We start from the raw sequence: 57671 nt of genomic DNA, 5'->3' as shown, positions 1-57671 counted from the left end.
GTCGTCCACCTGAACAAGAGCGGCTTCGTGTTCGTGATGGACAAGGCGGACGGCAAGCTGGAAAACGTGTGGCCCCTGAGCCAGACCTACAACTTCGTCAAGACGATCGATCCGAAGACCGGGGAACTGATCGGCCGGCGCGAGATGCCGGTCGGGAAGGAGACCCTGCTGTGCCCCTACCTGCTCGGCACACGCAGCTACAACGCGGGCGCGTACAACCCGAAGACGAAGCTCTGGTACACGAACGCGATGGAAGTCTGCCAGAACGTCATCCCGGCGAAGCAGGAGACGTCCGGCATGGGCATCGCGAGCCTGTACCTCGGCGTCGACAAGCTCGAAGCCGTGCCGCCGCCGGACCGTCCCGCCGAAGGCCGCCTCGATGCGCGCGACCCGCTCACGGGCAAGCTGAAATGGAGCGTCAAGTACCCCGTCCCGGGCCTGGGCAGCGTGCTGACGACGGGCGGCGGCCTCGTGTTCAACGGCGACCCGCAAGGCTTCGTGCACGCGTATGACGCCGACACGGGCGCGGAGCTGTGGAAGTTCCAGACCGGCTCCGGCATCCGCGGCGGCATCGTCAGCTATGCGGTGAACGGCAAGCAGTACATCGCCGTGCCGAGCGGCTGGGGTTCGCTGGCGCCCGGCTTCATGGCCTCCGCCTTCCCGGCCGTGAAGCAGCTGACGGGCGGCGCGGCGATGGTCGTGTTCGCGCTCGACTGATCCTCAACGCGGGCGCCGCGCGCGCCCGCTTTCACCATCAACGACAATCAAGGAGACACTCATGTTCAAACCCATCGCCTGCGCCCTCGCGGTCCAGCTGCTGTGCGCATCCGCCGCCATGGCCGTCGCGCCGACCATTTCCGGCCCCGCCAAGCCCGACCAGGCCATGATCGAGGCGGGCGCGAAGCGCTTCAACCAGAGCTGCGTCTACTGCCACGGCAATGCCGGGTCGGGCGGCAAGGCGGCCCCGCTGCAGGGCCGCGACGACCTGACCAAGGAATACGTCATGGAGACGATCGCGAACGGCAAGCAGCGCGGCGCCTTCAACATGCCGGCGTGGAAAGGCGCGTTCAACGAGCAGCAGATCCAGGAGCTCACCGCGTACATCCTGTCGCTGAAGAACGCCGGCGCGGCGAAATAGGAGGCCGCCATGGCGCGTCTTCGGAAGCATGGCCTGGTCGCCCTGGCTTGCGTGGCAGCCACCGCACAGGCGCGTACGCTGCCCGAGATGGCGGTGTCGAACGAGTTCGTGATCTGCGCGGCGCCGGACGACATGCCGTTCTCGCGACGCGACGGCACGCCCGCCGGGCTGTACGTCGACCTGGGCCGGCTCGTCGCGTCCGACCTCGGTCTTGCGCTCGGCATACGCTGGATCCCGCGCCGCGAGCTCGCCCGCCGCGTGGGCTGCGATGCGATCATGGGCGCGGCCGTCGTCAGGGCGGAGGACCGCCCGACGTCGTGGCGCAACGTGCTGACGGTGCCGTGGATGCGGGCCGGCGCGGTCGTAGTGGACACGGGGCGCGGTCCCGCCGCCACGCTGGACACGCTGCGCGCGGGCCACGTCGCCGTGCCGAGCGGCTCGTGGGCGCACCGCTGGCTCGATGCGCACGGCGTGCCCGTGTGGGTGCGGTTCCGGACCGATCCCGAGATCATCGGCGCCGTGGTGCGGGGCGACGCGGACGCCGGCGTCGTGTCGGACGTGGCGGCCGGCTGGTATCGGCAGCAAGCCGGCGCGGCCAACCTGCGCGTGCTGGACACGCTGCTCGATCCGGCCGAATTCGCCTTCGACGTGGCGATCGACCTGCTCGACACGGACGCCGCCACGCTGGCCCGCGTGAACGGCATCGTGCGCGCGCGCCTGGCCGACGGCGCCATCGCGGCGATCGGCCTGCGCTACGGCGTCTACCGGCCGCCGGCCGCCGGCCGGGCAGCGCTAGGTCACGACTCGGCGTCCGCGCGCGCGGCCTGCACGCGCTTGCACGCGGGCTCCTTGGGGCCCGCCGCGGCGCACACCCGTGCGCGGCACTGCTCTTCGCCGGCCGCGTTGTAGCGGCGGCACGACGCCAGCTGTTCCGCCGGCGTCGCCTTGCCCCGCTTCGGTTCCATATGGCCGATCAGGGCCGCCAGCAGCACGACGTCGCTGTCCTGCTCGCGCACCGCGCCCGGCTTCGCCTTCGTCTTCTTGTCCTTCGCGGCCTCGCGCGCCCGCTCCTGGGCTTTCGCATGCGCAGCCTTCGCATGCGCTTCCTTGCGTTCGGCCTTCTCCGCCTTCGCGGACTTCTCCGGCTTGGCCGCACGTTCCTTGTGCGGCGCGGCCGGCGCCATGTCGGCCAGCGGATTGGTCATGGGCTCGACCGGCGCCGCCGGCTCGTCGTGCAGCACGGCGGCCGCCGGTGCCGGTGCGGGCGCCGGCAGCGCGACCGGTGTGACGGGCGGCGTGGCCGGTGCGGCCGCGACCTGGACCGGCGCCGCGGCAGGCACGGACCGTTCGTCGCCCCCGCCGAACAGGAACAACGCGCCGCACACGGCGACCACGCCAGCGGCCACGCCGCCCCAGGCCAGCGCACGCGAACGGGGCCGCGGCCCGGGTGCCGCCGCTGCCTGCCCGGGCATGCCGTCCAGCGAACTGAGGATGCCCTGCCGCTCCTGAACCGGCTGCTCTTCGGGCGAGAGCAGGCTGGGCCGGCCGCCACGGACCGGGCGATCGCCTTGATGTTGCAAATCAGCTCCTTAAAAAAGTTTGCATTACTTTACAAGAATCAAGACAATTGTGCCTCTATTTTGCTTTTAATCGTGCGCGATTAACACAATTGGTGAGTTTTTGCGTTTTTTCAATCGTGCGCGGGGTTGTCGCTTACCGGATTTATACTTTCGGGAAATATTTCTTCGACAACAATGTGAACAGCTTCCGGAGAGAGCGGTGTGGGTGTTGGCAGTTACGGCGTATTTCGTGTTGGCGTGCGCGATCAGCTGGATGGTGCTGTTTCCGTCCGGCCGCGAGTTCGTGCTGAACGCGCTGGCGGGGGCCGGGCTGCGGCTCGGCCGGCGTGCGGGCGCGCTCGCGCAGCAGCGCCTGCGCGACGCGGATGCGCTGGCCGCGAACGGCCGCGCTGCGGCGGACAGCCTGGCCGGCTTCGTGCGGCGCCACTGGATCGCCTGCGCGTGCGGCGCGGCGCTCGTCTGCCTGCCGCCGCTGGCCGCCCTGCTGCTCGCGGAACGGCCCATGCTGAACGGCTACGAGTCGCCGGAGCGCCCCATGAACACGCAGGTGGCCGACCTGCTGCAGGGCGAGCAGCTGGTGCCGCCGCCCCCGCTGCCGCCGCTCGCGTTCACGACGGCCGAAGTGGCGCAGGAACGGCCGCTGCTCGCATCTGCGAGCCGCGACTGGGCCATGCTGAACGCCGACTACACGCAGCGCCTGCTGACCGTCTTCCGGATCATGAAGGAGCGTCATGGCTACGAGATGGCGATCCTGGAGGGCTATCGCAGTCCCGCGCGCCAGGACGCGCTGGCCGCGCTGGGACCGGGCGTCACGAACGCGCGCTCGTGGCAAAGCTGGCACCAGTACGGCCTCGCCGCCGATTGCGCGTTCGTCCGCGACGGCAAGCTCGTGATCTCGGAAAAGGATCCATGGGCGATGCGCGGCTACCAGTTGTACGGCCAGGTGGCCGAATCGGTCGGCCTCACGTGGGGCGGACGCTGGAAAATGATGGACTTCGGGCATACGGAACTGCGCCTGCCCGGGGTCATGAAGCATTAATCACACTCTCGTAATCATGCAAAAAATCTGGGATTTCCTGACCACCCGCACCAGCCTGGCCGTCATCGGCTGGGTGGCCTTCGTCGCGCTGCTGTTCGTGGCCGCGCGGCTGCTGCAATGGCCTGCCTCGCTGCCGTGGATCGTGCTCGGCATCGCGCTCGCCGTCGGCGCCGCCATCTGGCTGTTCCGCCGCTGGCGCCATGCCCGCAAGGCCAAACAGATCGGCGACATGCTCGAGCAGCAAGCCGACAAGCCTGTCCCGGACGCCACCCAGCGCCAGGAAACGGAAGTGATCCGCAAGCGCCTGCTGGACGCCATCGCGACGATCAAGGGCTCCAAGCTGGGCCAGTTGTCCGGCAGCGCCGCGCTGTACGAACTGCCGTGGTACATGATCATCGGGAACCCGGCGGCCGGCAAGAGCACCGCGATCGCCAGCTCGGGCCTGCAGTTCCCCTTCGCCGACAGCAAGGTCGTGCAGGGCGTGGGCGGCACGCGCAACTGCGACTGGTTCTTCACGACCGAAGGCATCCTGCTCGACACGGCCGGGCGCTACTCCGTCGTCGACCAGGACCGCGCCGAGTGGTTCGGCTTCCTCGACCTGCTCAAGAAGCACCGCCGCAAGGCGCCGATCAACGGTGTGATCATCGCCGTCAGCATCGCGGAGCTCACGCGCAACCGCCCCGAGTTCGCGATCAACCTGGCCAAGAACCTGCGCCAGCGCGTGCAGGAACTGACGGAGCGCCTGGAGGTGCACGCGCCCGTCTACGTCGTCTTCACGAAGGCCGACCTGATCGACGGCTTCAACGAATTCTTCCAGGACAGCGAGCGCGCCGAGCGCGAAAAAGTGTGGGGCGCCACCCTGCCCTACGACCAGAACGTGACGAGCGAACGCCTGCTCGACCAGTTCGACGCCCGCTTCGACGAGTTGTACGACGGCCTCAAGGAACTGAGCCTCGCCAACATGGCGCTGCAGCGGCGCGAGAGCATGCCGTCCGGCGTGTTCACGTTCCCGCTCGAATTCGCGTCGATCAAGCCCGCGCTGCACGCGTTCGTCGCCACGCTGTTCGAGGACAACCCGTTCCAGTTCAAGCCCGTGTTCCGCGGCTTCTACTTCACGAGCGCGCTGCAGGAAGGCGAGACGGTGTCGACGTCGTCGGCCCGCGTCGCACAGCGCTTCGACCTGCGCCTCGCACCGCCGTCGCACGAAGACCAGCACCAGCAGCAGGGTTACTTCCTGTTGAACCTGTTCCGCAAGGTGATCTTCGCCGACAAGGACCTCGTGGCGCAGTACGCCAGCCCCGCCAAGACGCGCCTGCGCTATGCCGCGTTCTTCGCCGCGACGGCCATCGTCGGCCTCGCGCTCGGGGGCTGGAGCTGGTCGTACATGAACAACCGCCAGCTCGTCGCCAACGTCCAGGCCGACCTGGACCAGGCGATCCGCGTGCAGGGCAAGAGCCTCGACCTGCAGTCGCGCTTCCAGGCGCTGGAGATCCTGCAGGACCGCATCGAACAGCTCGACCGCTATGCCGAACACCGCCCGCTGAGCCTCAGCCTCGGCCTGTACCAGGGCAACCTGCTGAACCGGAAACTGAAGGAAGAGTACTTCGCCGGCGTGCGCGAACTGATGCTCAAGCCCGTCGGGCAATCGCTGGAATCGTACCTCGCCGACGTGAACGGCAATGCGGGCCAGCTGCAGCCGCTGAACAAGCCGGCGGGCACCGCCCCGGCGGCCGACGCGCCGCAGCAGTTCAAGGATGCGTCGCCCGCGGACACCGAAGACGCGTACAACGCGCTGAAGACGTACCTGATGCTGGGCGATAAATCGCGCGCCGAGAGCGCCCACCTGAACGACCAGTTGACGCGCTTCTGGCGCAACTGGCTGGAATCGAACCGCGGCGCGATGCCGCGCGAGCACATGATCCGCAGCGCCGAGCGCATGATCTCGTTCTACCTCGCGCAGGTGAACGACCCGTCGTGGCCCGTCATCGACACGCGTCTCGCGCTCGTCGACCAGACTCGCGACAGCCTGCGCAAGGTCGTGCGCGGCATGCCGGCGAGGGAACGCGTGTACGCCGACGTGAAGGCGCGCGCCGCGACGCGCTACCCGTCGATCACCGTGGCGCGCATCGTCGGCGACCAGGACAAGGACCTCGTCCTCGGCAGCTACGCCATCTCCGGCGCCTTCACGCGCCAGGCCTGGGAAGGTTTCGTGCAGCAGGCGTTCCGCGACGCCGCCAACCGGGAGCTGCAGAGCGCCGACTGGGTGCTGAAGACCGCCGCGCGCGACGACCTCACGCTGGAAGGCAGCCCGGAACAGATCCAGAAATCGCTCGTCGACCTGTACAAGACGGAGTACGCGCGCGAATGGCAGAAGTTCATGCAGGGCGTGACGGTGAAGGACCTGGAAGGCTTCGACGGCGCCGCCGCCGCGATGAACCGCCTGGGCGATCCGCAGAATTCGCCGATCAACAAGCTCGTGTCGACCGTGTACGAACAAACGTCGTGGGACAACCCGACGCTGGCCGGCGCCACCTTGCAGCGCGCGCAGAGCGGCCTGACGGGCTGGTTCCGCGAAACGATCCTGCGCCAGAAGCCGGCCATCGTGAACGTCAGCCTGCCGGCGCAAGGCACGCAAGCCGCGTCCACCCCGGCGCTGGGCCCCGTCGGCCGCGAATTCGCCGGCGTCGCCCGCCTCGTGATCGCGCGCGACAAGGATGCCTCGCTGATGCGCGGCTACGTCGACAACCTGTCGAAGCTGCGCGCCCGCTTCAACCAGATCAAGAACCAGGGCGACCCCGGCCCCGGCGCCAAGCAGCTGATGCAGCAGACGCTGGACGGCAGCGGCTCCGAGTTGGCCGACGCGCTGAAATACGTGGACGAGCAGATGCTGGTGGGGATGACGGACGTCCAGCGCCAGGCGCTGCGCCCCGTGCTCGTGCGCCCGCTGATGCAGACGTTCGCCGTGATCGTGCAGCCGGCGGAAGCGGAGATCAACAAGGTGTGGGCGGCGCAGGTCGTCCAGCCGTTCAACCGCGACCTGGCGACGAAGTATCCGTTCTCGACGGAGTCCAAGGCCGAGGCGAGCAATGCGGAGATCGGCCAGGTCTTCGGCCCGGATGGCGCCATCGCGAAATTCTTCAACACGACGGTGGGTCCGCTGGTCGTGCGCCGCGGCGATTCGCTCAGCCCGCGCACGTGGGCGGACATGGGCGTGAACCTGGCGCCGAACGTCGTCGCGAGCTTCCCGGGCTGGGTCGCGCCGCTGGCGGCCGGCGGCGTCGCCAATGCCGCGGCGAGCAGCGGCGGCGAGGCGCAGACGCGCTTCGACCTGCAGGCGCTGGGTACGCAGGGCGCCACCGAATTCACGCTGGAGATCGACGGCCAGTCGCTGCGCTGGCGCGGCCAGCCGCAACCGTGGGTGCACATGGTGTGGCCGAATCCGCAGGGCGTGCCGGGCGCGAAGATCACGGCGCTCACGCCGGAAGGCCGCAACGTCGTCGTGCTGGACGAGCCGGGCCACTTCGGCCTCAAGAAGATGATCGACGCGGCCCAGCGCAAGCGCAAGCCCGACGGCGCGTTCGAGCTGTCGTGGCAGGCCGGCGGCGTCACGGTGACGGCGAACCTGAAGGTCTTGCCGGCCGCGCCCGCGCCCGCACCGGCACCGGTGCAGGCGTCCACGTCGGGCCAGGGCTTCAAGCGCCTGCGCCTGCCGGAAACGATCACGGCGGCGCGCACCGCCCCGGTGCAGACGGCGCTGGCGGGAGGTGCGCAATGAGCCGCCTCACGACCCCCGTCAGCGTCGGCTATTTCGGCAAGCTGCCCAGCCGCGGCGACTTCGTGCGCGGCAGCGCCAGCCCGGCCCTCCTCAAGGTGCTGGACGACTGGCTGTCGGAAGCGATGGATCTGATGAGCACCAACGCGCGCTGGAAGCTCGCGTACGACGCCGCCGCGCCGCTGCACTTCGCGTTCGTCGGTCCGCGCCGGCGCCACGCGATCGGCGGCCACATCGTCGCCAGCAGCGACGAATCGAGCCGGCGCTATCCGTTCCTGATGGCCGGCGCGATGGAAATCGCGGAACCCGCCGCGTTCCTGCCCACGACGCCGCTCGTGTTCACGCGCCTGTGGAGCCGCCTCGAGACGCTGACGGCGGGCGTGCGCAACGCGGGCGATCCGGCCGCGCCGCTGGCCGCCGCCAGCAGCCAGCCGATCGACCTGGACCTGCGCGCGGCCGCGTACGACCCCGCGTTCGACGACTTCCTCGACGTGCAGACGATCGCCGCGCTGGACGCGCTGCTGGCGGACGCCGGATTCGCCGTCTCCACCCGCCAGGTGCTGCTGGCGCTGGGCATGCTGCTGCAGCCCGTGCTGGCCAGCGGGTCCGGGCGCCTGGAAAAAAGCCTCGTGCTGCCGCTGCCGGAAGACCCGATCCACCGCAACCTCGTGGCCGCGTTCTGGATGCACGTGATCGCGCCCTTCCTCGCGCGCGCCGACTTCGAGCTGGCGCTGTTCGTCACGCGGCTGGACGGCCGGCCGGCGCTCGTCGTCGGCTTTTCCGGCGCGTCGGCGCAGACGCTGCGCACCCTCATCGACCCGCAGGCGGGCCTCGACCACCTCATCGGCTTCGCCGACCTCGAATGGGTCGAGGACCAGGTCGACGGCGACTACGCCGTGCGCAAGCTCTCCGCCTGGCTGGCGCAGGGCAGCCTGTCCCTCAAGTCCGCGCTCGATTCCGTCGCCGCGGCATTCATCGGAACCTGATATGCGAATCTTCACCCAGCGCGCCCTCCTCGCGCTCTTCGTCACGTGCCACGCCGGCATCGCCGCCGCGCAGAACACCGCGCCCGCCCCCGCCGCCGCCCAACCGGGCCAGGTCACGGCCAGCGGCACCGTGCCGGACGAGGCGACCAAGGCCGCCGTGCTCGCGAAGCTGCGCGAGGTCTACGGCGCCGACCGCGTCGTCGACCAGATCGCCATCGGGCCCGTCGCCATGCCCGCGAACTGGAACGGCTACGTGCAGAAACTGATCACGCCGGACCTGCGCCAGATCAGCCGCGGCCAGCTCAGGATCGACGGCAGCAACGTCAGCCTGCGCGGCGAAGTCGCGAACGAGGCGCTGCGCCAGCGCATCGCGAGCAACGTCGCCACCAACCTGAACCCGACCTACACCGTCAACAACGGCCTGCGCGTCTCGGCCGCCGAGCAGGCCCTGCTCGACAACACGCTGGCCAACCGCACCGTGGAATTCGAGAGCGGCAAGGCGACCCTGACGCCGACCGGCCGCGCGATCCTCGACGAGATGGTCGCGGCGATGCAGAAGCTCAAGGGCCGCCGCATCGAGATCATCGGCCACACGGACAGCGCCGGCCTGCGCGCCAGCAACGTGAGCCTGAGCCAGGCGCGCGCCGCCACGGTGATGGCCTACCTGGCCGCGCACGGCATCGCGGAAGAGAACCTGTCCGCCAGCGGCCAGGGCCCGGACCGCCCCATCGCCAGCAACGACACCGCCGACGGGCGCGCGCGCAACCGCCGCATCGAATTCCGCCTCGCGCAATGATTTTCCATTGAAAGACACCATGTTCACCGCCGCTGCCCTGCTCGCCCCGATCTCCGACGCCGCCCCGTGCGGCGCCGACCTCGCCTTCTCCCCCGAACTGGACGCCATCGCCCGCGCACGCCAGTTCGACGACCCGTCGCTCGCGCAGGGCGAATGGGTCACGGACCTGAAGGAGGCCGACTGGGGCTTCGTCGTCGACCGCTGCGCGCGCCTGCTGGCCGAACAGACGAAGGACCTGCGCCTCGCCGTCTGGCTCACGGAAGCGGCGGCCAAGCGCCACCACCTGCGCGGCCTGGGCGAAGGCTTCCGCGTGCTGGCCGGCCTGAGCGAGCGTTATTGGGACCTGGGCCTGTATCCGGAGGCGGACGGCGGCGACCAGGAACAGCGCATCGGCAACCTCGCGTGGATCCTGTCGCGCACGCGCGCCCTCGTGCGCGAGATGCCGCTGACGGAAGGCCGCGGCACCGCGTATTCCACCGTCGATTTCGAAGCCGCCCGCCGCCGCGCCGCGGCCGGCGGCGACGCCGACACGCCGCCGCGCCTGGCGGACATGGAAGCGGCAAAACGCGGCAACTCAAGCGCCTTCGTCGAGGGCATGCGCGCGGACGCGGAACACTGCCTGGACGCGCTCGCGCAACTGGAACGCGCGGCCGACGCCCGCCTGGGCCAGGACAGCCCCGGTTTTTCGCAGGCGCGCGAAGCCGTGCAGGCGCTGCTGCACACGCTGCCGGCGCCCGTGGCCGCGCCGCAGGCCGCCGTTCCCGCGGAAGCACCCGCGGAACCGTCCGCCAGGGCGCAAGCCGTCGTGGCGGCGCCGCAGCCGCAGGCCGTGGCCGCCGGCGCGATCCGCTCGCGCGCGGACGCGATCGCGCAACTGCGCCTGATCGCGAAGTTCTTCCGCGAGACGGAACCGCACAGCCCCGTGTCGTACTTCGTCGAGAAGGCCGCGGCCGCGGGCGAGCAGGACCTGCACACGTGGCTGCGTTCCGTGGTCAAGGACCAGGGGGCGCTGGCCCATCTCGAGGAAATGCTGGGGGTGCCGCCGGCGGGGTAAACTCTCCGCACCATGGACCTCAAACGATTGAAAACCTTCGTCCGCGTGGCCCGCACGCTGAACCTCAGCGAGGCCGCGCGGCAAATCCACCGCACGCAATCGAGCGTGACGGAGCAGATCCAGGCGCTGGAGGCCGACCTCGGCGTGGCGCTGTTCGACCGCTCGAACCGCAGGCTCGCGTTGACGGCGGCGGGCACGTGCCTGCTCGATTACGCGGACCGGCTGATCGGCCTGGCGGACGAGGCGCGCGACGCAGTGCTGGCCGCGGCCGGCAGCGCGTGCCGGACGCTGGCGGTGGGCGGCATCGAGACCCTCGCCGCCGCGTTCCTGCCGGACGTGGTGGCGCGCATGGCGGCCGCCCATCCGGACATCGCCGTCCGCGTGACCGTGGCCCAGACGTCGGCACTGCATGCGCAGGTGAAGGACGGCACGCTGGACGCCGCCCTCTTCTTCGGTACGCTTCCCCAGGACGACGACCTCGCGTGCAGCGTGATCGCCCAGGCGGGCCTCGTGCTGATCGTGCCGCCCGGCCATCGGCTGGCGGCGCGCGCGAGCGCCGGCCACGACGACGTCGCACACGAACGCTTCCTCGTGACGGCGTCGGGCTGCGCCTATCGCCGGATGTTCGAGGCGGCGTTCCGGTCGCGCGTGGATGGAGAACCCGTCATCGCCGGGGAGTCCGACAGCGTGGCGGCGATCGTCCGCATGGTCGAACGGGGCCTGGGCTGCGCCATCGTGCCGCGCATGGTGCCGGCACTCGCAGAGGCGCCCGTCGCGATCGTGCCCTGGCATGGCGAAGGCGCGACGGTGCCCGTTTCACTCGCCTGGCGCGCGCGCGCGTCGTCCGCGCTGATCGCGTTACACGAGGCGGTGGCCGCCGTCGAGATGCAGCACTGAACCGGTGGCGTAGCCGTTGCGCATCAGGAAGCGGATGCCGTCGGCGATGTCGTCGGGCCGGCCGATGCGGCCGGCGGGCAGCTTTTGCGCCATGGCGTCCAGCCGGGCCGACGCCTCGGCGCCCGCGACGTGCTGCCAGATCGGCGTATCGACCCAGCCCGGCGACACGACGTTGACCCGGATCGGAGCCAGCTCGACGGCCAGCGCGTACGCGAGGGACGCGAGGGCGCCGTTGACGCCGGCGACGACGGACCCGCGCGGTGCCGGGCGGTAGGCCGCGATGCCGGACGTGAACGTAATGGAGCCGTGCGCAGCGAGCCGGGACGCGCCATGCTTCGCCAACAGCAGCGGCCCGAAAAACTTCGAATCGAAGACGTTGCGCGCCGCGGCCAGTTCCAGGTCGGGCAGCAGTTCATACGCGCCTTCGATGTCCGCGGCGGTGGACACGATGTGGTCCAGGTGGCCGCATTCACCGAACAGGCGGACGATGTCGTCCTCCCGCGTGATGTCGGCGGCGACGGTGCGGACGTCGCCCACGTCGGCCAGCGCGGCCCGCGCCCGATCCAGCCGGTCGGGCGAGCGCCCCGCGATGACGACGGCGTTGCCGTCCACGAGCAGCGACCGCGCGAGACTCAGCCCCATCCCCGAGCTTCCGCCGACGACCAATACCTTTTCCTTGTTCATTTCCCCTCCCGTGACATCGATGGCGGGATTGTCGGCGCACCGTCCCGGAAAGGGAAACGGGAAAAAGCGATCGGCGCCATCGGAAACGCCGATGACCGTCACTCGGCGCCGGACGTGGACTCGCGCACGACCAGCGTGTACGGCATCAGCTGGTGCCGCCGGTCATAGGCGTGGCCCGAGCGCTGCGCGCGGACGTGTTCGATCAGCAGCGCGACGGCGCTGCGCGCCATATCCGTGATCGGCTGGTGGATGGTCGTCAGTTCCGGCCACACGGTCGTCGCGACGGGCGTGTCGTCGAAGCCGCAGACCGTGAGATCGTCCGGCACCTGCAGGTGCATCCCGTGCGCCACGGCGATGACGGCGGCCGCCATGTCGTCGTTGCTGGCGAAGATCGCGGTCGGCCGCGTCGCTTGCCCCAGCAGCTCGCGTGCCGCCAGCAGGCCCGAACGGTAGGTGAACATGCCCTGCGCGACCCGCTCGGCGGGCACGTCGAGGCCCGCGCCGCGCATCGCGTCGATGAACGCCTGGTAGCGCAACTGGGTCGGCGTGTGCTCGGGGTCGCCCTTGATGAAGCCGATGTCCGTGTGGCCCAGCGCGAGCAGGTGCCGCATCATCGTCAGCGCCCCTTCGTAGTCGTCGATGCGCACCGCGGACATCTGCGGCGACGGCCGCGCCGTGGCCACGGCGACGGACGGGATACCCAGTTCCGCCAGCATCTTGAGGGCGGAATTCGAATCGCACAGCGGCGGCGGCACGAGGATGCCGTCGGCGCCGTCATCGATCAATCGGTCGATCGCCTTGCGCTGGCTTTTCAGGTTGTCGCAGTGCTCCAGGATCAGGTGCGCGCCGCTCTGGCCGCACTCCGTGAGCGCGCCCACGAGGAACGCGCTGAGGAAGGCTTCGCTGGGATTGCTGTACAACAGGCCGACGCGCAGCGTGCCGATACGCGCGGCGCGCGCCGCCACGTTGACCTCGTAATTGAGTTCGCCGATCGCCCGCATGACCTTTTCCCGGTTCTTGACGCTGACGCTCGTGTTGCCGTTGATGACGCGCGAGACCGTCATCGCGGAGACGCCGGCCTTCCGCGCCACGTCCCATACCGTCGCGCCGCCCGCTTCACGGTGCGCCGTCTTCACTTGGCCTCCGTCGCGCCGGGCCCATCGCAGGGCAGCTTGTCCATCTCCGCCAGCGTCCACCGGTCGCGCCAGCGCACGACCGGCTTGCCGCCTTCCCATTCGATGGGCAACCACACGTAGCGCCCGTCGATGGCATTCTCCTTGCGCCACACGTCGAGCATCAGGATATGCCGCGTGCAGCCGTTGCGCCTGAGCGTCAGCGCGTAGGTCGACTGGCCGCCGAACGTGATCTTCTGCTGCTCGGGGGTGCCGCGCACCGGGTTGCCGAGCGCCGTCCACGGACCTAGCGGGTTGTCCGCGACGTACGACTTCGCCGCGTTCGGCGCCCAGCGCGTCAGGCCCGACGTCACGAGGTAGTATTTGCCGCCGTGCCTGAAGATGGCCGGCGCCTCGTCGTCGCCGTTCGGCTTGACCCGTGCATACTCTCCGGCCGAACGCAGGTAGTCGTCCGTCAGGCGCGACACGTGCATCGTATGGTTTTCCTCCGACGCGTAGAACTGCCAGGCCTTGCCATCGTCGTCCACGAACAGGGTCATGTCGCGCGCCATCTGCCCGCCCGCGAAGTCGCGCGCGAGGAAGGACGTGGCGGGATCCTTGTCCTCGGGCTTGACGTCGACCGGCCACGCGCCCGCGTCGGGACGGAACGAGCCCTGGTAGACGTACGGTCCCGTCACCTTGTCCGCGACGGCCACGCCCGAGCGCGCCGCGTCGTAGCGCTTGCCCTTCAGCTCCAGGTGGAACCACATCACGAACTTGCCGGTCTTTGGATTGCGGATCACCTTGGGCCGCTCGATGATCGCATCGCGCACGATGTCGCTCGCCGGGTCGTCGGTGACCGCCAACGCGATCCCTTCGTCCTTCCAGTCGGTCAGGTTGCGCGAGCTGTACACGTGCACGCCGACCTGCGCGCGGTTGCCGGCCGTGCCGGCGACCTTGTGCTCACCGAACCAGTAATACATGCCGTCGTGCTGCAGGACGCCGCCGCCGTGTGCATTGATGTGCATGCCCTTGTCGTCGGGCCAGATTGCGCCGGGGCGGAACACACCGTCCGCCTGCGCATGGGCCGCGATGAACAGTACCGCCGCTGCCAGGAATGTTCTCATTGACGTCTCCTTGATTATTCCACCACCAGCCTGTCGCCCACGTACGCGCGGAAGCCGCGGATGCGTCCCTCGGTGCCGTCCGGCCCCTGGCGCGGCACATAGCGCAGCCCGGCCACGTCCATCTGCCGTCCCAGGTCGATCACGAGGCGGTGCGGGTACGCGGCCTTGCCGGCCGTGATCCAGTAGTCGCTGTTCTGGCCATTGATCGCGTTCAGCGCGCCGCCGTCTTCCTTCGTCGCTTCCTCGCTGTCGACCCAGGCGATGGTCCAGTTGGACTGGTCCAGCGTCTTGCCGTCCTTGTCCAGCAGGGCCAGCTCCGCCACGGCCGCATACGGCTTGCCGTCGAACGCGTCGAGACCCTCCAGGCAGAACTGGCGGCCTTTCACCGAAGCGGCAAAGCGCACGTCCTGCGTCTGCGAGCCCGGCGCGAATTCGCCTTCGTGCGCCGGCGTCACGCCGTCCAGCTGCAGCCGGACCGTGCTCGGTGGACGCGGCAGGTCGCGCTCGCGGTGCAGCTGGTCGAGGATCGGCGTCGTGAGACCCACGATCGTCGGCGTGCCCTGCCCGCGCGGTCCCGTCAGATCCAGCACGACGACCTCGTTGCGGCCCTTGCGGATCCACGGTCCCGGCAGGTACATCGTCTGCGTGGGGCCGATGCTCCAGAAGCGCCCCAGGCAGCGGCCGTTGATCCAGACGACGCCCTGGCCCCACGCCGACATGTCGAGGAACGTGTCGCCGGTGCGCGCCGCATCGAAGGCACCGCGGTAGAACGCCGCGCCCTTGCCCCGTCCCGCCTTGAAGGCGAGCGGCGGCAGGACGCCGTCCGCGTCGAAATCGATGGCGCGGATTTCCCAGTTCTCCAGCGGTTGCGCGGCGGCGCCCTTCGCCGTGAACGTCACCGGGCCATGAATGCCCTTGCGGTCATGGATCTCCACGCCGAAATTCACACGCGCGATCGTGTACAGCAGGATCTCGAGCACGGCGGGCTTGCCGCGCGCGGGTACGTCGACCTTGTAGCGGCGGTAGCGCGTGTCGAACGTGCCGAGCTGCTTGCCGTCGAGCGTGACCCACGCCAGGTCGCGCGCACGGGCCACTTCCACGACGCCCGCGGGGCCGGCCGGCAGGGTCACGCGATACGAGACGAGGCCGCGGCTGATGTCGTACTGCTCGATCGGCCGCGGCGACACCGCCTTGATGACCTGCGCCGGCAGTGCGGACTTCACGGGCACGGATTCGGCCAGCGCGAACGGGGAAATCGTCATCGTCGGCATGCGCGGCGGCGGCTCCGGGAGCTTTTCGCCCGGCGCCAGGAACGGCGTCATCGCCGCGCGGTACGCGTCGAACTTCGCGCCGATCCAGCCCGCCTCGCCGATCGGCGCATCGTAGTCATAGCTCGTCGTATCGGGCCGGAACGGACGGTCGCAGCCGCCCCACAGGCCGAACGTCGTGCCGCCGTGCGCCATGTACAGGCTGAACGAACCGTTCGCCTTCAGCATCGCGGCGATGTCCTTCGTCGCCCCTTCCACGCCGCCGCCGTGGTGCGGCGAGCCCCAGGTATCGAACCAGCCGGAGTAGTACTCGCCGCACATGCGCGGGCCCTTCTGCACGGCGTCCAGCGCCTTGAAGCCGGCGGCCGGGTCGCTGCCGAAGTTCGCCACCGTGAACAGTTCGGGGATGTGCGTGCGCGCGACGGCATTCGTCGGATTGCACTGGAACAGCGGGACGTCGAAGCCGGCATCCAGCAGCGCCTGGCGCAGCACGCGCAGGTAACCCACGTCGTCGCCGTAGAAGCCGTATTCGTTCTCGACCTGGACCATCAGGATCGGACCGCCGTGCGTGACCTGCTGCGGGCCGAGCACGCGCCCCACTTCCTTCAGCCAGCGCCGCGCCGGCGCCAGATACGCCTCGTCGCGCGTGCGCAGGAACGCGTCGCCGTCGTGCTTCAGGAGCCACCACGGCAGGCCGCCCATCTCCCACTCCGCACAGGCGTACGGACCGGGACGCAGGATCACCCACAGGCCTTCCCGCTGCGCGAGCCGGCAGAATTCGGCGGCGTCACGCTGGGCGGCCCAGTCGTAGCGGCCCTCTCTCCATTCGTGGTAATTCCAGAACAGATAGGCGCACACGGCGTTCAGGCCCATCGCCTTGATGGTCTTCAGGCGGTGCGCCCAGTACTCGCGCGGCACGCGGGCGAAATGCATCTCGCCGCAGCGGATCTGGATCGGCTTCCCGTCCAGCAGGAAGTCGTGGTCGCCGATCGCGAAGCGGTGCGAGGCCGCCGCGTGCAGGGTGCCCGTACACGGCAAGAGCGCAGCAGATGCAGCCGCGCCCTGCAACAGGCGGCGGCGCTGGAAACTGATGGTCATGTGGTCGGTATCCAAAGAAAAAAACCGGCACGGCCGGCCGCGCAGTGCGGTCGTCCGTGCCGGTGCTTGCCGGGATCAGAACTTGTAGCGCAGGCCGAGGCTGAAGCCGCGGCCGTTGATGAAGTGCTGGGAATCGCGGCCGGTCTCGTAGGTCTGGGCTTCGCCGGAGAAGCGCTGCGGGGCCTGGTTCGTAAGGTTCCTCGCGCTAAAGGACAGCGTCATGTGGTCGTCCACGGCGTAGTTGAGCGAACCGTCCAGAATGCCGTACGCTGGCGTGTAGGTGTTGGCCATGGGGGACGCGCCGAAACCCCAGGGTGTGTTGGACGAACGCCAGGTGTAGACCAGGCGGGCCGACAGCTTGTTGTCCTCATACAGGCCCGAGAGGCTGTAGCTGTTCTTCGAGAGAGCGGCCTGCTGCACGGTGATCACCTGCGGCGCCGTCAGGGTGCCAATGTTGACCGGATTGGCGGAGTCGAGGTAGGTGTACGAACCGGACACGCCAAAGTGATTCAGCCAGCCCGCGCTTGCATCGAAGAACCACTGGCCCGCCACTTCGACGCCCTTGACCCAACCCTTGTCTGCGTTGACTTGCTGCGACACATTCCATTTGCCGGCGTCACAGCCATTGAGCGTGGCGCCCGTATAGGCTGGCGTGAAGGGGACCGACTGGCAGCTGAGCACTGCGTTGAAGAAGCCGTCGATGTTCTTCCTGAACAGGGCGACCGACGTATAGTTCGTGTTGCTGAAGTAGCGCTCGAACGACAGGTCGAAACTGTCAGCCACCTGCGGACGCAGGTTCGGATTGCCCAGCTTGAGCACACCGATGCCTGCGTTGCCCCGATCGATGTTCGGATTGATCAGGCCCGGGTCAGGACGGGTAATCCCGCGGCCATAGCCGAAACGCACCAGGAAATCCTTCATGATGTCATAGCTGACGTTCAGGGTCGGCAGCACGTTGGTGTAGCTGTTCGATTTGGTCTGCGTCGCCAGTGTCGAAGTGGTGGGATCGATGAGATTCGTGTACGCCGTGAGATCGGTACGCACCACACGCACGCCCACGTTACCCTTGATGCGCTCGTCCAGCGCATTGAAGTCGGCGCTCAGCCATCCCGCCGTGGTGCTTTCCTTGTAGCCGCGGCGCTGATCGAAGATCTCCGCCCAGCTGCCTTCCGCTGGAATGCCGGCGTTCGGGAACTGATCGCTTACCTGGTTGCCCAGCAGGAGATCCGGGTTGTAGATCACATACGGGCTCGTGAACCCGGTCTTGCCCTGCATCCAGTCGGTGGGGCCCATCACGGTCTGGCCTGCCTTGCTGCTCACCGGGATCGCATTCGAACGGTCTGCCGCGAGGGGCTTGCCATCGGTGGTGAGGGGGCGGCCGAACCCGAAGTTCTTGTACTGGTCCTCCTGGGAAGCGTAACGCACGCCGAACGCCAGGCGTGAGATGAATCCATCTTCAGGGGTGAAAGCACCGCTCAGGACCGCGGCCTTTCCTTTATCGTTCCAGGACTGATTAGGGGCGTTGTTATACCAATTGAACACGAAATTCGATGGATCGGCCACGCTCGGACCGTTGATGCCGAGTTGCTGCGGTTCGCTATTGGCCCCGCGGGTGACGTCCCAGGCCGTGCCTGCCGCTCCAGCAAACTCGACGCGGCGGTTGTCCTGCTTGCGGGTTGCCTTCAGGTAGGAGAGGTCGGCCTTGAGCGACAGGGCCGGGGTGGGTCGCCAATCGGCGCCGCCCGCGATATTCCAGGTCTTGTAGGGAGAATGCTCGTCGCCGCCCCATGGACGCAGCTGGGTGTTCAGGAAGGTACCCGACAGGAAGCGTTTGGTGCTCAGCACATCATCGCTGCCGCCGTTAAGATTGCGGTTGGCCAGGCCTTCGGTCAAGGCGAACGGCGCCGTCTGCAGGTTGCGCACGTTGCCGCTACCGCCGTTGATGCCCTGGTCGATCCAGATGAAACGATATTTCTGGTGGTACAGGTACTCGGTCGAGTTGGCTTCAGTGTAGAAGCGCAGGGTGTTATTGACAACGTAGTCCGCCGCCAGGTTCAGCCCCTTGCGTTCGCGATGGATCGACTCCTGGAACAGGTTGGTGAACACGCCGGGCGTGGTGATGATGTTGCTGATCTGGTCCGCAGTCAGACCGGTCGGGTCTGGCATGTTCGGGCCCACGTTTCCCTTCACCGGCAGGGTCGTGACCGGCGCCAGGAAGCTGACGTCGGATTTGCCGACATAGCTCGACAGTGGCAGGGCCGGGTTGTTGCTGGTGTTGGCGGCGGCCATGGTGGCATACTCGGCGCTGTCAGCGCGCACAATACGGCGCAGGTCCGGTCCGCGGTTGGCAAGCATGCTGTCCGAACGTCCGGCGGTCCTTTGATAGGCAACGCCCGCCAACACGCCAAAACTCGAACCTCCTCCAAGATTGAAGCGGTTGGCTACGAGGCCGAACAGGTCCGGGTCGAACTTCTTTTCCAGGTCGTTGTAGTTGGCGCCGGCATTGAATTGCGCGGTAAACTTTTTGAAATCGCTCGATTTGCGCGTGCGGATATTGACCAGGCCGCCAATCCCGCCTTCCACGTGTTCGGCTGACGGGTTCTTGTACACGTCCACCCCGGCAATCATCCCGGGAATCGCATCTTCGATGTTGAATTCGCGGCTGCCGGCGGTGAAATACGAGCGGCCGTTGAGCTGGGCGGAGGTCAAGCCGGACAAGCCGCGAATGGTCAGGCCAGAGCCGTTGCCAGCGGGAGAGGCGGCTTCGCCACCGTAGCGGTAGCCCGTCACGCCCGGGACCCGCGTCATCGTCTCGGCGACGTTCGCATCGGGCAGCTTGCCGATGTCTTCGGCGGAGATCGAGTCCACGATTTCCATCGTGTTCTTCTTGGTGGCCACCGACGACTGCGCACTGGCACGGATGCCCGTCACGACGACCGTGTTCGCGTCGACCGGCGCCACCTGTGCCATCGCCTGCGCGGCAAAGGCCTGGGACAGGGCGAGCGCGACGATGGTCATGCGGGGGCTGATATGATATTTCTGTTGCATCTTCTTCTCCTCCAAGTAATCCGTTGGGACTCGTTGTTTTATTGTTTCGTTGGTTTTGCGACATGCCTTGAAGCCGGCTGCCGTTGTAGATATCGATAACAATGCGAGTGGATTATAGGAGTACGCCGAGTTACGAAAGCAACCAATCGGCGTTACGATTTTCACTAATGATGCGAAGAAGAGACGCTAGGTACGGGCGTTATCGCTAACACGGGCCGAGAGACACGAAATTTGGTGCGGCGCATCACGGCACCGATCACCCTCCGTTTGTTATCGATATCGATATCGATATCTCGGCCCGCCCCTCCTCGTTACGCGATCGCGTACGTGAAATCGCCGTTCCCGTCGGCGCCCACCGCGATCCGCTCGATCGCGGCCCCTTCCGCCATGCGCGCCAGCACGGCCTCGGCGATCTGCGGCAGCAAGGTGCCGTTGAGGATGTTGTCGACGTTGCGCGCGCCGGAATCGACTTCCGTGCAGCGGGCCAGCACCGCATCCACGAGCGACTCGTCGTACGCGAACGCCGCCTTGTGGTTGGCGGCCACGCGCCGGCCGATGCGTCCGAGCTTGAGTTCGATGATGTCCGCCAGCACGTCGTCCGAGATCGGATAGAACGGCACGACTTTCAGGCGGCCCAGGAACGCCGGCTTGAACTGCTTGACGAGCGCCGGGCGGATCAGGGCTTCCAGTTCCTCGGCCGACGGCACGTCCTGCGGATCCTTGTTCAGGCAGGCCTGCATCAGGGTGCTCGACGCGACGTTCGACGTGAGGATGATGAGCGTGTTGCGGAAATCGACTTCACGGCCTTCCGCATCGTCCAGCACACCCTTGTCGAACACCTGGAAGAACAGCTCCAGCACGTCCGGGTGGGCCTTTTCCACTTCGTCGAGCAGCACGACGCTGTACGGGTTGCGGCGCACGGCCTCCGTCAGCACGCCGCCCTCGCCATAGCCCACGTAGCCCGGCGGCGAGCCCTTCAGGCCCGAGACGCTGTGCGCTTCCTGGTATTCGCTCATGTTGATGGTGACGAGCTTGCGTTCGCCGCCGTACAGCACATCGGCCAGCGCCAGCGCCGTCTCCGTCTTGCCGACGCCGGACGGGCCCACGAACAGGAATACGCCCTGCGGCTTGTTCGGATCGTCGAGGTTCGCGCGCGCCGTGCGTACGCGCTGCGCGACCGCGTCGATCGCGTGCGACTGGCCCAGTACGCGCTGCTCCAGCAGGTCCTGCAGATTCAGCACCGTGCGGATCTCGTCCTTGACCATCTTGCCCAGCGGGATACCGGTCCAGCCGGCGACGATGCCGGCCACCACGTGGCCATCCACCTGCAGCGGCACGAGCGGCGTCTCGCCCTGCACGGCCTTCAATTCGTCGCGCAGGCCGCGCGCGTCGGCAGCTTCGCCTGCGCGCATGTCGCCTACGCGCATGTCGCCTACGCGCATGTCGCCTACGCGCATGTCGCCTACGCGCATGTCACGGATGCGGCCCACAAGATCGCGCTCGCGTTCCCAGCGCGCACGCAACGTGGCCAGTTCGTCTTCGGCGGCACCGCGCGCCGCGGACAACTCGCCCAGCCGCGTGTGGTGCGCGCCCTCGCCCGCCGCCTGCTCGCGCTCCAGCGCCGCGCGTTCGGCATCGAGGCGCTCCAGCCGGCGCGTGAGGTCTTCGATGCGGGCCGGCGCCGCGTCGCGGCCCAGCGCCACTTTCGCGCACGCCGTGTCCAGCACGCCGATGGCCTTGTCCGGCAGCTGGCGGCCGCTGATGTAGCGGTGCGACAGGCGCACGGCTTCCGTGATGGCCTCGTCGTGGATGCGGACATTGAAATGCTTCTCCATCAGCGGTGCCATCCCGCGCAGCATCGCGCACGCCAGTTCCTCGCTCGGCTCCTCGACCTTCACGACCTGGAACCGGCGCGCCAGCGCGGGATCCTTCTCGAAATATTTCTTGTACTCGCTCCACGTGGTGGCCGCGATGGTGCGCAGTTCGCCCCGTGCCAGCGCGGGCTTCAGCAAATTCGCCGCATCGTTCTGGCCCGCCTGGCCGCCCGCGCCGATCATCGTGTGCGCCTCGTCGATGAACAGGATGATCGGGTGCGGGCTCTTTTTTACTTCGTCGATGGTGTTCTTCAGGCGGTTCTCGAACTCGCCTTTCACGCTGGCGCCGGCCTGCAGCAGGCCCAGGTCCAGCACGTGGATTTCCACGCCGCGCAACACCTCCGGCACGTCGCCCGTCGCGACGCGCAGCGCGAGACCTTCCACCACGGCCGTCTTGCCGACGCCCGCCTCGCCCGTCAGGATCGGGTTGTTCTGGCGGCGGCGCATGAGGATGTCGACGAGCTGGCGGATTTCCGCGTCGCGGCCGATCACCGGGTCGACCTTGCCGTCGCGCGCGCGCTGCGTGAGGTTCGTCGTGAACTGGTCCAGCGCGGGCGTCTTCGACGGTCCCTGGCGCTGCAGCTCGCCCACCGGGTCGCCGCCCGCGCCCTGCACGGGCGCCGCGGCGACGGCCGGTGCTTCGTCGGAGCCGGCCGTCACGTCGTCGAAATGGTGTTTTATCCGGTCCAGGTCGAATTGCGCGAACTGCGGCGACACGCGGTGCGCCAGTTGCGACAGCTCGGGAGAACTCAGGAGCGCCTGCAGCAGGTGGCCGCTGCGGATGCCGGCCTGCTGGCCCGCGCGCAGGTCGAGCGATGCGATGAGCCACGCGTGTTCGAACAGCTTCGGCAGCCGCTCCGAGAACACGGGCGTGCGCGTGTTGCCGCTCCTGAAGCCGGCCACTTCCGCCTGCAGGTCCGCCTCCAGCCGCTCGATCGACACGCCGCACCGCCGCGCGATGACGGCCACGTCGCAGGCCGGCTGTTCCAGCAGCGCGAGGAGCAGGTGCTCGATGTCGACCTCGTACTGTCCCAGCGACACGCACAGGCCCGCCGCCCGCGTGGCGGCCGCGCGGCAGGTGTCGTCCAGTTTGCCGATCAGGGTTTTCAGGTTGATGCTCATCGCGTGTCCTCTTTCAGTTGGCATGTCTTAGTTTGCGTGAATCTCATAGCGCACGTCGGCTCGGTCTTGTATTTGGAGGCCGTCGACGAGGAAGCCGTCCCAGCCAAGACGTGCGCCGGCCGTCCGCGTGCCGGCCAGCGTGCTGCCCCGCACGTCGGTCGCGCGCAGCACGAGCTGCACCTCGTATTCGAGCGACAGCCCCGTGAACATGGTCACCATGTTGCCCAGCGCGCGCGCCGCGCGGCCGCCCGGCAGGAAGGCTTCGTAGGACGGCAGGTCCAGCGGGCCGATGACGAGGCGCAGGCGCAGGTCGCGCTGCCACACGCGCGTGCCGGCCATGGCGCCGCCGCCCAGCGTGGCGTTGCCGAGGCCCAGCGCCGTCTGCTGCGTGGCCGGCACGTCGTACCAGCGGCCGATGAACTGCTCGGCGCGCACGTTTTGTCCGAAATATTCGGACAGTACGCGCGCGATCTGAGAGCTGGACGCGGGCCGCTGGCGCATCGCGGTGGCGAAGTACGCGACGGTTTCATCCAGCACGCCGTCGCCATGGTCGGACAGGCGCCGCCGCAGCGCCGTGTGGCCCATGCCCGCCAGCGACAACAGCAGCGGCAGGAAGCCGTCCTTGCGGCCGCCATATTTCAGCTCCAGCCGGTACTTGCGCCACGCCTCGTAGAACAGGGCCAGCGTGCGGGTCGAGAACGTGTCGAGGAAGGCGCGCGGGCCGTCGTCCCGTTCGGCGATCTGCTGCGCGGCCACCCGCTCCGTGTAATGGGCGGGCAAGGCGCCGCTCGAACCCAGCAGGCCCATGAACGTGGGCGTCAGGCGCACGTACTTCAGCTCCTGCGACTGCAAAGCGGCGGCCAGCGCGGCGCTGTTCGGCGCGACCGTGCGCGGTTCCGCGTGCAGCGCCTCGATCTCGCTGGCCGGGAAGGCGAGCGAGGTCGAATTGGCAAACCGCAGGAAGTTCGCCAATGCGCCCTCTTCCGCCATGCCGCGCTTGCGCAGCCACAGCTCGATCATGCGCACGGCCTGGAAATACTGGAAGCGGTACGGCTGCGCGAACAGCCGCTCGATTACAGCAGGCTCAAATCGCCGCTTCGGGGCGTGCATCGCAGCAGCTCTCCTCCGGTCTTGTTGGAAATGATCACGAGTTGCGTGAAGCTGTTGGCGTGCACGTACAGGCCGAGGAAGCGTTCGACGATGTGGGCGAACGCATCGACGCCGCTGCCGACGAACGCTTCCTCGTCGATCGTCAGCCGCACCTCGATGCCGCGCACCATGCAGGCGAACGGATTCCCCGGCAGCCATGCCGTCGCGGGCCGGTGCTCGACGGCGAGGATGCCGCCGATCTGGCGCTGCGTCGACGGTGAGCGCGGCAGGTCGTACAGGGTGAGCATCTCGCGGAACGCGGCGATGCCGCCGCCCGACAGCGACAGGTGATTCAGCGACAGGTGCGAGATCAGGCGCCAGTGCGCGCCGCGTCCGCGCTCGAAGCGGTACGACGGCGTGGGCTTGCGCAGGAAGCTGATCGACTGCACCGTCGATCCGCCCTCGATGAACAGGTCGCCGCCGCGCACGCCGTACGACAGCAGCGCGGGCAAGTCGCGGTTGGTGCACGTGAGCTCGATGCTCAGGGTGTCCGTCTCCACCTCGGCCGGGTCGAAATCGATGTCGACGAGGGAGATCTGGGTTTCGTAGCCGGGGCTGCGTTCGGCCAGCAGCGGGTCGCGCCGCATGATCCAGTAATGGCCGCTCTTGTCGGGCATCTGGCCGTGGCGCAGCGAATAGAACGGCCGGAATTCCACGATGGATTCGCCCTGCGGCGTCTGGCGCACGAGGCGCACGCTGTCGATCGATTGCACCTCGAACGCGAAGGCGCGGCGCGCGTCCGCCAGCACCGGATAGCTGGCCGTCGTGTGCGTCAGGCGGATCGGTTCCCCGCGCTGGCGGAACAGGTTCACCACCGGCGTGCAGCCCAGCAGCAGGTTCGTGGCGGACAGGGTGCCGAGCATGCGCGCCGCGTTCGAATCGGCGCGCAGGCCGCTCAAGGCCAGGTGCAAGGTGATGGTGCGCGTCCCCGCCGGCAGCGCGGCCGTCAATGCGGCCAGGTCGATGTCGAAGAAGTTGAACTTCTCGGGAAAGCAGAAATATTCGGTGAGCAGGCGGTACGCCGTGTGCGATCGGGCCGGAAAATCGATCAGCGACTCGTCGTCGCCGAAGCCGGCCGGCTGCAGCGGAATCTTGGCCAGCGGGACCCAGCGCCCGTTGCCGTCGGCCTCCGCGTACGCGCACACGCCGCGCATGAACAGCGCGTCGCGCAGTGCGGCGCAGAACGACGGTTCGCCGTCGATGAACACGCGCAGGCTCGCCAGCTTCAGGCCCGCGATCGGATTCGCGCCCGTGGCGGCCAAGGTGATCGACAGCTTCGACGTCGCCTGCGGCGGCGGGCGCACGGCGTCGGGCGCGTCGAGGATGGCGTCGAAGCGGGCGCGCGCCAGGTCCAGCGGCGCCACCGTCACGGGGTAGGCGGTGCGGAACGTGCACGGCGCGCCGCGCACGGGGCGCGTCGCGAGCTGCGTGCCGCGCGGGATCTCGCCGGCGGCGCCGGGCTGCGCGGCGGCGCCGCCGAAATCCATGCGCGCGATCGAGCAGGACGGGAACGGGCGCAGGTAGTGCGGGTACAGGACGTCGAGCAGCGCTTCGGTGAATTCGGGGTAGTCGTCGTCGAGGCGCTTGGCGATGCGGGAATTCAGCAGCGCGAACGATTCGATCATGCGTTCGATGTGCGGGTCTTCGCACACTTCGCCGCCGATGAGCAGCTTGCCGGCGATCCTGGGGTAGCGCTCGGAGAATTCGCGCGAATGGCGGCGCAGGAAACCGAGCTCCTGCTCGTAATACGGTAATAACTGGTCCAACTCAGGCTCCCGGCGCCGCCGCACGGCGGGCCTTGCTGATGGTGTAATGCTGGCTGGAGGGCTGCAGCACGGCGTCGAAGTTGACCGGCTCGTGCGCCGCGCTCACGACCATCAGCGCGGTGATCGAAAAATTCAGGCGGTTGACGGCATCGTCGCGCAGTTCGAGCCTGGCCTGCACGTTGCGCAGGCGCGGTTCGTGGCGCGCGATCGCCGCTTCCAGGCTGCGGCAGATGAAGGCGCGGTCGTCGGTGCTCGACAGCGACAGGCCCGCGAAATCGTGCAGGCCGTACGCGACGATGGAACGCGCGCATTCGGGAAAGCGCCGGAATGCATCTTCCGGCATCACGGCGCGGGTATTCAGCAGCGCCTCCAGGTCGCGCGCCACCGAATCCTTCATTTCCTCGAGCGAGACGCGCGGCACGGTGCCCGTCTGGGCCTGGCCAGGACGGTCGATCAGGCGATCGAACAGGCCCGGCATGAATCCTTTGGCGGACATCGTGCCGGCGCGCTATCAGGCCGCGATCTTGTTGGCCGACAGGTCCCAGCCGCCCGACGTGTTACCGCCCGTGCCGCCGTTGACCTTCTGCTGGGTGTACTTCCATTTCACCTTGGAGTACTTGATCGACACGTCTTCGGTCAGGATGTTGCCCTGCTCGACGGACGGCGACACGCTGGAGATCAGGACGTTCTCCAGTTCGATCTCGAAGTACTTGACGCGCTCGCCCTGGCCGTCGGCGCGCAGGAACTCGAACTTCGCTTTCGGGATGGTCTTGCCCGACGAGCAGGTCTGCAGCAGGATCGGGGTGGCCAGGTCGGCCAGCTTCGAGACGACGATGTCCTTGTGCTCGGTGCGCTCGGCGGTGTGGCCGCCGCCGGTCGACGCGGTGGCCGATTTCGGTTGCAGGACTTCCCACTGGACGCTCTTGACTTCGATCCAGTCCTTGTGTGCGGTGTCGGCGGACTCGCCTTTGATGCCGTCGATTTGCAGGTAGACGTCGATTGCCATGTTGTGTTTTTCCTTTCAGTTCAGTTGATACGGGGGGACTACAAAGTTGATCAGGTGGCCGATGCCGGCAGTTCCGCGACGAGGCGCAGCGACACGGACAGTTCGTCGAGCTGGAAGTGCGGACGCAGGAACGAGACGGCACGGTAGACACCCGGACGGCCCGGCACTTCCTGCACCTGCACGCTCGCTTCGCGCAGCGGGAACTGCGCCTTCTGCTCCTGGCTCGCGTTGTCGTCCAGCAGGACGTACTGCGTGAGCCAGCGGTTCAGGAAGTCCTCGACGTTAGCCGCGGCGGCGAAGCTGCCGATCTTGTCGCGCATCATGGCCTTCATGTAGTGGGCGATGCGCGAGACGGCGAAGATGTATTGCAGCTGGGCCGACAGCACGGCGTTCGCGTTGGCGGCGTCGCTCGCGTACTTGCGCGCCTTCTGCGCCGACTGCGCGCCGAAGAAGGCCGCGTAGTCCGTGTTCTTGCAGTGCACGAGCGAGATGAAGCCGAGGTCCGACAGCTCTTTTTCGCGGCGGTCGGTGATGGCGATCTCGGTCGGGCATTTCAGAGCGATCTCGCCTTCGTCCGTCTTGAACGTGTGCGTCGGCAGGTTTTCCACGAGGCCGCCGCCTTCCACGCCGCGGATCGCCGCGCACCAGCCGTAGTCCTCGAACGCGCCCGTCAGCTTGGTGCCGAACGCGTAGGCCGCGTTGCACCACAGGTATTTGTGGTGGTCGGTGCCGTCCACGTCCTCGACGTAGTTGAAGCCTTCGGTGGTGGCGCCGTCGGCCGGGTTGTACGGCAGGCGGCCGAGGAAGCGCGGCAAGGTGAGACCCACGTAGCGCGCGTCTTCCGATTCGCGGAACGCCTTCCACTTCGCGTATTCGACGGTGTCGAAGATCTTCGACAGGTCACGCGGCTTGCCGAGGTCGGAATAGCTTTCGAGGCCGAACAGCTCGGGCGACGCGGCCGAGATGAACGGCGCGTGCGCGGCGGCCGCCACGTGCGACATCTGCTCGATGAAGTACATGTCTTCCGGCTGGCGCGTGATCTCGAAGTCGCCCAGCAGCGCCCCGAACGGCGCGCCGCCGAAGGTGCCGAATTCTTCTTCGTAGACCTTGCGGAACATGGTGCTCTGGTCGAACTCGATGGCGCTCTGGAAGTCCTTCACCAGCTCGCGCTTGGTCGCGTTGAGCATCTTGACCTTCAGGTTCGGACCCGTCGCCGTGTTGGTGACGAGGTAGTTCAGGCCCGTCCAGCTGGACTCCAGCTTCTGGAATTCCGGCGCGTGCATCACGGCCGACAGCTGCGCGGAGATCAGGCGGTCCAGCTCCGCCACGCGGGCGTCGATGGTGGCGGCCAGGTTGTCGGACACGACGACCGTGCCGTCCATGACCTGGTTGACCAGTTCCGCGATCAGGTCGCGGGCGCGCGCATGCTCGGCGCTGGATTTCGCCACCTTGCTCTGCTCGACGATCTGGTCGAGCAGGTCGGCCTCGGGTGCGAGGGAAGTGTCGGCCGCGAGGGCCGCGTTCTGGAGTGCGGACATGATCACTCTTTCGTCGTCGGCTGGCCCAGCTTGGCCAGGGTTTCGGTGCTGTTCAACACGTCGTTGAGCAGGTCTTCGAGCTTGTCGTTGCCGGCCAGCTTGTTGCGCAGGTCGGCCAGCTTCGTGCGGGCCTCGAGCAGCTTCTTCAGCGGCTCGACCTGGTTCACGACCGACTCGGGACGGAAGTCGTCCATCGAGCGGAACGTGAGGTCGACGGCGAACTGGCCGCCCTCGCCCGTGAGTTCGTTGTTCACGCGGTAGGTGGCGCGGGGTTCGACGCCCTTCATGACTTCGTCGAAGTTGTCGCGGTCGATGCCGACGAAGCTGCGCTCCTTCAGGCGCTTTTGCGGGACTTCGGAGTTGCCGCCGAAATCGCCGACGACGCCGACGACCAGCGGCAGCTCCTTGTTCTCGATCGCATCGCCGATCTCGACGTCGTACGTCATTTGCACGCGCGGCGGGCGGATTTTCTGCAGTTTTTTCTGCACGCTGGAATTTCTGGACATGGGATTCCCCTGTGGTTGTTTCGGACGTTATTTCAGTGCGCCGAACGGATCGGCACCGGACGCGCCGGCGGCGACGGCCTGTTTCGCCTTCGACCTGGCGCGGCCCTTCGCGACGGCTTTTGCCGGCGGCGTGGCCGGCACCGGCGCCGGCACGAGGATCTGCTCGCCCAGGCTCTCGCGCAGCAGCTTGGCCAGGTCCTGCGACTCGGTCTTGATCGAGCCGGACAGGTTGTTCTGGCGGCTCAGGTCGGCCAGGGCACGCGTCGACAGGCGCAGGCCGCTGATGGCGATGATGCTGTTGGCCAGGCGGTCGTTCGGATCGCGCACCAGCACTTCCTGGGCACTGACGATCGCTTCGCCGTACTGGCCGGCGTCGTAGCGGGTCTGGGCGATGCTGGACCACGGCGCCTTGTCGGCCGGGTAGGCGGCGGCCGCTTCCTTCCACAGCGTGACCGCGTCTTCCTTGCGGCCGGCGGTGCTGGCCTCGGTGGCCTTGGCGAGCAGCTCGTCCATCGTGGGCGCGGGCGGCTTCTCGGCCAGCTCCGGCTTCGTCGTCGCGCAAGCGGAAAGAAGGATGGCGCAGGCGGCGGCGCCAACGAAACGGCTCAAGCGGCCAACGGGAAATGCAGGGGTCATGCGGGTCCTCGCAAAGGGTGAACTAAGTGATGCCTTGGTATTAACTTTGTAAAACTTTTTTTATAGTATCAGAATTGTTTTATTGATCAACCTCAATTTTATTTACAATCGTACGCGGGTCTCTGACGAGTGAAATGCTCACCAATTTCCACTATTTCCCAATGATTTTCCTTGTAACCTGACGGCATCTCACGTTATGCCAAAGAAATATCACGAATTATCACAAAGAAAATTTGTGTCATAATCGTGCGCTACGTTTCCGTAAGAAATGTTACTGTTCTGCCATTTTCATTTTCAGCAGCGCCAGGGGATAACCAACGCATGAGCGGCAAAATCTTATGGGGCGAAGGATTGTTCCTCCGCCCCCAGCATTTCCAGCAACAGGACCAGTACCATGAGGATCGGCTGCACCGCACGGCGGGCCTGCTGCATCCGTATGCCTGGGGCGTCGTCGCGGTCCAGGTCGACCGCGACGCGCTGGCCAACGACGCGCTGCGCCTGCTCGAACTGTCGGTGCGTTTTCCCGACGGCGAGCTGTATTCCGCGCCGGGCGGCGACGACCTGCCGGACGCCGTCGACCTGAGCCAGCTGCCGCAATCCGTGCAGACCGTGACGTGGCACGCCGCCCTGCCCGGCTTCAAGCCGTACGGCGCGAACTTCAGCGGCCACCGGACCGACGGCGACGGCGCGCACACCGCGCGCTTCGCGCAGCTGGACCGCGACACGCCGGACCTGTACACGCAGGCCGCGAGCGCGCAGCTGACGTATCTGCGCAAGACGGTGCGCCTCGTGTCGGACGGCGAGCCGCTGGACGCCTACGTGCACGTGCCCGTGCTGCGCCTGCGCCGCGCGGCCACCGGCGGGTTCGAGCTCGATGGCTCGTTCGTGCCGCCCAGCCTGACGATCAGGAGCGCGCCTCTGCTGTTCCTGCAGCTGCGCCGGCTGGTGGATGCGCTGCAGGCGAAGGTCAGTGCGCTGTACGGCCACCACCGCGAACCGAGCCGGCACGTGATCGAGTTCCGCTCGGGCGACATGTCGTCGTTCTGGCTGCTGCACACGGCCAGCACGGCGTGCGCGAGCCTGTCGCACTACTTCCACAATCCGGCGCTGCATCCGGAGCGGCTGTACGAACAACTGCTGTCGCTGGCGGGCAGCCTGATGACGTTCTCGAAGAGCTGGACCCTGGCCGACCTGCCGCCGTACCAGCACGCCGACCCCGGCCCCGCGTTCGCGACGCTGCACCAGATCATCCGCGAACTGCTCGACACCGTGATCTCGTCGCGCTACTTCGCCATCGCGCTGCGCGAAGTGAAACCGTCGTACTGGCACGGCATGCTGGACTCGGAAAAAATCGACGACAAGACCACGTTCTACCTGGCCGTGTCCGGCGACCTGCCGGCCAGCGAACTGGTGGACGTGGTGCCGCTGCGGCTGAAGATCGGCGCGCCGGACGACGTGGAAAAATTCGTGCTGTCCGCGATGCCCGGCGTGCGGCTCGTGCACGCGCCGCAGGTGCCGGCCGCCGTGCCGGTGCGGCCGGACGCCGTCTACTTCGCCATCGAGGCGAAAGGCCAGATGTACGAGCGCATGCTGCAGGCGCAGTCGATCTCGATCTACGTCCCCGGCAGCATGGCGGACGTGAAGCCCGACCTCGTCGCCGTGACCTCCTGAACCCGAGAGACCTTCCATGACCACCGCAACCGCACCTTCCCTCATGGCCGCCGGCACCCCGGCGACCGCGCCGGCGGCGCCGCAGACGCTGCTGGACCTGATGTACGACGGCTTCTACGCCCTGTTCATGCTCAAGAACGGCAACGGCCCGCAGGACGACGCCGCGTTCGCGCGCAAGATGACGCAATTCCTCGACGACTTCGGCCGCAACGCGCGCAAGCACAACGCGTCGCCGGACGACGTCGACGCCGCGAAATACGCGTTCTGCGCCGCGGTCGACGAGATCATCCTGCGCTCGCACTTCACGATCCGCGACGCGTGGGAACGCCGCCCGCTGCAGCTGCAGCTGTTCGGCGACCAGCTCGCGGGCGAACACTTCTTCGAGCGCCTGGAACAGCTGCGCGCGCGCGGCAGCGCCCACGTGGAAGCGCTCGAAGTCTTCCACATGTGCCTACTGCTCGGCTTCCAGGGCCGCTACATCCTGGAGGGGACGGAAAAGCTGAACTACCTGACGTCGCGCCTGGGCGACGAGATCGCGCACATGAAGGGAAAGCGCGGCGGCTTCGCGCCGCACGCGGAACGTCCCGACCAGATCCGCCACAAGCTGCGCAGCGACCTGCCGCTGTGGGTGCTGTACTCGGTGTTCGGCCTGATCTGCGTGCTGGGCTACGTGGGACTGCGCACGTCGCTCGGACACACGAGCGAGGCGCGCATGAATGCGTACAGCGACGTCGTCAAGATGGCGCCGCGGGCGGCGAATCTCACGATCACGCTGCCTTGACGTTCGCGCGGGCACGGGGTGCCCGCCCTACGCAACATCATGCCTGCAACGACAACCGGTAGACCGTCGTCTGCCGGTACACCTGCCCCGGATGCAGCATCACGCGCGGCCACGCTGCGCTCATGAGGCCGGGCCGCGCGTGGGCTTCGACGCGGAACGCGTCCAGGCGCGGCTGGCCCGCGACGCCTGCGCCGCTGCTGAACCGCACGGCCGCCTCGGTCGTGTGGAGCTGCAGGCGACGCCCGGAGGCCGGGTCGAACACGCGGGCCACTTCGCGCAGCTGACCCTGGCCGCCGGCGAAGTGGTTGCGGACGCAGAAGCAGTGATCGAAGCCGCCGGCCCGCTGCAGCTGGGTGTCGGTCCAGTGCAGGCGCGGGCCGATGGCGGCGGCATGGCGGAAGTCGAAGGCCGTCCCGCCCACTGCGGCCACGCCGGCGGGCGTGCCGGCGGACCCCGTTTCCTCGAAATAGTCGGCGTCGATCTGCACCATGTGGTCGCCCACGTCGGCCAGGCTGCCGGAGAGATTGAAGGAAGGATGCGCCAGCGACGCGAGCGGGATCGGCACGCCGGCCACGGCCTGGTACTCGATCGACAGGGCGCCGTCGTCGTCCAGGCGGTAATGCACGAGCATCCCCGCCCCGTCGCCGCCCGCGATGAGCGCCAGCGACACGACGCCGTTCGCCTGCCGCCCCTCCCAGCGCGCGGCGCGGCCGCCGGACGGGATGCCCTCGACGTCCGGCTGCACGACATCGGCCATGCGGCCGTAACGGTCCGGCGCGACCCAGGCACGCAATTGCGCGCCCCGTTCAGCGATCGTCACGGTCATGCCGGCCGCGTTCTCGAGCATGAACGAGCGTTCGCCGGCCGACACGGCCGGGGCGCCCGGAATGAGGTGGATCGTCATTGCAGTCTGGCTTCCCGAGTTCCGATAGGAAGCCATTCTCCGGGCCCGCGCGTTGTGTTTCAATTGCGAAAATCACCAGCGGGCCGAACGATTCTCGCCGATGCTACGCGGCGGTGCGTTCGCCCAGCGCCCGGTCGCGCCACGCGCGCGGCGTACACCCGAGTTCGCGCTTGAACACGAGGTGCATGTACTGCGTGGATGTGAACCCGCAGCCCAGCGCCACGTCCGCGATGCTGCGTTCGCCGCTTTCCAGGCCCGCCTTGGCCGCCTCCAGCTTCGACTTGAGGATCATGTCGTGCACGCTGCAACCCAGCTCCTGGCGGAAATAGACTTCCAGCGAGGAGCGCGACACGCCGACGTACTCCGCCACCTGGTGCGTCTTGATGCCCTGGCACGCGTACTGGCGGATGTAGTGGCAGGCCCGCATCACGTGTGGATGCTTGACGGCCTGGAAGCGGCTCGACGCGAGGACGTTGATGCCGGCCGGCGGCACGAGGATGCGCGTGTTCGACAGGCGCACGCCGTGCAGCATCTGCTCCAGCAGGTGCGCCGCCGTGCGGCCCATCTCGTGCGCGCCCTGGATCACGGAACTGAGCGGAATGCGGGTCAGCATGCGCACCAGGGGGTCGTTGTCGATGCCGATCAGCGCCACCTGCTCCGGCACCGAGATGCCGGCGATCGCGCAGGCCTGCAGCAGCTGGCGCGCGCGCGCGTCCGTGACGGCGATGACGCCCACCGGCTTGGGCAGGCTGCGCAGCCAGTCGATCTGGCCCTGCACCGCCGCGTCCCACGACGCCGCGCTGGTCTCGCAGCCGCGGAAGATCTCCGCTTCCATCCTGTCTTCGGCCATCAGGGTGCGGAACGCGCACTCGCGCTCCTGCGCCCAGCGGCTTTCCTGCGCTTCGGGCAGGCTGAACATGGCAAAGCGCTGCAGGCCGACGTCGATCAGGTGGTCGCGCGCCAGCTTGACGAGCTTGAAATTGTCGGTCGCGACATACGGCACGCCGGGCGGATACGCGTCCTCGTTCCCATAGGAACCGCCGACGCCGACCACCGGCACCGTGCAGCCGGACAATGCCCGGACGACCGCCGGGTCGTCGAAATCGGCTATCACGCCATCGCCCTGCCAGCGATCCATTCCATTCAGGCGCAGGCGGAAATCCTCTTCCAGAAATAAATCCCAGGCCACGCGCGTACCGCCCAAATGGCCGGCAATTCCGGCAATCACTTCGCGATCGAAGGTTTTGTTTCCGTTGAATAGCAGCGCTATCCGATAGGCTTTCGTCGTTTTCACTGTTGTCGTCTCCCTGTGAAACTATTCTTATTTTGTTTCCGGGCCAAACGGGCCCGGTATGGCATGTTTAGTAAACAGCTCGGTAAACAGATAACGCAGCAACAAGGAGATCAGGCAGGACCATGCCCGGCGCATCGGGGCAAACAATGGATGATGTTTTCCAGGCGCCGGGACAATGCGCTCGTTGCGAGCGCGCGGCTGGAATGGGTTAGGCACGGGACATGCGCAGTCATGGGATGGTTCCTCGTAGCTTGGCCGGGGTGCCGGTGGCGGCGCCCCTTCAGCTCAAGAATAGGACCCCACCCCGGGGCGCCTATAACGTCAGCAAGTGGATTTCTTTCACCGTGCAAAAAGTACGATCAGTTCTGCAGGGAGTGGAAGGCTGGATCAGCCGTTTCCCACCTTTTTTGGACGCGGCTCGGCGTCGAAGGACGGCTGATCGGGTGCCAGCGTCCGGAATGCCTTCGGCGTGCAACCGTACTCTTCCTTGAACAAACGGTTGAAATACGACACGTTGCCATAGCCGACCGAATAAGCGATTTCCGCCACGGTCGCGGTGCTTTTTTCCGTGAGCAGGCGCGCCGCTTCGGTCAGCCGCAATTTATTCACATAACCGGTGAATGTCATGCCGAGTTCCGTTTTCAGCAGGTCATTCACTTTATTCCGGTTGGCACCGGTGCCGGCCACCACGCTTTCCAGGTCCAGTTCGGGATTCGTGTAATTCGTCGCAATGAATTTAAGGACCGTCGCCATTTCCTCGTCCCGATAGGGTTGCAGGGTTAATTGGCGATAAGCGACCAGCGGTAAATCCTTTTTCAATCTGGAACTCAGGCTGGCCGCCAGGGTGCGCGTATGGGTCCGGAAAAACCAGATGCCGAACATAATCCAGCCCGTCCCGAGAATCACGGCGAGCGCGACGATATACCGGTAATCCTGCCTGTGCAATTTGATATTGCTGATGTCGACGTGCGCATCGAGGTCGAATGGCGTTCGCGAACTCGAACCGAAAGAAAACTGCGCCACCTTGTCGAGCTGGTAATCCTTGGACGACAGCGGCAGCTTCATCATCGACAGCCACCAGTCGGGGACGGTCAGCCGCCGGATGTCGATGGACACGGGCACGCCCTGCTCGTTACAAGGAAAGAACGTACCGGGCGACCGGTAGGTGATGTACTGGCCCGGGACCGAGATCTTGTCGTCGAACACGGTCATGCCCAGCATCATCGGATAGGCGGGCGAGCAGCGCGCGGTGAACGTGATGGTCTCGTATCCCCGCAGGTCGACCGTGGCCAGGTTGCCCTTCGCGTCCTTGGCCATGAACCGGGTGCCGGCAAACGGAAACTTGCCGTCGTGCGTCAGGCGGTAGTCGAAGGATACCGCGCCGGGTCCCGCACCGCGCAGACTGACTGCCGACGTGCCGCCCAACTCCTTGTCGGACACGGCGACGGGGTCCCAGCGGATGCCGTCCCGGAGCGCCGGCGACAGCGTATAGGTCGGCTGGCTCAGGAAAATGAACAAGGCCGCGAGCAGCGCATCCACGACCAGCAGTGCGATCAGAAAGAGCAGCGCCTTCTTGTAAAACTCTTGCATGGTCGTACGGCCGTTGAGTGATCTTCGATCGCTCCGATCATAACAGCCCGGTCAATACGATGGCAAAAAAAGGGGCGGCCCAGGGCCGCCCCATAAAACCTACCATGCCAGGCGGTAGGAGACTACCCAGCCATTGTGGAAGCCATGACGCGCCGCCGCAATTGTGAAAAATGCCAGGAGCCCATACGAAATTGCCCAGCATCGACACCTACGACAAATCGTATGGCAGGAAGCGAATTTCGTAATTGCCCGACCCTGCCCCAACACGTCAGAATGCATGACTATCCAGACCTGTATCCATAAGAAAGGCTACGAATGTTCCCTCGGAGACTCCTCCCACTCGCGCTGGCGTGCGCACTCGCAGGCGGCGCGTGCGCCCCCGCTGCGGCGGCCCAGCCGGACCTCCCGACCGTCCTGTACGGCGCGGCGTACTATCACGAATACATGCCCTACGAGCGGCTGGACAAGGACGTCCAGATGATCAAGGCAGCCGGCTTCAACGTCGTGCGCCTGGGCGAATCGACATGGAGCCTGTGGGAGCCGGAGGACGGCCGCTTCGAGACGGCGTGGATGGACCGCGTCGTCGACGCGATGGGCAAGGCCGGCATCAAGGTCATCATGGGCACGCCCACCTATTCGATCCCCGCGTGGATGGCGCGCCAGCATCCGGAAATCCTGGCGACCAAATTCAACGGCGCGAAGAACACGTACGGCATGCGCCAGAACATGAACACGGACGCCCCCGCCTACCGCTTCTACGCGGAGCGCCTGATCCGCCGCATCGCCGCGCACTACAAGGACAACCCGAACGTCATCGGCTGGCAGGTCGACAACGAGACGGGCAGCTACGGCGCCGCCAACGACGACGTCTTCATCCGCTTCCAGCACTACCTGGAAAAGAAATTCGGCACGCCGGAAAACCTCAGCCGCGCCTGGTTCCTGAACTACTGGGGCCAGGACCTGCATTCGTGGACCGACCTGCCCCGGCCGGACGGCGCCCAGAGCACGGGCTACAAACTGGAATGGTCGCGCTGGAGCCAGATGCGCGTGACGGACTTCCTGCACTGGCAGGCGCAGCTCGTGCGCGAATGCGCGGGCCCGCGCCAGTTCGTCACGCACGATTTCGCCGGCTCGCTGCACGGCGACGTCAACGAAAGCGCCGTCGCGCAGAAGCTCGACGTCGCCGGCGTGAACATCTACCACTGGGGCACGCAGGACCAGTACAACGGCGCCGCCCAGAAGCTCGACGGCGACTTCACGCGCTCGCTCAAGCGCGGCAACTTCCTCGTCACGGAAACGAACGCGCAGACGACCGACTGGAGCTCCTCGTTCCAGTACCCGCCGTACGACGGCCAGTTCCGCCAGGACGTCTACACGCATCTGTCCAACGGCGCCAACATGGTCGAATACTGGCACTGGGCGTCGATCCACGCGAACCAGGAGACGTACTGGAAAGGCGTCCTCTCGCACGACCTCGAGCCGAACCGCGCCTACGCGGAAATGAGCCGCACCGGCAAGGAACTGCAGAAGATCGGCCAGCGCCTCGTCGACCTGCGCATCCGCAACGACGTCGCGATCCTGTGGAGCCGCGATTCGCTCAATGCCATCAACGACATGCCGTTCGCGAAGCAGTCGCAATGGGGCTCGGCGGGCAGCAACGCCGACTACGGCTCGGAAGTGCGCCAGATCCACCGCGCGCTGTACGACCTGAACGTCGGCACCGACTTCGTGTTCCCGGACACGGCCGACCTGTCCGCGTACAAGGTCCTGGTCGTGCCGTCGCTGTACATCGCGGACGACGCGCTGCTGCAGCGGATCGCCGAGTTCGTGCGCAAGGGCGGCCACGTCGTGATGGGCTTCAAGAGCGGCTTCGCGAACGAGAACGCCGCGGTGCGCTGGACGATGGCCCCGGGCCCGCTGCGCCAGGTGCTCGGCTTCCACTACCAGGAATTCTCGAACCTCGCGCAGCCGCTCGCGCTGAAGGGCGACCCGTTCCAGGCCGGCGACGACAACAAGGTGCGCCACTGGGCCGAATTCCTGCAGCTGGATACGGCGAAGGCGCTCGCCTGGTACGACCACCCGTTCTTCGGGCGCTGGCCGGCCATCACGGCGAACCAGTTCGGCGCGGGCAAGGCCGTCTACGAGGGCACGTATTTGTCGGACAAGCTGCAGAAGGCCGTGCTGCAATCCGTGCTGCAGGAGAAAGGCCTGATCGGACCGGACCAGCAACTGCCGTCGCACATCCAGGCGCGCACGGGCGTGAACCGGTTCGGCAAGACGATCCGGTATTACTTCAACTACTCGGGCAATCCCGCGACGTTCACGTACCGCCACAAGACCGGCACGGACCTGCTGACGTCCCGCGCCGTCAAGGGCGACGAGGCCGTCACGCTGGCGCCGTGGGATCTCGCGATCGTCGAAGAGAACTGAAAAGGAGCCTCGGAAAACCGTCGCGAGCGGCAACAGTGCAACGCGCAGCAGGTTTTACGACGCTTCTTAACTGAAAAGGAGCCTCGGAAAACCGTCGCGAGCGGCAGCAATGTTGTCCGAGAAGCGCAGCTGTACGAGTAGTACAGCGAGCATCGCAGGGCAACAGTGCAACGCGCAGCAGGTTTTACGACGCTCCTTAACGGAAGAGCAGCTGGGCGTAGTGATACAGGTTTTCCGCCCAGCTGTCCCGGTCATGCCCATACCCGTCCACGTTCCACACGTGGGCGACGCCCTGCTCGCGCAGCTGGCGGTGCACGCCCTGCGCGACGTTGATCAGTCCATCGCGGTTGCCGCACGACAGATACACCAGTTTCAGCTTGCCCTTCGCCTGTGCCGCCTCACCGGCCAGCTTCGCGGGCGCTTCCGTGTTCGGCGCCGGCGAGAAGCCCGCCACCCAGTTGAACGCTTCCGGATGCCCCAGGCCGAAATTCAACGCCTGCCCGCCGCCCATCGACAGGCCGCCGATCGCGCGGTGCGCGCTGTCCTTCAAGGTCGGATACGCGGCGTCGACGGCGGGAATCAGCGAATCCAGCAGGTCGCGCTCGAAGCGCGCGAAGCCGGCCGCGTTTTCCGGCGTGAACACCTTGTTCTCCGGCGGCGAGCGGTCGTCCGCCAGCGCACGGCCGTTCGGCATCACGACGATCATCGGCACGATCTTGCCGGCGGCCGTGAGGTTGTCGAGGACGTCCTGCGCGCGCACATAGCCGCGCCACTCGTCCTGGTTGCCGCCGATGCCGTGCAACAGGTAAAGCACCGGGTAGCGGTGCGACTTGTCGTAACCGGGCGGCAGCCAGACGTTCGCCGTGCGGCGCTTGTTGGTGACGCTGGACGCGTACGTGAACGTCTCCACCTTCCCTTGCGCGCGGCCCGGCTGCGCATCCGCGAATCCGGCGGGCGGCGGCGCGAACGCGCGCACGTCGTCCGCTGCAAGGACGATCGTGCGCGCGAAGTTGGCGCGCGCCGTTTCTGCGCTGACCTTGGCGTTGACGTCGGTGTCCTGCGCCTGGGCGGCGGTGCACAGCAGGGCGACCGCCAGGGCAGCGGCAAACTGAATCTTCATGTCTCGGTTCCTGAATGGATTATTGTTGGATTGTCACGGCCCGGCCATCGTACACGAGATCGACCGCCTTGCCCTGCCGGCCGACGATGACGACCTTGAACCGGCGCCGCGCCTTCATGCCCGGGAACCCGCCGCGGCGCTGCGCGATCGTCAGCTTGCGTGCCGCGTCGTCCCAGTGCATGCCGGTGAGCGCGTATTCGCCGCGCTCATAGCCCCACCCCTCGCCCGCGTCCTCGTAATACGTGTAGTCGCCGTCGGCACCCGGGTAGATCCGCAATTCGATCGGCGCATCGAGCCGTTCCGACGCATATTGCACGACAGGCCCCAGCGGGACGATGCTGCCCGCCCGGACGTGCACCGGCATGCGGTCGATCGACGCGGCCGCCGCGACCGTACGGCCGCCGGCCAGCCGCTCGCCGGTCCAGAAATCGAACCACGTGCCCGCCGGCAGATATACGTCGCGGGTCCGCGCCGCGCCGTCGATCGGCCTGGAGCCGGGCGCGAAATACATCGGCGTCGTCACGGGGCTCACCATGATGCCGTCGCCGAACAACATCTGCGACTTGAGGTCGTGCGTGCGCGGGTCTTGAGGGAACGCGAACGCCACCGGGCGGATGAACGATGCGCCGCGCAGGTGCACGAGGCCGGCCTGCGAATAAATCGCCGGCAGCAGGCGGTAGCGCAGCCGGATGGCATCCACGATGGCGTCGTGGAACGGCGTGCCCGGCGCGCCGAAGTGCCACGGCTCGCGCGGCGTGTCGGTGCCGTGGCTGCGGAACATGGGGAGGAACGCGCCGAGCTGCAGCCAGCGCGTGTACAGCTCGCGGTAGCCCAGGTCGGCGGCGCCCTGGTCGAAGTCGCCGGCCATGAACCAGGGCCGGCCGCGGGCGACGAAGAACCCACCGACGTCGAACGTGACGTACGGGTTGCCCGACGCGCTGTAACTCTGGACCGCCGCGACCTGTTGCGCGAACACGGACCACGTGGCCGAGATGTCGCCGGTCCATGCGACGGCCCCCGCGGCCTGGCTGCCGGGATAGGCGGACCGCGTCAGGTTCACGAGGCGCTTGCCGGGCGCCTGCCTGCGCCAGTTGCGCATGAAATGCTGCGCGTCGACGAGCGCGTAGGCGTTCAGGTATTGCGGATCCATGACGCGCGCCAGGCCGTCGACGTTGACGTCGTCCGCGCGCCCCGAACGCTTCGCATCCCACGTCCAGTCGGCGACTTCCGGCTCGGTCGAGTCGCACCACCACGCGTCGATGCCGTGCCGGCCCAGGTATTGCCACACGTTGCGGAAATAGACGTCGGCCGCTTCCGGCCGGAAGAAATCGACGTACGGCGTGCCGCCGCTCAGGTAGCCGCCCTCCTTCAGTTCCTTGCCGGGCCCATCGAGCGGGCTCGGATTCGGCCAGATCGAGATCATCACGTGCGCGTTCTCGGCGTGCACGGCCTTCGTCATCGCGGCGATATCGGGATAGCGCGCCGCTTCCGGCACCGGGCTGCCCCAGTGGTCCGGCGCCCAGTAATTCCAGTCCTGCACGATGAGGTCGAGCGGGATGCGGCGCTGGCGGAATGCCTTCACCGTCTCGACGACTTCGTCCTGCGTCTTGTAGCGTTCCTTCGACTGCACGTAGCCGTACGCCCAGCGCGGCAGCATCGTCGCGGCGCCCGTCAGCTCGCGGTAGCCTTCCACCGCGCCATCCATCGACGGCCCGAGGATGAAGTAGTAATCGAGATCGTCCACCACGTCGCTCGTCATGGACATGCCCGTCTTCCCGTCCGCGAACGTCATGGCGCTGTACGTGTCGAACAGCACGCCGTAGCCGCGCGTCGACACGACGAACGGGATGGCGATGCGCAGGTTGTGCTGGTACAGGCGCTTCGTCTTGCCGCGCAGGTTCAGGTCCGCCGTCTCGTCGAAACCCAGGCCGTACAGCGCCTCGTCGTCGCCCAGGCGGAACCCCGCCGTCGCCTTCCAGGCGTCGCGGTCCTTCGATTGCACGTATTTGGTGGCCACCTGGCGGTCGCCGTCGACCGTCCTGACGGTGGACACCGTGGCGGGATCGGGCGTCGACTTGAACACGGCCACCCGTTCGAACGCACGGGGCGCCGCATCGTCCTCGCGCAGCAGCACCGTGCCGGCCGCGTTGCGGAACGCGAGTGCGCCCGTCGTCCGGTCCACGGCGACGCCCACCTGCGCCGAACGCAGGATGCGGGCCCCGCCCTCGTCGCTGGCCGCGATCGCCCCCGGCCTGCCGGCGACCGGCGCCCGCATGAGGTGGGCGGATGTCGACCAGTCTCCGTTGCGCGTCGCCGTGACGTGCACGATGCGGTCGGTGACGAAATCGACCTTCACGCGGGTGTCGTCCACCCGGTATTCGATGCCGCTGCCGGACTCGCGCACGTCCCGGATCGCCGCGAACGCGGCGTCCCGGCACAGCAACAGCACGGATGCCGCCAGCGCGGCCCGCAGCGGCCGCCGCATCGTTGCGCGGCTCATTGTGACGCTTGTGTCAACGTGACGACGGCACCGCCGGAACCGGCCAGCTTGAGCTTGAGGCGGCTCTTGCCCGTCACGCGTGCGTTACGCGCGGCCAGGTGATTGCGGTCCATGCCGTCTTCCAGGATCGCGGCCGAATAATTCGCGCCCGGCGCCAGGAAGTCCAGCGGCAGGTCGACCGTGCGTGCAGATTCGTTCGTCATCGCGCCAATGTACCACGTGTTGCCCTTGCGGCGGGCGGTCACGATGTACTGGCCGATGTCGCCGTCCAGCACGCGCGTCTCGTCCCACGTGGTCGGCACGGCGCCGATGAACGTCGCGCCGTCGGCCCAGGTGCCGTCCGCGTTGCGGTAGGCGTCCGGGCTGTCGGCCACCATGCCGAACGGCGAATCGTACACGACGTACATCGCGACGGCCTGGCCGCGCGTCGTCTGCACGAACGGCTTGACGTTGCGGCGCTGGCCCATGAAGTCCTTCGCCGCGATCGAGCGGAAGCCGCCCGGCGTGTAGTCGATCGGACCGAGGATCATGCGCGTGAACGGCAGGGTCACGTTGTGGGTCGCCGTGACGCGCGCGCTCCACTTGTTGTACTCGGCGCCCATCACGCCTTCCTGCGTCATGTAGTTCGGATAGGTGCGCGTGAGGCCGTCCGGCGGATACGCGCCGTGCAGGTCCACCATCAGGTGGTGCTTCGCGGCCTTCGACAGGATCTTGTGGTAGAAGTCCACCATGTCCTGGTCGGTGCGGTCCATGAAGTCGACCTTGACGCCCTTGATGCCCCACGATTCGTACAGCGCGAACGCGTCGTCCATCTGGCGGTCGAGCTGCTTCCACTGCAGCCAGACCCACACGCCGATGTTCTTCTGCTTCGCGTACTTGATGATGGCCTGCATGTCCATCGCGGGGATGGGCTTCAAAGGATTGGACGGCAGCGGCTTCTCGGAGCTTCCCTCGTACCAGCCTTCGTCGATCAGGATGTAGTCGAGGCCCAGGCTGGCCGCGAAGTCGGTATAGGCTTTATAGGTCGCGGTGTTGACGCCCGCGCCCGGCATGTCGACGGCCCAGCCGTTCCACCAGTCCCACGATGCCTTCCCCGGCTTGATCCAGCTGGTGTCCGCGATCGTCGACGGGCTGCCCAGCGTCGCGATCAGGCTGGATTGCGTCAGGCCGCCCGGCGTGTCGGCCACCATCACCACGCGCCACGGCGTGGCGAGCGGCGCGTCGGCCAGCGTCGCGCGCACGGCCGGGCCTTGCACCTGCACGTCGCCGTCGTAATGCGGCGCCAGCACGACCGCTACGCCCAGGCCGCCGTCGCCGCGGCCGGAATAATACGCGCCGGCATAGCCGCGCTTGTCCGCTTCGGCGATGGCGAACGTGGTCTTCTTGTTGCCCGTCTTGCACACGAGCGGAGCGTCGAACGTGTGGTGCGGCCGGATCGTCGATGCCGGCACGGGATCGAACTCGCCCTCGTGCGAGCTGTCGAAGCGGCCCGGATTGAAACCCCAGCAGCGGTAGTCGGCCGGGAAGTCGAAGCGCGTGGCCTCGCCGTTGATGCCCAGGTCGGCCACCTGCTGGCGCGGCAGCACGTAGCGGAACGCGACGCCGTCGTCGTAGGCGCGGGCGACGAGGTTGACCTTGACCGGCTTGTCCTTGCCGGCCAGTTGCAGCTCGACCTGGCTGTAGCGGTCCGCGACGCTGGATGCCTTGCCGGCGACCGGGCGCCACGTCTCGTCGACGGTCTTGTTCTCGACGCCGGTGACGCGCAGGGTGGTGCCGTCCAGCGCGCCCTCGGTCGTGCCCAGGCCGAGGGGCGATTGTGCGATCACCGTGACGCCGTCGCGGATGACCGTGTATTCCAGCTTGCCGTCGGCGGCGGTGAGTTCGATGCGGGTGCGGTGGTCGGGCGAGACGACCGTGTACGGCGCGGCGGCGTGCGCCGGCAGGGCGGCGGCAACGGCGACGAGCGCCGGGATCAGGTGTACGTGTTTCATGTTCAGGCGACTTTCAGCGTGATGGCATATGGCAGTGCGGCGCGTTCGCGCGGCAGCGTGACATGCAGGCCCTCGGCCGTCTGGCGGAACGCGAGCGCGCCGCCGCCCACGAGTTCGACGCGGGACACGGCCTTCTTGAGGTGCTCGCCGCCGGCGCGCATGGTCTTGATGGTCACGGTGCCGTTGTCCGGCCAGCCCATCACGAACGCGTACACGGCGTCCTTGCCGGCCGTGAAGCGGATGTCGGCGCCGGAGAACGGCTTGCCCTTGCCTTCGTTGAAGCCGGGGCCGGACATCGGCGCCGCGGCCGCCTCCGCCACCGGTCCTTCGCCGTACAGCGCCCACGGACGCGAATCGTAGATGCCTTCGCCGTTGACGGCCATCCAGCGCCCGATTTCCTCGACGATGGCGCGTTCCTGCTCGTCGATCGTGCCGTCGCCGCGCACGGGCACGGACAGCAGCAGGTTGCCGTTCTTGCTGACGATGTCGATCAGCGTGTGCACGACCGTCTGTGCGCTCTTGTACGCCTTGTTGTCGTAGATGCGGCGGTCATAGTGCCAGCTGCCGATGCAGGTGCAGGTCTGCCACGGCAGCGGTTCGATGCGCGGGCTCTGGCCGCGCTCGATGTCCCACACCATCGACTTGCGCTGCACCTCGTCGAGGATCTTGCCGTTGACGACGGCTTGAACCTTGCCGTGCTTCGCGGCGCTGCGGTTGTACATGTGCGCGGCCAGGCGCATGCCGATGTCGCTGACCGGATACAGGGGCAGCACGGTGTCGTCGTAATACACGAGATCCGGGTCGTAGTTGTCGAGCAGGTCGACGGTGCGGTTGTACAGCTTGTCCGCATACGCCTTGTCCGGCGGGAGCACGCCGCCGCCCCATGCCCAGCGCTGGTCGGTGCTGCCGCCGTCCTTGCTGAGCGGGTGGTTCTGCGCGTACAGCGCCTGCGGATCCAGCCCGTTCCACCACTGGCCCTTGCCGTCGGCCTTCTTCAGGCGGCCGTCGTACGGCACGCCGGCCAGCGGGCCAGTCTTGTCGGCGCCCTGCGCCGTCTCGTACCAGTTCCATGCGTGGGCCGCGTGCACGGACACGCCGAAGCGCAGGCCGTGCTTGCGTGCCGCGTCGCGCCAGCCGCCGACCAGGTCCTTGCCCGGGCCCAGCTTCGTCGAATTCCACTCCGGCTGGTAGCGGCTCTTGTACAGGTCGAAGTTGTCGTGGTGGTTCGCCAGTGCGACGAAGTACCTGGCGCCCGCCTTCTTGTACAGGCCCACGAGTTCGTCCGGATTCCAGCGCTGCGCCTTCCACCGATGGATCACGTCCTTGAAGCCGAACTTCGACGGGTGACCGTATTTCGCGACGTGGTATTTATAGTGGTCGCTGCCCTCCTCGTACATGCCGCGCGCGTACCAGTCGCCGTGTTCCGGCTCGCATTGCGGGCCCCAGTGCGCCCAGATGCCGAACTTCGCGTTGCGGAACCAGTCCGGGGTTTCATATTTCGACAGCGAGGGCCAGGTCGGTTCGAACGGACCGGTGGCCATCGGCACGCGGGCGCCGGCGGCGCCGGCGTACGGGGACACGGCGAGCGCCGGGATGGCGGCCGCCATATGCTGCAGGAGTTCACGTCGTTTCATCGGTTTCTTTCCAAGGTGGGTGACGGCCGCTCGAGGGGCGGCTCTTCGACTATCCACGGGATGGTGCCCGTGGCCCCGGACGCCCGCAATTATCAAATCTGCCAGAAGCCATTACGATTTTCGTATGGGTTCGCCCGTGATTTGCGCCACGAGCGCGGCGTGGCCCGGCATCGCGCCGACCACCTGCCGGATCGTCGCGTGCACCTTGCGGAAGTGATCCAGCAGGCGTGCCTGGTCCATGCGGTCGATCAGGGGGTCGGTCCGCTCGGGGCGGATGCCGTGGCCCAGCAGGATAGCCGCGTACGAATCGGCCTGGAAGCCTTCGCGGTCGTAGATGGTGATGCGGCCCGCGCTGCGGAACAGGTCGATCTGGTGCTGCAGCGTGTCCGGGATCGGCATATCGGCGCAATAGCGCCAGAATTCGGAATCGGTGCGGTTCGTCAGCTTGTAGTGCAGGACGATGAAGTCGCGCACGAATTCGTAGCGCTGCGCGACGAGGCGGTTGAATTCGTCGGCCAGTTCCTGGTTGCAGTCGCGGTCCGGGAAATACTGGATCAGCCAGCCGACCGCCAGTTCGATGATGTTGATGCTGGTCGATTCGAGCGGCTCCAGGAAGCCGCTCGACAGGCCCACCGCCACGCAGTTCTTGACCCACGACTTGCGCCGCCGGCCCGTCGTGAAGCGCAGCTGGCGCGGCGTATCCAGCGCCTCGGTGTCCAGGCCGTCCAGCAGCACGCGTCCCGCCTCGTCGTCCGACATGAACGCGTTGCAGTACACGTGGCCGTTGCCGTTGCGGTGCTGCAGCGGGATGCGCCACTGCCACCCGGCCGGCTTCGCCGTCGCGCGCGTGTACGGCGTGAGCTGGTCGGCCAGCGCGCTGGGCACGGCCTGGGCGCTGTTACAGGGCAGCATGGCGCTCCAGTCCTCGTAGCCCGACTTGTACACGCCCTCGATCAGCAGGCCGCGGAACCCCGTGCAGTCGACGAACAGGTCGCCGTCGATGCGGCGGCCGTCCTTCAGTTGCAGCGCCGTGATGAAGCCCGTCTCCGGGTGCTGCTCGACGTGGCCGACCGTGCCCTCGACGCGCTGCACGCCCCGCGCCATCGCGTACTCGCGCAGGTACAGGGCATACAGGCCCGCGTCGAACTGGAAGCCGTACGAATAGGCATTGGTGGGGCCGGGCTGGTCGCCATGCGGCGGCACGAACTTATTCTCGTGGGCCATCGCCGTCGAGATCGACCATTCCTCGTACGACGGCATGTCCGGGTTGTCGCGCGCGAGGCGCAGCCAGTACATGAAGGCCGGGCGGTTCTCGATCGTCGGGCCGAAATCGCTGAAGCCGTGGAAGAACCGGTTGCCGAGATGACCCCAGTCGCAAAAATCGATGCCCAGCTTGAACGTGGCCTTCGTGCGCCGCACGAAGTCGGTGCCGTCGATACCGAGCGCATGGTTGAAGTAGCGGATCGTCGGCAGCGTCGATTCGCCGACGCCGACGGTGCCGATCTCCGGCGACTCGACGAGGACGATCTCGCACGACGCGCCCAGCTTGAGCGCCAGCGGCGCGGCGGTCATCCAGCCGGCGGTGCCGCCGCCCACGATGACGATTTTACGGATGGCCTTGTCGGACATGGTGTTCTCCAGTACAGAAACGCAAATACCTCCGGCGCACGGTCGGAAAGTGTACCTCATCCGCACCGGGCCGCCGGCAAAAAAAAGGCCGCCAAGAAGGCGGCTGGCTTGCGGCGACGCCTCCCGCGGTCGCGACTGCGAACCGCAGGAGGCAAGCGCCTCACGACGTCTTAGAACGCGTAGCGCGCCGACACCGTGAAACGACGTCCGGTGTAGTTCACGCCGTACAGTTTCATGCCGATGCCCTGCTGGTTGTACGACTTGTAGAGCGCGTCGGTGAGGTTCGACGCGTCGAAGTTCACGGTCAGGTTATCGGTGGCCTTGAACTGGATGCCCATGTCAAGCTGTCCGTAGGCACCGGCCCATGCCGGCAGCACGTAGTTCGCCGAATAGCCCTGGTTGAATTTCGGGTCGTCCGGATTCATCGAGATGCCGCTGGTGTCGTACGTACCCCACGTGTGAATCGCCGTCATCGCGGCCGAGCGCCAGCTGTACGCCAGGCGCGCCGACACCGGTCCCTTGTCGTACAGCAGCGCCAGGTTGTACGCGTTCTTCGACAGGCCCATCACAGGCAGGTCGCCGCTCAGGTAGCGGCCGTCGGTGTCGCACCCGCCCAGCGCGCCGATGATCGTCGTCTCGGGCGTGGTCGGCGTACACCATGTACGGTTCCCCGGCAAGCCCACGTCGAGTTTGCTGTTGATGTAGGTGTAGTTGGCCGATACCCCGAAGCCGGACAACAGGCCGGGCAGCATGTCGAAATACTGCTGGTAACCGAGCTCCAGACCGCTGACGCGACCGCGTGCCCCGTTGACCGGCGAAGTGAGGAGGAAGTCGTGCGACTGGCCGGTCACGTCCTTGATCGGAACGAGCGTCGTCCTGTCGATGACGATGTCCTTGAGCTTCTTGTTGAACAGCGCCAGCGTGAGCGAGTTGCCCTTGCCGAAGTAGTATTCCGCCGTCAGGTCGAGATTGTTCGACCTGGTCGGTTTGAGCTGCGTGTTGCCGTTGGCACTGCCGGTGTAGTCGATCGTGCGGAGGATCTGTTTGTTCGGGTCCGTCGGATCCGGGTCGCGCTTGGGCGACACGCTCAGCGTCGTATAGGCCTGCATCTTGTAGAAATCGGGCCGCGACATGCCTTGCGACGCCGCGAAGCGGAACTGCAGCTCGTCGCTTGCCTTCATCCTCAGGTTCAGCGTCGGCAAGGTATTCGTGTAGGTGTTGTCGAAATTCTGCTTGTTCGACATCGCTGCGAACATGGGCACACCGGACGCGGCATCCTCCGGCTTGGTCGCGTCGAGCAGCGTGTAGCCTTCCGCCATTTCCTTCGTGCGCACGACGCGCACGCCCACGTTGCCGTCCACCGGGAAGCGCAGGTTATCGAAGCCGAAACGAAGCTGGCCATAGATGGACTGCGTGCGCTCGCCCTGCTTGTTGCGGGCGATGGGGTCGCCGAACGGAGCGGGCTTCCAGTTGCAGATATCGTCGCTCAAGTGGTCGGGTTTGCAGACCGCCTGAACGAATTCGTGCAGCGTGAAGAAGCCGGGCGGCGGCGAGCCGCTACCGGTCAACCCCTGCGTCGGCACCACGAGCGCCGGCACCGACGTCTTGCCGTTGAAGAAGCCACGGAACGGCTGCGTGGTGTTGAATTTGTTGAAGCGCGGATCGCCCAGGGAGATCATCGAGCTCAGCGGCTGCCACGTTGCAGGCCCGACCGCCCACGAGGCGCCGAGCCCGGTCCATTGGCTGTTGGGCGTATTCGCCTGCGTGAGCGAATTACGCTCGGTCTGGCGGAAGCCGAAACGCAGGTCCTGGAGAATCGGATGATCGAACGTGTACTTGCCGTCCAGTTTCAGCGCGTTCTGCGTGGCGAAGGCCACGTCCCGGTGCTGCTGCGTGGAGTCCCAGTTGTAGTTGGCGACGTCCGACAGGAAAGCCCGGTCCGAGGCGTCGAAGGTGACCTGCGGGATGTCTCCCCTCAGGTCCACGACCTGCTTCGCCATGTAGGCGTTCAGCGCCACCAGGTTGTCCCAGCCTTCCGTGGTCGACCGGGTGTGCTGCAGGTCCAGGTCGAAGGACAACTGCTCCGACGCCTTCCATTTCGTGTTCCATGCAATGTCGGTCGTCGCGGATTCGCGGCCCACGCTGCGCGCATTGGAGCCGATCAACAGGCCCTTGTCCTGGGGATCGGTCAGCGTGCCGGTCAACAGCGCGCCGTGGCTGTCGAACGTGGCGTCGGAGACCATGACGTTACGCGGATTCACCTGCATGAACTGCTGGTTCTCCGCCGTCGCCAGCTTGTATTTCGTCCTGAAGTAGGTCAGGCCGGAGACCCAGTCGCCCTTTTTCCACTGCAGCGCGCCATAGACGCCCTCGCGGGTGCGATCGTAGTCGCCCGTGTTCCAGTTGACGCCCGGGGGAACCCAGCGCTCCTGGCCACTCGTGTCGCCCACCACGGCGTCGATGCGCGGGAAGTAGTGGCCGACACCCATGCCGTTGCTGCGCGTGGCGACCTTCGAACGCGACACGTCGATCAACGCACCGACCTGGCCCAGGCTGGTGTTCCAGCGGTTCGACAGCATGCCGGAAAACGCCGGCGCGGTGGTGCCGCGCTGCTGCGAGCGCGTGGCTTCCGCCGTCACCCCGCCCTTGAACCCCTTGAAGTCGAACGGCATCGCGGTACGCAGGTCGACCAGGCCGCCGATGGCGCCTTCGATCCGCTCGGCGGACGGGTTCTTGTACACGTCGATGCCCGCCAGCAGTTCGGGCGGCACATCCTCGAAGCTCAGTGCACGGCCGCCGTTCGCGGAGAACGAGTCGCGTCCGTTCAATTCCGAGCGCACGTAGCTGAGGCCGCGGATCGACACGCCGCTGCCTTCCGCGGCGAAGCGATTGTCCTCGCCCACGCCTTGCAGCGGATCGGCCCGGCCCAGGATGCGGTCGATGGTCACGCCCGGCATGCGCTGCAGGACTTCGGTCACCGACTTGTCCGGTAGTTTGCCGATGTCGTCGGCGACGACGGAGTCGATGATCTCGTCCGCCGTTCGCTTCCGGGCGGCGGCCGATTCCAGCGCGGCGCGCTGGCCCACGACGACGACGGTGGTAGCCTCGTCCTTCTTCACGGCGTCGGCCGCGTACGCGCCGTGCGCGAACATGGCCCCGCTGGCCATCAGCACGAACTGCGCTGCTCCGGTCGCGATGGCGGTTCTTTGAAACTGCTTCACTTGGTATTCTCCTCTGCGTTTTTGTGCGCCGTTCTTATCGGAATGCCGAAAGACGGCATGTACCGCTTAATGGCGGTGCAACGATTTTGATCAGGAGCAACCAGTGGAACAATTGTGAAAATCACCAGCACGGCACATGAAAATTGCGATGTGTATGGCCTGCGCAACGACTTGACTCATGGCGCTGCGGTTTCCTGCACAGGATCGGCGGGCGGGGGCTGCTGGTCCGCCAGCGTGCGGAAGGCCTTCGGGGTGCACCCGTACTCCTCCTTGAACAGCTTGTTGAAATACGAGACGTTGGCATACCCGACCGAGTACGCGATTTCGGCGACGGTCGTCTCGTTTTTCTCGGTGAGCAGCCGTGCCGCCTCGGTCAGGCGCAGCTTGTTCAGGTAACTGGTGAACGTCATGCCGAGTTCCGATTTGAGCACGTCGTTGACCTTGGTGCGGTTCGTCCCCGTGGCGGCGACGACGCCTTCGAGGTCCAGTTCCGGATTCGTGTAATTCGTCGCGATGAACTTCAGCACCGCCGCCTTTTCCTTGTCGCGGTAAGGCTCCAGCGTCAGCTGGCGGTAGGCGACGAGCGGCAGGTCCTTCTTGAGCTGCGTGTCCACGCTCGCGAGCATCGCGCGCGCGTGGCCGCGGAAGAACCACACGCCGAACGCGATCCAGCCCGCCGTCACGAGGCCGGCCAGCCAGTCCAGGTAGCGGTAGTCGCGGCCGCGCAGCGTGATCCAGCTGATCTCGACGCGGGCCGGCACGCCGCGCGGACTCTGCGGCGTCGCGCCGAAGACCATGCGTTCCACGCGGTCGAGCAGGTAATCCTGGCGCGACAGGTCGCGATGCACCGCGTCGAACCACCATGGGGGAATCGTCAGCCGCGTCAGGTCGAGCGTCACCGGCACGCCCGCCTCGTTGCATGAGAAATAGGTCGTGGCGGGCGGATAAGTCAGGTAATTCCCGCGCTGCGACACGTGCTCGTCGAAGTTCGAGACGATGAACATCAGCGAATTGGCGGGCGCGCATTTCGCGACGAACGAGATGGTGTTGTACATCGACAGGTCGGCCTGCAGGGGCCGGCCCTTGCCGTCGCTTGCCAGCAGGTCCGCGGACGCGTTCGGATCCGGATCGGCCGCCGGCAGGTTCAGGTCGAAGCGCAGCTTGTCGCGTGCCTTGGCGTCGACCTGGACCATCGGCGGGTACCACTGCTTCGCCGTGACGCCGACGCGCCAGCGGAGCGCGCCGGCATCGCCGGCCTCCTGCGCCAGCGGCAGCTGCTGCGACAGATAGCTGCGGTCGACGAGCACGATCGCCAGCAGCGCGTCCGCGAGCACGATCAGCATGAACGCGTACAACGCCTTCTTATAAAACTCTTGCATATGGCATGGTGGGTGATTGTCTCCGGCCGTCACCTCTCATGGGGACGTCGCTGGAATCATAACAGCCCACCCACGCCGGATCGCGGTTTCGTCGCCGCGTTGCAGTTACGCAACGGGGCGACGCTCACCCGTCAGGGCGCCGCGCGGGTGCGCAGGGGCTTGCCGTGGACGTCGTACGACGCCGCTTCCAGGCGCACCGTCGTCTCCTGCGCCTTGTCGTCCGCCGCGCTGGCCGCGAGGATGACACGGTAGTCGCCGGCCGCCACGTTCCACCGCTTCGTGGGGGCATCGTAGACGGCCAGCAGGCGCGGATCGATGGTCACGGACGCCTGCGCGGCGGCGCCGGGCTGCACGTCCACCTTCGCGAAGCCGCCGAGGCGCTTCGGCGCTTCCCAGCGCGCGCCGACGGGCGCCACATAGACTTGCGCCACTTCCTTGCCCGCCCGCTTGCCCGTGTTCGCGACGGTGAACGACGCGGTCACGATGCCGTCCCTGGCCGCCGCCTTCAGGCCGGACAGCGTGAAGTCGGTGTAGGACAGGCCGTGCCCGAACGGGAACAGCGGCTTCAGGCCTTTCAGGTCGAACCATTTGTAGCCGACGGCCGCGCCTTCGTGGTAATCGACGTCGAAGCGGCGTTCGTTCCCGTCAAGATAACCGTCCAGCACGGGACGCGGCAGTTGCGCCGTCGACGCCGGGAACGTGGCCGGCAGGTGGCCGGACGGGTTGGCCTCGCCGAACAGGATGCCCGCGATGGCCTCGCCGCCGCTGGTGCCGGGATACCACGCTTCCAGCACCGCGGCCACGTTCGACAGCCACGGCATCACGACGGGACCGCCCGTCTCCAGCACGACCACCGTCCGCGGATTGGCCGCCGCCACGGCCGCGATCAGGTCTTCCTGGCCGGCCGGCAGGGACAGGTCGGGCGCGTCCACGCCCTCGCCCGTCCACTGCGTCGCGAACACGACGACGACGTCGGCCTCGCGCGCCAGCGCGGCCGCCGCGGCGCGGTCGGCGCCGTCGGCATACTTGACCGTCGCGCCGGGCGCGCGCCGGCGGATCGCCTCCAGCGGCGCCGACGGGTAATACATGACGGGACCGGGCCAGGACGTCGGCGCGATGCCCGGCACCGCATTGCCGCCGGCCGGGTACACCAGCGACGAGCCGCCGCCCGCCAGCACGCCCTTGTCCGCGTGGCCGCCGATGACGGCGATCCGCTTCACGGCCGGGGCCAGGGGCAGCGTCCGCGCGGCATTCTTCAGCAGGACCATGCCTTCCTGCGCATCCTTGATCGACACGGCCGCATGCGCCTTGAAGTCGATAGTCTCCGGCGCCGGCGCGACGGGGTGGTCGACGACGCCGTGGTCGAACATCGTGCGCAGGATGCGGCGCGCCATGTCGTCCAGGCGCGCCTGCGGTACCCAGCCGTTCGCGACGGCTTCCTTCAGCGGCGCGCCGAAGTAGTCGGCCAGGTCGAACGGCATGCCGGACTGCTGGTCCAGGCCGGCGTTCGCCGCCGGCACCGTGCTGTGGACGGCGCCCCAGTCCGACATCACCCAGCCCTTGAAGCCCCAGTCGCCCTTCAGCACCTCGGTCAGCAGCCAGCGGTTCTCGCACGAGTAGGCGCCGTTGACGCGGTTATAGGCACACATCACGGCGCCGGGATTGCCCTCCTCGTTCGCGATCTGCAACGCCAGCAGGTCGGACGTCACCGCGGCCTGCTCGGAGATCAGCACGTTCAGCGTCGTGCGGCCCGCCTCCTGGTCGTTCAGCGCGAAGTGTTTCAGCGTGGAGACGACGTGGTTGGACTGGATGCCCCGGATCTGCGCGCCGACCATGCGGCCGGCCAGCAGCGGGTCCTCGCCGCCGTACTCGAAATTGCGCCCGTTGCGCGGATCGCGCATCAGGTTGACGCCGCCCGCCAGCAGCACGTTGAAGCCATAGGCGCGCGCCTCCGCGCCGATCATCGCGCCGCCCGCATAGGCGGTGCCGACGTCCCACGTGGCCGCCGTGTTCAGGCCGGACGGCAGCGCGGTCGCCGGGCGCACGTTCGGGCCGGCCTGGCTGGCCACGCCGAGGCCGGCGTCCGTTTCCCACAAATGCGGGATGCCCAGGCGCGGCACGCCGTAGATGAAACCCGCCGACTGGTCGTGCGACGGCGCCGGGCGCTTCATCTTCTTGCCATCATTGTCCATACCGAAGTAACCGAAGACGAGCTTCAGTTTTTCGTCCTGCGTCATCTCGCGCAGCACGAGGGCGGCCCGCTCGTCCGCCGGAAGCTTCGCATTCATCCATGGCTCGGCGGCGAGCGCGCTGCCGCAGCAGACGGCGGTGGCGCACAGCAGTGCGATCCTGTTCCTGATGGTGGCGAGACGGTCCACGTGCAGCTCCTTGTGCAAAAAAGAGGAGATGGTAGCCGGAACGGCACAGGAAATCGCAGCATCGGCAGAAATCATTGCCGCCATCCGCCATTTTCATAATTGCGCCGTGCGCGCGCCCGTGACGACAATCCCTTTTATTTCAAGGGGTTTTCCATGCGCAAACTGTTGTTGTCTCTGATTTTCCTCGCCGTCGGCGCCCAGGCGCAGACGGCCGTGATTCCGCTCTGGCCGGAGGGCGTGCCGAACGCGAAAGCGAATCCCGGCCCGGAAAAGATCGACGGGACCTTCATCAGCAACGTCTCGCAGCCGTCGCTGACGTATTACCCCGCCGCCGCGGGCCACGCCGCGAAGACCGCGGTCATCATCTGCCCCGGCGGCAGCTACCAGTTCCTGGCGGCCGACCATGAAGGCAAGCAGTACGCGCAATGGTTGTCCAGCCTCGGCGTCGCCGCCTTCGTGCTGAAGTACCGGCTGGCGGACTACGGCCACCCGGCGCCGCTGCAGGACGTGCTGCGCGCGCTGCGTACCGTGCGCGCGCATGCCGCCGACTACGGCGTGGCGCCCGACCATGTCGGCGTGATGGGCAGCTCGGCCGGCGGCCACCTCGCCGCCAGCGCGGCCACGCTGTTCGACGACCCGGCGGGCCGCACGGGCGCCGCGCTGGATGCCGTCAGCGCGCGCCCCGACTTCGCGCTGCTGGTGTACCCGGTGATCACCCTGATGCCGCCGTTCGCGCACGAAGGCTCGCGCTACGCCCTGCTCGGCGCCCATCCAGCGCCGGAACAGGTGAAGGCGATGTCGGTGGAGACCCGCGTTACCGCGCAGACGCCGCCCGTGTTCCTCGTCCACGCGCAGGACGACGGCGCCGTGCCGGTCGAGAACAGCATCCTGTTCTTCCAGGCCCTCACCCGCGCCCACGTGCCGGCCGAGATGCACCTGTTCGAGCGCGGCGGCCACGGCGCCGGCATGGGCGCCGACCACGGCGACTTCTCGCTGTGGCCGAAGCGCGCCGAGGAGTGGCTGCGCGACCGCAAGCTGATCCAATAATCGGCGCATCGGCATTCGGGGTCAGAGCATCGCCGCCGTACGGCGCCAGACTCTGACCCCTACTGCTTAGAACTGCATCCTCAAACCGAGGTTGATGCGGCGGCCGTCGTTTTCCAGCGTGAGGAACTGGCTGTCGTTGTTGGCGTACTCGTGCACCTTGGCGTTCGTCAGGTTGATGGCGTCCAGGTACAGCGACAGTTGCTGGGTCAGGTTGTAGCGCAGGCTCGCATCGGTCTGGCCGTAGGCCGCGCGGTTGCGCGGCAAGGTGCTGCCGCCGCCGCAATCGATGGAGAAGTGATTGCGCCAGTTATAGCTGGCCCGTGCCTGGAACTTGCTGTTCTCGAAGAACAGCGACGCGTTGTACGACTGGCGCGACAGGCCCGGATAACCGCAGGCCACGGGACCCTCGGACGTATCGCGGTTCGCTTCCGCATCCACGTAGGTGTAGTTCGCCGTCACGCCGAAGCCTTCCAGCAGCGGGTGGATCTTGTCGAACGCAAACTGGCCGGCCAGTTCCGCGCCCTTGATCGTGCCCTTCTGGCCGTTGCGGACACGGGTGTCGTGCACGATCTCGTTCGGATACTGGGGCAGCTTCGTGTCCTGCAGCGACGTCTCCAGGAAGTCCGACACCTTCTTCGTGAACAGCGCGGCGCTGACGTAGTTCGTCTTCGACAGGTACCATTCGTACGAGACGTCGAAGTTATTCGAACGCATCGGCTTCAGGTACGGGTTGCCGCCGCCGCTCGTGACATAGCCGGTACGGCCGCCATACGAATTGCTGACGCCCATCTGGTTCAGCGTCGGACGGGTCAGCGTCTTCGACGCGCCGAAGCGCAGCAGCATGTCGGACGTGAGGTCAAACTTCAGGTTGGCGGACGGCAGCCACGCGTTGTAGCTGTTGTCGACCGAATTCGTCTGCATCGGGCCCCAGTTCTGGATATAGGTCGTGTCGTTCGGGCTTTGCACGGCCGACAGCAGGATACGGCTGGTGCCCGAGGACTGCGACTTCACGCGCATGTAGCGCAGGCCCAGGTCGCCGGACCAGCCCTCGCCTTCCCACCTCGACTGGACGAACGCGTTCGCCACCTTCTCGCGCACGGCCCACAGCGACGGCTTCGTGTAGTCGATCGCCATCGGGCCGTTCGGGAAGACCGACTTGTCCGCGTAATGGGCCGGGTCGTTCGATTGCGGGATCAGCGACGGCTGGTTCAGGTAAGCCATGTAGTCGTACGGATCGAAGCTCAGGAAGTTCGCCGGCACGCCGCCGCCGCTGCCGAACGGATTGCCCAGCGGCGTCACGGTGAACAGCGACGACGGCAGCGACACGTGGTAGCCGGAGAACGCGTTCCACGAATCGGAGCTCCACTGGATGTGCTCGACCTTGCGCTGCGAGTACGCGGTACCCATCTGCAGGCCCTTGAACCAGCCCATGTCCGTGCTCCAGGACGCGTTCAGGCGCCCTTCGTGCAGGTCGTCGTGGTTCGAGGCGATGGTGTTCCCGACGGCGTGCGCGCGCACGGCCGACGGATCTGCGATACCGTCGCCGAAGGTCACCGTCGGCGTCGAGCCGAACGTCAGCACGTCGCCGTTCTTCGGCACCATGCCGGCCACGATCCACAGGTCGGGATAGCCGATCGCCGTGCGCGACGACGACAGGTCGGCCTCCAGTTTCCAGTCCGGCGACAGGTTCCACTTCGAATTCAGGCCGTAGGCCAGCGTGGTCGACAGGCGGTCGCCGCCCTTGACGATCATGTCGTTCGAGTTCGCCTCGGTCAGGATGCCCGCCGCGGCCAGGCCCGGGTTGTTGGCGACGAAATTCGAGCCCGGACGGTCGAAACCCGTCACCTGGCCGTTCGCGTCGGTCTTCACGTTCAGCTGGGTCGGATTCATCCAGTCGCTGATGGCGATCACCTTGTTACGCTGGTTCAGGCGCGAATACAGGGCGTCGGCCGTGATCTTCCAGTCGCGCGACGGATTGTATTGCACCGTCGTGTTGGCGACGAGGCGCTTGCGGCTTTCGTCCTCGTTCTGGAAGCCGTAGCTTTGCGGCATGAGCAGCTTCTTCGTCGTGACGTCCGCCGCCGTGAGCCCTTTGGAATTCAGGTTGCCGTTGATCATCTTCACGTCCAGCAGGTTCCAGGCGTCGTTGAGGGCCTTGTACTGGCGCGAGGCACGGTCCGTGTACGACAGCGAGCCGGACACGCCGAAGTTCTTTTCCGCGTTCGCGTACGAGTACAGGGCGCTGAGGTTCGGCGTGTTCTTGCGCGAATTCGAGTCCCACGAATCCGACACGTTGACGACGGTCGAGCTGCCAACCTTGCCGGACAGCGGGCGCGCCGTCTGGATGTCGACCGTCGAACCGATGCCGCCTTCGGGCAGGAACGCCTGCGACGTCTTGTACACGATGGCCTTGGAGATCAGGTCGGACGACAGCACGTCGAACGAGAATTCGCGGCCTCCCGTATCGCTCGTCATCGTGCGGCCGTTGATCAGGACGTTGTTGAATTCCGGGCCCAGGCCGCGCACAGAGATGTAGCGGCCCTCGCCGTTGTTGCGCTGGATCTGCACGCCCGTCACGCGCTGCAGCGATTCGGCGATGTTCGTGTCGGGGAACTTGCCGGCATCCTCGGCCGACACGGCATCGACGACGCCGTCCTGCAGCCGCTTCGTCATCAGCGACGAGCTGAGTGACGCGCGGATGCCGCTGACGACCACCTGCTGCACTTCGCCGCCCGCGGGCTGTGCGGTCGTCGTCTGCGCGCCGGCATAGCCGGCGACGCACAGCTCGGCGATGACCGTCGCGAGTACGGTCTTGCTGATCCGGTTCTTGATCATGTTCTTGTCTCCAATCTCCGTTATTCGAATATGTGGTTGTTTTCTCCGGGGCGGCGGCGACAACGTTGTCA

The 57671-nt window shown here is 67.0% G+C and carries 39 protein-coding genes (1 of these 39 only partly in view); 13 read left to right on the top strand and 26 right to left on the bottom strand.

Translation table 11 applies throughout. The features are described 5' to 3' along the window. From ASD28_RS07375 to ASD28_RS07365, 3 genes are all read left to right on the top strand, one after another. Window positions 1-717, top strand: partial view of a PQQ-binding-like beta-propeller repeat protein gene (locus tag ASD28_RS07375; RefSeq protein WP_056125885.1) — the final stretch only. Its footprint begins 948 nt before the window's first position; 717 of the gene's 1665 nt are visible here — the last part of the coding sequence; the start codon falls outside the window, past its left edge; it ends in the stop codon at window positions 715-717. 61 nt (window positions 718-778) lie between these two features. Beyond that, window positions 779-1138 (top strand): cytochrome c, encoded by a 360-nt coding sequence (locus ASD28_RS07370; protein ID WP_056125883.1) that lies wholly within the window; start codon window positions 779-781, stop codon window positions 1136-1138. 9 nt (window positions 1139-1147) lie between these two features. Then, complete coding sequence (locus tag ASD28_RS07365; protein ID WP_056125882.1) at window positions 1148-2047, top strand: ABC transporter substrate-binding protein; 900 nt, start codon at window positions 1148-1150, stop codon at window positions 2045-2047. Here the strand turns inward: ASD28_RS07365 and ASD28_RS07360 are convergent. Next, complete coding sequence (locus ASD28_RS07360) at window positions 1936-2718, bottom strand: hypothetical protein (protein WP_056125879.1); 783 nt, start codon at window positions 2716-2718, stop codon at window positions 1936-1938. The two genes, ASD28_RS07365 and ASD28_RS07360, sit on opposite strands and share 112 nt — an antisense overlap. 199 nt (window positions 2719-2917) lie before the next feature. Here ASD28_RS07360 and ASD28_RS07355 point away from each other — a divergent pair, with 199 nt between their 5' ends. From ASD28_RS07355 to ASD28_RS07330, 6 genes are read left to right on the top strand one after another with little or no spacing between them, the layout of a single operon-like run. After that, the gene (locus ASD28_RS07355; protein WP_056125877.1) at window positions 2918-3757 is read left to right on the top strand and encodes a M15 family metallopeptidase; all 840 of its coding nucleotides are present in this window, start codon (window positions 2918-2920) and stop codon (window positions 3755-3757) included. Between the two features lie 16 nt (window positions 3758-3773). Further along, entirely contained in the window at window positions 3774-7532 is a 3759-nt protein-coding gene (gene tssM, locus ASD28_RS07350; protein WP_082577240.1) for a type VI secretion system membrane subunit TssM, read from the top strand. After that, on the top strand, window positions 7529-8515 hold the full coding sequence (tagF, locus tag ASD28_RS07345; RefSeq protein ID WP_056125873.1) for a type VI secretion system-associated protein TagF: 987 nt from the start codon (window positions 7529-7531) through the stop codon (window positions 8513-8515). Before tssM ends, tagF begins: the two co-directional genes overlap by 4 nt. A gap of 1 nt (window position 8516) precedes the next feature. Next, window positions 8517-9311: an OmpA family protein gene (locus tag ASD28_RS07340; protein ID WP_056125871.1), complete on the top strand. Its 795-nt coding sequence runs from the start codon at window positions 8517-8519 to the stop codon at window positions 9309-9311. A 19-nt stretch (window positions 9312-9330) separates the two neighbouring features. Then, window positions 9331-10365 carry a type VI secretion system protein TssA gene (gene tssA / locus ASD28_RS07335; protein ID WP_056125869.1) on the top strand — a complete coding sequence of 345 codons (1035 nt, stop codon included), beginning with the start codon at window positions 9331-9333 and terminating at the stop codon, window positions 10363-10365. A gap of 27 nt (window positions 10366-10392) precedes the next feature. Further along, window positions 10393-11262, top strand: coding sequence for a LysR family transcriptional regulator (locus ASD28_RS07330; RefSeq protein ID WP_056125867.1), 870 nt, complete (start codon window positions 10393-10395; stop codon window positions 11260-11262). Here the strand turns inward: ASD28_RS07330 and ASD28_RS07325 are convergent. The 13 genes from ASD28_RS07325 to ASD28_RS07265 all read right to left on the bottom strand — a co-directional run bounded on the left by ASD28_RS07325 (window position 11224) and on the right by ASD28_RS07265 (window position 29196). Beyond that, the gene (locus ASD28_RS07325; protein WP_056125866.1) at window positions 11224-11946 is read right to left on the bottom strand and encodes an SDR family oxidoreductase; all 723 of its coding nucleotides are present in this window, start codon (window positions 11944-11946) and stop codon (window positions 11224-11226) included. The two genes, ASD28_RS07330 and ASD28_RS07325, sit on opposite strands and share 39 nt — an antisense overlap. A gap of 98 nt (window positions 11947-12044) precedes the next feature. Next, window positions 12045-13082, bottom strand: coding sequence for a LacI family DNA-binding transcriptional regulator (locus ASD28_RS07320; RefSeq protein ID WP_056125864.1), 1038 nt, complete (start codon window positions 13080-13082; stop codon window positions 12045-12047). Then, window positions 13079-14185, bottom strand: a complete 1107-nt coding sequence (locus ASD28_RS07315; protein ID WP_056125862.1) for a glycoside hydrolase family 43 protein — start codon at window positions 14183-14185, stop codon at window positions 13079-13081. The genes ASD28_RS07320 and ASD28_RS07315 overlap by 4 nt, the downstream gene beginning before the upstream one ends. Window positions 14186-14199: 14 nt before the next feature. Beyond that, window positions 14200-16551: a beta-galactosidase gene (locus ASD28_RS07310; protein ID WP_056125860.1), complete on the bottom strand. Its 2352-nt coding sequence runs from the start codon at window positions 16549-16551 to the stop codon at window positions 14200-14202. A 75-nt stretch (window positions 16552-16626) separates the two neighbouring features. Beyond that, window positions 16627-19599: a TonB-dependent receptor gene (locus tag ASD28_RS07305; protein ID WP_156650891.1), complete on the bottom strand. Its 2973-nt coding sequence runs from the start codon at window positions 19597-19599 to the stop codon at window positions 16627-16629. A 311-nt stretch (window positions 19600-19910) separates the two neighbouring features. Next, complete coding sequence (tssH, locus tag ASD28_RS07300) at window positions 19911-22595, bottom strand: type VI secretion system ATPase TssH (protein WP_056125856.1); 2685 nt, start codon at window positions 22593-22595, stop codon at window positions 19911-19913. Window positions 22596-22622: 27 nt separating this feature from the next. Next, complete coding sequence (gene tssG, locus ASD28_RS07295; protein WP_056125854.1) at window positions 22623-23705, bottom strand: type VI secretion system baseplate subunit TssG; 1083 nt, start codon at window positions 23703-23705, stop codon at window positions 22623-22625. Beyond that, window positions 23669-25510, bottom strand: a complete 1842-nt coding sequence (gene tssF / locus ASD28_RS07290; RefSeq protein WP_056125851.1) for a type VI secretion system baseplate subunit TssF — start codon at window positions 25508-25510, stop codon at window positions 23669-23671. The genes tssG and tssF overlap by 37 nt, the downstream gene beginning before the upstream one ends. Window position 25511: 1 nt before the next feature. Next, window positions 25512-26006: a type VI secretion system baseplate subunit TssE gene (gene tssE, locus ASD28_RS07285; protein ID WP_056125849.1), complete on the bottom strand. Its 495-nt coding sequence runs from the start codon at window positions 26004-26006 to the stop codon at window positions 25512-25514. Between the two features lie 15 nt (window positions 26007-26021). Next, on the bottom strand, window positions 26022-26516 hold the full coding sequence (locus ASD28_RS07280; RefSeq protein ID WP_056125847.1) for a type VI secretion system tube protein Hcp: 495 nt from the start codon (window positions 26514-26516) through the stop codon (window positions 26022-26024). A gap of 50 nt (window positions 26517-26566) precedes the next feature. Next, window positions 26567-28054, bottom strand: a complete 1488-nt coding sequence (tssC, locus tag ASD28_RS07275) for a type VI secretion system contractile sheath large subunit (protein WP_056125845.1) — start codon at window positions 28052-28054, stop codon at window positions 26567-26569. A 2-nt stretch (window positions 28055-28056) separates the two neighbouring features. Further along, entirely contained in the window at window positions 28057-28560 is a 504-nt protein-coding gene (gene tssB, locus ASD28_RS07270) for a type VI secretion system contractile sheath small subunit (RefSeq protein ID WP_056125843.1), read from the bottom strand. A gap of 27 nt (window positions 28561-28587) precedes the next feature. After that, window positions 28588-29196 carry a hypothetical protein gene (locus ASD28_RS07265; RefSeq protein ID WP_056125840.1) on the bottom strand — a complete coding sequence of 203 codons (609 nt, stop codon included), beginning with the start codon at window positions 29194-29196 and terminating at the stop codon, window positions 28588-28590. A gap of 321 nt (window positions 29197-29517) precedes the next feature. On the opposite strand from ASD28_RS07265, the gene tssK reads away from it, so the two are divergent. Further along, window positions 29518-30867: a type VI secretion system baseplate subunit TssK gene (tssK, locus tag ASD28_RS07260; RefSeq protein ID WP_056125838.1), complete on the top strand. Its 1350-nt coding sequence runs from the start codon at window positions 29518-29520 to the stop codon at window positions 30865-30867. Between the two features lie 16 nt (window positions 30868-30883). Next, window positions 30884-31648 (top strand): type IVB secretion system protein IcmH/DotU, encoded by a 765-nt coding sequence (gene icmH, locus ASD28_RS07255; RefSeq protein ID WP_056125835.1) that lies wholly within the window; start codon window positions 30884-30886, stop codon window positions 31646-31648. Between the two features lie 37 nt (window positions 31649-31685). Here the strand turns inward: icmH and ASD28_RS07250 are convergent, their stop codons facing one another. The 3 genes from ASD28_RS07250 to ASD28_RS07240 all read right to left on the bottom strand — a co-directional run bounded on the left by ASD28_RS07250 (window position 31686) and on the right by ASD28_RS07240 (window position 35436). Continuing rightward, window positions 31686-32552: a hypothetical protein gene (locus ASD28_RS07250; RefSeq protein ID WP_056125834.1), complete on the bottom strand. Its 867-nt coding sequence runs from the start codon at window positions 32550-32552 to the stop codon at window positions 31686-31688. 103 nt (window positions 32553-32655) lie between these two features. Further along, window positions 32656-33780: a substrate-binding domain-containing protein gene (locus tag ASD28_RS07245; protein WP_371831783.1), complete on the bottom strand. Its 1125-nt coding sequence runs from the start codon at window positions 33778-33780 to the stop codon at window positions 32656-32658. 453 nt (window positions 33781-34233) lie between these two features. After that, window positions 34234-35436, bottom strand: a complete 1203-nt coding sequence (locus ASD28_RS07240) for an AraC family transcriptional regulator (protein WP_056125831.1) — start codon at window positions 35434-35436, stop codon at window positions 34234-34236. Window positions 35437-35751: 315 nt separating this feature from the next. Here ASD28_RS07240 and ASD28_RS07235 point away from each other — a divergent pair, with 315 nt between their 5' ends. After that, a complete protein-coding gene (locus ASD28_RS07235; protein ID WP_056125828.1) occupies window positions 35752-37866 on the top strand; it encodes a beta-galactosidase in 2115 nt (704 codons plus the stop codon). Between the two features lie 196 nt (window positions 37867-38062). Here ASD28_RS07235 and ASD28_RS07230 read toward each other — a convergent pair whose 3' ends face one another. The 8 genes from ASD28_RS07230 to ASD28_RS07195 form a co-directional block, all read right to left on the bottom strand. After that, entirely contained in the window at window positions 38063-38986 is a 924-nt protein-coding gene (locus tag ASD28_RS07230; RefSeq protein WP_056125826.1) for an esterase family protein, read from the bottom strand. Between the two features lie 19 nt (window positions 38987-39005). Continuing rightward, on the bottom strand, window positions 39006-41486 hold the full coding sequence (locus ASD28_RS07225) for a TIM-barrel domain-containing protein (protein ID WP_082577243.1): 2481 nt from the start codon (window positions 41484-41486) through the stop codon (window positions 39006-39008). Continuing rightward, on the bottom strand, window positions 41483-43477 hold the full coding sequence (locus ASD28_RS07220) for a glycoside hydrolase family 97 protein (protein WP_056125822.1): 1995 nt from the start codon (window positions 43475-43477) through the stop codon (window positions 41483-41485). The genes ASD28_RS07225 and ASD28_RS07220 overlap by 4 nt, the downstream gene beginning before the upstream one ends. Before the next feature lie 2 nt (window positions 43478-43479). Continuing rightward, a complete protein-coding gene (locus tag ASD28_RS07215) occupies window positions 43480-45111 on the bottom strand; it encodes an alpha-L-fucosidase (RefSeq protein ID WP_056125821.1) in 1632 nt (543 codons plus the stop codon). A 111-nt stretch (window positions 45112-45222) separates the two neighbouring features. Then, window positions 45223-46740: a tryptophan halogenase family protein gene (locus ASD28_RS07210; RefSeq protein WP_056125820.1), complete on the bottom strand. Its 1518-nt coding sequence runs from the start codon at window positions 46738-46740 to the stop codon at window positions 45223-45225. Window positions 46741-46910: 170 nt separating this feature from the next. After that, window positions 46911-49961 (bottom strand): TonB-dependent receptor, encoded by a 3051-nt coding sequence (locus tag ASD28_RS07205; protein WP_156403763.1) that lies wholly within the window; start codon window positions 49959-49961, stop codon window positions 46911-46913. Window positions 49962-50137: 176 nt separating this feature from the next. Further along, window positions 50138-51340: an AraC family transcriptional regulator gene (locus ASD28_RS07200; protein WP_056125816.1), complete on the bottom strand. Its 1203-nt coding sequence runs from the start codon at window positions 51338-51340 to the stop codon at window positions 50138-50140. 131 nt (window positions 51341-51471) lie between these two features. Further along, window positions 51472-53718 carry a glycoside hydrolase family 3 C-terminal domain-containing protein gene (locus tag ASD28_RS07195; protein ID WP_056125815.1) on the bottom strand — a complete coding sequence of 749 codons (2247 nt, stop codon included), beginning with the start codon at window positions 53716-53718 and terminating at the stop codon, window positions 51472-51474. A gap of 153 nt (window positions 53719-53871) precedes the next feature. Here ASD28_RS07195 and ASD28_RS07190 point away from each other — a divergent pair, with 153 nt between their 5' ends. Continuing rightward, window positions 53872-54765 (top strand): alpha/beta hydrolase, encoded by an 894-nt coding sequence (locus tag ASD28_RS07190; protein ID WP_056125813.1) that lies wholly within the window; start codon window positions 53872-53874, stop codon window positions 54763-54765. A gap of 66 nt (window positions 54766-54831) precedes the next feature. On the opposite strand, the gene ASD28_RS07185 is transcribed toward ASD28_RS07190, so the two are convergent. Continuing rightward, on the bottom strand, window positions 54832-57600 hold the full coding sequence (locus ASD28_RS07185) for a TonB-dependent receptor (RefSeq protein WP_056125811.1): 2769 nt from the start codon (window positions 57598-57600) through the stop codon (window positions 54832-54834). Window positions 57601-57671: the final 71 nt, after the last annotated feature.

Origin of the sequence: Massilia sp. Root133, from assembly GCF_001426525.1 — a bacterium.
Taxonomy (GTDB): Bacteria; Pseudomonadota; Gammaproteobacteria; order Burkholderiales; family Burkholderiaceae_D; genus Telluria; species Telluria orientalis.
Note: the sequence above shows the minus strand (reverse complement) of the source record. Positions and strands in the feature narration are given on the sequence as shown.

Excerpts from the sequence above, each read along its gene's own strand:
- tssB (WP_056125843.1), bottom strand. The coding sequence starts at position 28,560 with ATGTCCAGAAATTCCAGCGTGCAGAAAAAACTGCAGAAAATCCGCCCG.
- ASD28_RS07185 (WP_056125811.1), bottom strand. The coding sequence starts at position 57,600 with ATGATCAAGAACCGGATCAGCAAGACCGTACTCGCGACGGTCATCGCC.
- ASD28_RS07280 (WP_056125847.1), bottom strand. The coding sequence starts at position 26,516 with ATGGCAATCGACGTCTACCTGCAAATCGACGGCATCAAAGGCGAGTCC.
- tssG (WP_056125854.1), bottom strand. The coding sequence starts at position 23,705 with ATGCACGCCCCGAAGCGGCGATTTGAGCCTGCTGTAATCGAGCGGCTG.
- ASD28_RS07240 (WP_056125831.1), bottom strand. The coding sequence starts at position 35,436 with ATGCAAGAGTTTTACAAGAAGGCGCTGCTCTTTCTGATCGCACTGCTG.
- ASD28_RS07315 (WP_056125862.1), bottom strand. The coding sequence starts at position 14,185 with ATGAGAACATTCCTGGCAGCGGCGGTACTGTTCATCGCGGCCCATGCG.
- tssM (WP_082577240.1), top strand. The coding sequence starts at position 3,774 with ATGCAAAAAATCTGGGATTTCCTGACCACCCGCACCAGCCTGGCCGTC.
- icmH (WP_056125835.1), top strand. The coding sequence starts at position 30,884 with ATGACCACCGCAACCGCACCTTCCCTCATGGCCGCCGGCACCCCGGCG.
- ASD28_RS07365 (WP_056125882.1), top strand. The coding sequence starts at position 1,148 with ATGGCGCGTCTTCGGAAGCATGGCCTGGTCGCCCTGGCTTGCGTGGCA.
- ASD28_RS07310 (WP_056125860.1), bottom strand. The coding sequence starts at position 16,551 with ATGACCATCAGTTTCCAGCGCCGCCGCCTGTTGCAGGGCGCGGCTGCA.
- ASD28_RS07305 (WP_156650891.1), bottom strand. The coding sequence starts at position 19,599 with ATGCAACAGAAATATCATATCAGCCCCCGCATGACCATCGTCGCGCTC.
- ASD28_RS07235 (WP_056125828.1), top strand. The coding sequence starts at position 35,752 with ATGTTCCCTCGGAGACTCCTCCCACTCGCGCTGGCGTGCGCACTCGCA.
- ASD28_RS07215 (WP_056125821.1), bottom strand. The coding sequence starts at position 45,111 with ATGAAACGACGTGAACTCCTGCAGCATATGGCGGCCGCCATCCCGGCG.
- ASD28_RS07265 (WP_056125840.1), bottom strand. The coding sequence starts at position 29,196 with ATGACCCCTGCATTTCCCGTTGGCCGCTTGAGCCGTTTCGTTGGCGCC.
- ASD28_RS07200 (WP_056125816.1), bottom strand. The coding sequence starts at position 51,340 with ATGCAAGAGTTTTATAAGAAGGCGTTGTACGCGTTCATGCTGATCGTG.
- tssH (WP_056125856.1), bottom strand. The coding sequence starts at position 22,595 with ATGAGCATCAACCTGAAAACCCTGATCGGCAAACTGGACGACACCTGC.
- tssK (WP_056125838.1), top strand. The coding sequence starts at position 29,518 with ATGAGCGGCAAAATCTTATGGGGCGAAGGATTGTTCCTCCGCCCCCAG.
- ASD28_RS07210 (WP_056125820.1), bottom strand. The coding sequence starts at position 46,740 with ATGTCCGACAAGGCCATCCGTAAAATCGTCATCGTGGGCGGCGGCACC.
- tssE (WP_056125849.1), bottom strand. The coding sequence starts at position 26,006 with ATGTCCGCCAAAGGATTCATGCCGGGCCTGTTCGATCGCCTGATCGAC.
- ASD28_RS07225 (WP_082577243.1), bottom strand. The coding sequence starts at position 41,486 with ATGAGCCGCGCAACGATGCGGCGGCCGCTGCGGGCCGCGCTGGCGGCA.
- tagF (WP_056125873.1), top strand. The coding sequence starts at position 7,529 with ATGAGCCGCCTCACGACCCCCGTCAGCGTCGGCTATTTCGGCAAGCTG.
- ASD28_RS07250 (WP_056125834.1), bottom strand. The coding sequence starts at position 32,552 with ATGACGATCCACCTCATTCCGGGCGCCCCGGCCGTGTCGGCCGGCGAA.
- ASD28_RS07325 (WP_056125866.1), bottom strand. The coding sequence starts at position 11,946 with ATGAACAAGGAAAAGGTATTGGTCGTCGGCGGAAGCTCGGGGATGGGG.
- tssA (WP_056125869.1), top strand. The coding sequence starts at position 9,331 with ATGTTCACCGCCGCTGCCCTGCTCGCCCCGATCTCCGACGCCGCCCCG.
- ASD28_RS07220 (WP_056125822.1), bottom strand. The coding sequence starts at position 43,477 with ATGAAACACGTACACCTGATCCCGGCGCTCGTCGCCGTTGCCGCCGCC.
- ASD28_RS07340 (WP_056125871.1), top strand. The coding sequence starts at position 8,517 with ATGCGAATCTTCACCCAGCGCGCCCTCCTCGCGCTCTTCGTCACGTGC.
- tssC (WP_056125845.1), bottom strand. The coding sequence starts at position 28,054 with ATGTCCGCACTCCAGAACGCGGCCCTCGCGGCCGACACTTCCCTCGCA.
- ASD28_RS07230 (WP_056125826.1), bottom strand. The coding sequence starts at position 38,986 with ATGAAGATTCAGTTTGCCGCTGCCCTGGCGGTCGCCCTGCTGTGCACC.
- ASD28_RS07190 (WP_056125813.1), top strand. The coding sequence starts at position 53,872 with ATGCGCAAACTGTTGTTGTCTCTGATTTTCCTCGCCGTCGGCGCCCAG.
- ASD28_RS07370 (WP_056125883.1), top strand. The coding sequence starts at position 779 with ATGTTCAAACCCATCGCCTGCGCCCTCGCGGTCCAGCTGCTGTGCGCA.